Consider the following 54,870-nt stretch of genomic DNA (forward strand, 5'->3'; position numbering starts at 1 on the left):
GGTCGCGGTCACGCAAGGCCAGAAGGTCAACCCTGGCGACCTGCTGCTGACCATCGAGGCCATGAAGATGGAAACCGCCATCCATGCCGACCGAGCCGGCGTGATCAAGGCGCTGCATGTCCGGCCGGGCGAGCAGATCGACGCGAAAGACCTCATGATCGAGATGGAGTGAGACAATCGGCCGGGGCGCGACAGGCGCCCCGGCCGCAACCCCGTGTTTCAAGGCGCGCGGCGGCGGCATCGCAGTCCCGAAGCGCAGGCGGACAGGATGACTGCCCGGGCGGGAGCCGCCTTTCGCTGCGGCCCGCCCCCTTGGCCACCCGGCAGGACATCGCCCCTGGGACCGACGCGAGACGGAGCCGCACGGAAACGACCGGCACCTTGCGCGGTCGGGCGGGATCGAAGCCTCCGGCCCGGTCCTGCGGCAAGGCGAAGACCGCCCGCCCCTTGCGTGCCTGCGGGACGCTGCCGCCCGTAGCCCGACCGGCAGGACGAATGGCTTCAGTCCACGGCGTTCTGGAAGCCGCCGATCAGCCGACGCAGCCCGAATGTGGCGCCAGCCGCGATGGCGATCAGCGTGACGGGGCCGGACCATGCCAAGGCGGCGAAAGCCGAAACCCCCTGGCCGACCGAACAGCCCATCGCCACCACGCCGCCGGCGCCCATCAGCGCCGCGCCGCCGACCTGCCGGCCAAGCTCGCGGGGATCCTCGCAAGCCTCCCATTTGAACAGGCCGCGGATCATCGAGCCGATCAGCGCCCCGGCCATGACGCCGACGACCGAGCCCACGGAAAAGGTGATCCCGCCCGCGGTCGAGGTCATCAGGTAGATCAGCGTCCGGCCCACCGGCGCGGTAAAGGAGGGCCCCTCGATCTGCACCGCGCCAAGGCTGTGATCGTAAAGCCAGCTGGTGCCGAAAAAGCACCAGCTGACCGCAAGGCCCGCAGCCGCGCCCCAGGCGATCATCTGCGGCCTTGCCCGCAGCGGCGCATATCCCAGCCCCCAGGCCAACGCCGCGACACCGAACAGCACCACCGTAAGCGGTGCCGGCAGGCCAAGCAGGCCAAGGTCGTGGACGATGCCTTGCGGGCCGCTTGCCTCGGGCTGGGGGAACAGCAATACGCGCAGCGGCGCCAGCGGCCCGGACAGGACGATGAAGCCGATGATCGCCATCACCACCACCACCACCAGCGAGCGCAGGTCGCCGCTGCCGAAGCGCACCAGCGCGCCGAAGCCGCAATTCCCGGCCATGGCCATGCCATAGCCGAACACCAGCCCGCCGACGATCGAGGCCCAGGGGTTCCACTGGATCGTGTGATAGAAGCTGTTCTCCAGCTCGATCCAGCCGATCAGGGCCAACGCCTGCGTGGTCAGGATCGCCACGCCCAACACCACCCCCCAAAGCCGCAGCCGCCGGGCATCCTTGCCATAGACCGCCGATTCCAGCGCGCCGAGCGTGCAGAAATCCCCGAGCCGGGCGGCAAGTCCCAGCACGATCCCGCCTGCCAGCCCGACCAGGGCGGCCAGCACTCCATAGGGCAGCTCATCCATCGCGTCTCTCCCATCCCCGCGGAAGTCCTGTTCCGCGGCCTCCCGGTGCCGCCCCTGCCTCCCCGCGGGTCAGCAATCCGTCTCGAACAGCTTTTTCAGAACGGCAAGCAAGTCAACGACCTTGGGATCGAGGATCGAATAAAAGATCGTCTGACCGTCGCGCCTGGCGCTGACCAACCCCTCGTGGCGCAGCCGCGCCAATTGCTGACTGACCACGGCCTGCCGCGAGGACAGCAGGTTTTCCAGCTCGGTCACGCTTTTCGGGCCGCTCATCAGATAGCACAGGATCATGAGGCGGCCGTCATGGCCAAGCGCCTTCAGAAAGGTCGAGGCATCGTTCGCAGCCTTGATCAGCGCGTCGAAATCAGCTTCCTGTTCCGGTTCCTGCCGGATGTTCTCGATACCGCCCAAGGGCTCATCCCCATTCCCTTCTTTCCTAAATGCCGGGTAAGCCGGCGCGCGGCAACCCCAACCGGAGGACTGGGCCAATTTATCGCGGATCCAGGGCGCGGGGATCATTGCCCCGGCTCGGCCTGACCGATCAGCCTGGCCAGCATGGGCCAGAAGAAATCCTCGCCCGGATAGCCTTCCAGGCGCCCGGATTCGACGTCGCCGGCCATCAGCACGAAGGTGGGCGTGAAGGTCACGGGCCGGGCAAGTTCCAGGCCCGGGGGTAAGGGGTCGCGCATCTGCAGCCGCTGCACCGGCGCCGCCCTGCCCTCGTCGGTCAGCGGATATTGCGGCGCGATCTCGGCGTCCCAGCGCGCGCAATAAAGGCAGCCGGGCTGTTCGAACATCAAGAGCCGCAGCTCTGCCGCCCCAGCCGGCCATGCCGCGGCAAGCAGCGCCAGCAGCAGGGACCTGGGCAGGGGGATTCCACAACGGGATTGACGCCATAATTTGAACATAGGAATATTCTAATATAACGCCGGCGGCCGGGCAAGCATCGGCAGCCCGGCAGCACGCGGGGGGAGCCGATGCTTGATGTCACCTATGGCGGGGCCGCGCTGGCGGGGCTGCTGTCCTTTCTCTCTCCCTGCATCCTGCCGATGGTGCCGTTCTACCTGTCCTACATGGCCGGGGCGTCGGTGCGCGAATTGCGCGACGGCGGCGCCGTGGCGGCAAGAGCGCGCCAGCGGATGGTTTTGCGCGCGCTGGCCTTTGCCCTGGGCGTGACCACGATCTTCCTGATGCTGGGCCTGGGCGCCACGGCGCTGGGTCAGGCCTTCGCGCAATGGAAGGGAACCCTGTCCTGGGTGGCGGCCGGGGTGCTGGTCCTGTTCGGCCTGCATTTCCTGGGCGTGCTGCGGATCGGCCTGCTCTATCGCGAGGCGCGGGTGCAGACCGAGGCCAAGCCCTCGACCCTGATCGGCGCCTATGTGATGGGGCTGGCCTTCGGCTTTGGCTGGACGCCCTGCGTGGGACCGGCGCTGGCGGCGATCCTGATGGTGGCCTCGGGCATGGGCGAGTTGTGGCGCGGCGGGCTGCTGCTGGTGGTCTACGGCCTGGCGATGACCCTGCCCTTCGTGCTGGCGGCGTTCTTCGCGGCACCGTTCCTGTCCTGGGTCGCGCGGCACCGCGCGGTGATGGGGCATGTGGAAAAGGCCATGGGGGTGATGCTGATCGTCTTCGGCATCCTGATCGCCACCAATTCCGTCAATGCCATCGCCGACTGGATGATTCGCAACTTCGACTGGACAGCCACGCTTACCTGAGAGGAGCCCGACCATGAAACCGATCCGCGCCCTGGCCGCCTGCCTGCTGCTGGCGGCAGCACCCGCAGCCGCCGCCGAAATCGGCGACGACGGCCTGCACAAGCCCACCTGGCTGCGCGAGACCTTCAAGGATCTGCGCGAGGATCTGGCCGAGGCCAATGCGCAGGACAAGCGCCTGCTGATCCTGGTCGAGCAGCGCGGCTGCATCTATTGCGCCGAGATGCACGAGAAGGTCTTTCCCGACCCCGAGATCGATGCGCTGATCCGCGACGGCTATTTCGTCGTGCAGATGAACCTGTTCGGCGATGTCGAGGTCACGGATTTCGACGGCACCGCCCTTTCGGAAAAGGACATGGCCGTGCGCTGGGGCGTCATGTTCACGCCGACGATGATCTTCCTGCCCGAAGAGGTGCCGGCAGAGAAGACCGCCGCCCAGGCGGCCGTGGCGATGATGCCGGGCGCGTTCGGCAAGGGCACCACCAGCGCCCTGCTGACCTGGGTGCGCGCGCATGGCTATGAAAATGGCGAGCATTTTCAAAAGTTTCTGGCGCGGGAGCTGGAGCACAAGAACTGAGTCATCCCTTTCGAACAGGCATACATATAAATATTCAAAAATTGCTATATTTCTGTTGTAAGGATCGGCATCCATTCGCTATCATCACCCCAGGGAGAGCACAGGGAGGACAGCATGAGCAGCCATCTATGGTATGCGTCGGTAGTGGCCATGGCCATTGCCACGCCTGCCATCTGTGAAACGGCACCTAAGGAAGTGGTCTATGTCGAAGGCGCGGTCGAGGCTTCCCTGACCGGCGCCCCAGGCAACCCCGAGGAAGGGGTGCGGATCATGACCACCAACGCGCTTGGCAACTGCGTGGCCTGCCACCAGATCGGGGCGCTGCCGGACGTCGAGTTTCCGGGCACCATCGCCCCGCCGCTGGACGGCGCAGGCGATCGCTGGACCGAGGCCCAGCTACGCGGCATCGTCGCCAATGCGAAGATGACCTTCGAGGGCACCTTCATGCCGGCCTTCTACAAGGTGGACGGCTTTGTCCGGCCCGGCGACGGCTTTTCCGGCAAGGCCGGGGCCGAGCCGCTGGCCCCCATCCTGAACGCGCAGCAGATCGAGGATGTCGTGGCCTTCCTCGTGACGCTGAAGGAATGACGCCTGATCTCTACAGGCTCGACAATCCAAGGAGAACGACATGATCCTTTCAAGACGCGAGGCGCTCTGGATCGGCTTTGGCGGGCTTGCCGCCGCCGCCCTGCCGGGCAAGGCCGTGATGGCGAGCACCGTTGACGAGTTGACCGTAGCCTTCACCGGCGGCGCTGCGACGGGCGAAGGCGGGCTGACCCTGACCGCGCCCGAAATCGCCGAGAACGGCAATACCGTGCCGATCGAGGTCAAGGCTCCGGGCGCGGTGGCGATCATGCTGCTGGCCGCGGGCAACCCCGAGCCGGCGGTCGCCACCTTCAACTTCGGTCCCGCCGCCGCCGACCAGCGCGCCGCCACCCGCATCCGCCTGGCCCAGACCCAGGACGTGATCGCCCTGGCGAAGATGGCCGATGGCTCGGTCGTGAAGGCCCAGACCACCGTCAAAGTCACCATCGGCGGCTGCGGCGGCTGAGTCCAGTAACAGGAGATTACGATGGCAGATGATGCAAAGCCCCGCGTGAAGGTTCCGAGCTCGGCCAAGGCCGGCGAAACGGTCACCGTCAAGGCGCTGATTTCGCACAAGATGGAATCGGGCCAGCGCAAGGATGCCGATGGCAAGCTGATCCCGCGCTCGATCATCAACCGCTTCACTTGCGAGTTGAACGGGGTGAACGTGGTGGACGTGGCGATCGACCCGGCGGTCTCGACCAATCCCTATTTCGAGTTCGACGCCAAGGTCGATGCGGCCGGAGAGTTCAAGTTCACCTGGTATGACGACGACGGCTCCGTCTACGAAGACGTGAAGCCGATCGCAGTCGCCTAAGCGCCGCAACATCCAGATCCAGGGAGGAGACGCGATGCCGCGCTTTACCAAGACAAAAGGCACCTTGGCCGCCACGGCCCTTGGCCTCGCCCTAGCGGGCGCGGCCTTCGCGGACCCGGTCGAGGACGGGCTGGTCATCGAAACCGACAGCGGACCGGTCGAGATCGTGACCAAGACCGCACCGCCCGCCTTTCTGGCCGATACGTTCGACACGATCTATTCCGGCTGGCACTTTCGCGACGACAGCACGCGGGATCTTGAGCGGGACGATTTCGACAACCCCGCCATGGTCTTCGTGGATCGCGGCCTCGACAAGTGGAACGCGGCCATGGGCGTCAACGGCGAAAGCTGCGCCAGCTGCCACCAGGGGCCTGAATCCATGGCCGGCCTGCGCGCCGTCATGCCGCGGGTCGACGAGCATACCGGCAAGCTGATGATCATGGAGGATTACGTCAACGCCTGCGTGACCGAGCGGATGGGCCTGGAGAAATGGGGCGTCACCTCGGATAACATGAAGGACATGCTGTCGCTGATCTCGCTTCAGTCGCGCGGCATGGCGGTCAACGTCAAGATCGACGGTCCCGCTGCCCCCTATTGGGAACATGGCAAGGAGATCTACTATACCCGCTATGGCCAGCTGGAAATGTCCTGCGCCAATTGCCACGAGGACAATGCCGGCAACATGATCCGCGCCGACCACCTGAGCCAGGGCCAGATCAACGGCTTTCCGACCTATCGCCTGAAGGATTCGGGCATGGTGACGGCGCAGCACCGCTTCGTCGGCTGCGTCCGCGACACCCGCGCCGAGACCTTCAAGGCCGGCTCGGATGACTTCAAGGCGCTGGAGCTTTACGTCGCCTCGCGCGGCAACGGCCTTTCGGTCGAAGGCGTCTCGGTCCGGCACTGAAGCCTTGCGGCCGCCGGCCCAGCCGGCGGCCCGTTCCTTACCAATCGAAAGGGCAATGCTTCGGCGCGCCTTGGCGCGACGGGAGAGTCTTGTCCGAAACGCACAGGAGTAACCGGGGCATGATTACCCGACGTGAGTTCATTCAGGTCGCCATGGCCTCCTCGGCCCTGGTCGGGGCCTCGGGTTTCGGGACATGGTCGCGGGTGGCGGCGCAGCAGGCGCTGACCCAGGACCAGCTGCTGCAATTCGACGATTTCGGCAATGTGACGCTGATCCATGTGACCGACATCCACGCCCAGTTGAAACCGATCTATTTCCGCGAGCCCGAAATCAACATCGGCGTGGGCGACGCCAAGGGCCAGGTGCCCCATGTCACCGGCGCCGAGTTCCAGAAGATGTTCAGCATCGCGCCCGGCTCGGGCGATGCCTATGCGCTCAGCTACCCGGATTTCGAGGCCTTGGCGCGCGGCTATGGCCGGATGGGCGGCATGGACCGGGTCGCGACCGTGGTCAAGGCGATCCGCGCCGCCCGGCCCGACTCGATCCTGCTCGACGGCGGCGACACCTGGCACGGTTCCATGACCTCGTTCCTGACCAAGGGACAGGACATGGTCAATGTGATGAACGCGCTTGGCGTCGATGCCATGACCAGCCATTGGGAATGGACCTATGGCACCGAGCGGGTCAAGGAAATCGTCGAGACGCAACTGAAGTTTCCCTTCCTGGGCGCAAATATCTTCGACGTGGAGTGGGACGAGCCGGCCTTCGAGCCCTACAAGATCTTCGAGCGCGGCGGCCAGCGCATCGGCGTCATCGGCCAGGCCTTCCCCTACATGCCCATCGCCAACCCGAAATGGATGTTCCCCGAATACAGCTTCGGCATCCGCGAGGAACGGATGCAGCAGGTCGTGGACGAGCTGCGCGCCGAGGGCGTCGACCTGGTCGTGGTGCTGTCGCATAACGGCTTCGACGTGGACAAGAAGATGGGCGGCCGGGTCAAGGGCATCGACGTGATCCTGTCGGGCCATACCCATGACGCGGTGCCCGAGCCGATCCTGATCGGCGAGACGATCCTGATCGCCACCGGCTCGAACGGCAAATTCGTCAGCCGCGTCGACCTGGACGTGCGCGACGGCAAGATGATGGGCTTCCGCCACAAGCTGATCCCGATCTTCTCGGACGTGATCACGCCGGATGCCGACATGGCCGCGCTGATCGACGCCGAGCGCGCGCCCTTCAAGGCGCAGCTCGAGGAAAGGATCGGCACCACCGAAAGCCTGCTCTACCGCCGCGGCAATTTCAACGGCTCCTGGGACGACCTGATCTGTGACGCCATCCGCACCGAGCGCGACGTGCAGATCGCGCTGTCGCCGGGCGTGCGCTGGGGCACCACGCTCTTGCCCGGCGACGCGATCACGCGCGAGGACATCCACAACGTCACCTCGATGACCTATGGCGCGGTCTACCGCACCGAGATGACCGGCGAGACGCTGAAAACCGTGCTGGAAGACGTGGCCGACAACATCTTCAACACCGATCCCTATTACCAGCAGGGCGGCGACATGGTGCGCGTGGGCGGGCTGGCCTATGCGATCGACGTGTCCAAGCCGATGGGCAGCCGGATCGGCGCCATGGCGCTGGCCGACACGGGCGAGGCCATCGAACCTGCGAAATCCTACACAGTCGCCGGCTGGGCTTCGGTCAACGAAGGCACCGAGGGCCCGCAAATCTGGGACGTGGTCGAGGCGCATATCCGCAAGATCGGCACCGTCCGCCTGCAACCCAACACTTCGGTCACCGTGACCGGGGTCTGACAATCACGAAGGAGCGTTCGCCCATGAAAGACGAGCTCACCAAGGACGGCAAGGACGCCGTCGGCACCTCGCGCCGCGCCTTTCTGCGCGGGGGTGCGGTGGCCGGTGCCGGCCTTGTCGCCGGTGCCGGGCTGGCCCGCGCCGCCGGAACCCCCGACCCGCTGATCACCGAGATCCAGCCCTGGGCCTCGGAATTCGGCGAGGCCGTCGATGCCCATCCCTACGGCTTGCCGATCCATTTCGAATCGCATGTGAAGCGGCAATATGTGGAATGGCTGACCGAAAGCCCGGTTTCCTCGATCAACTTCACGCCGATCCATGCGCTGGAAGGCACGATCACCCCGCAGGGCTGCGCCTTTGAACGCCACCATTCCGGTGCCATCGAGCTGAGCAAGCAGGACTACCGGCTGATGATCAACGGGCTGGTGGAAAAGCCGCTGGTTTTCACCTTCGAGGATCTGCTGCGCTTCCCCCGCACCACCACCACCGCATTCTGCGAATGCGCGGCAAACGGCGGCATGGAATGGGGCGGCGCGCAGCTGGAGGGCTGCCAGTATACCCAGGGCATGATCCACAACATGGAATATGTCGGCGTGCCGCTGTCGGTGCTGCTGGCCGAGGCCGGGGTCAAGCCCGAGGGCAAATGGCTTTACGCCGAGGGCGCGGATGCCTCGTCCAACGGCCGTTCCTTCCCGATGGAAAAGGTGATGGACGACGTGATGCTGGCCTTCTTCGCCAATGGCGAGGCGCTGCGCAAGGAACATGGCTATCCCGCCCGCCTGGTCGTGCCGGGCTGGGAGGGCAATATGTGGGTGAAATGGGTCCGCCGCCTGGGGATCTATGACAAGGCTGTGGAAAGCCGCGAGGAGACCTCGAAATATACCGACCTGATGCCGGACGGCCGGGCACGGAAATGGACCTGGGTGATGGATGCGAAATCGGTCATCACCTCGCCCAGCCCGCAGGTGCCCATTCGCCACGGCAAGGGGCCGCTGGTGATTTCGGGCCTGGCCTGGAGCGGCAATGGCCGCATCACCCGCGTCGATGTCTCGCTGGACGGCGGCAAGAACTGGACCACGGCGCGGATCACCGGCCAGGCCCTGCCCAAGGCGCTGACCCGCTTCCATCTCGACATCGACTGGGATGGTTCGGAAATGCTGCTGCAATCGCGCGCCGTGGACGAGACCGGCTATGTCCAGCCGACCAAGGATGCGCTGCGCGCCATCCGCGGCCGCAACAACGTCTATCACAACAACGGCATCCAGACCTGGTGGGTCAAGGCCGACGGGGAGGTCGAGAATGTCGAAATCGCTTGAGCTGTTCCTGGGCTCGGTGCTGGCGGCCTCGGTGCTTGCCGGCCCGGCCATGGCCGACAAGCTGGGATTGGGCCGCGAGGCCCTGCCCGAAGAGATCAGCGCCTGGGACACCGCGGTCCTGCCCGACGGCCAGGGGCTGCGCCCCGGTTCGGGCGATGTCGCGACGGGGGACGCGCTTTTCGCCGACAACTGCGCCTCGTGCCATGGCGATTTCGCCGAGGGGCTGGACAGCTGGCCGGTGCTGGCGGGCGGCGACGGTAGCCTGACCGATCCGCGCCCGGTCAAGACCATCGGCAGCTACTGGCCCTATCTCTCGACGGTCTATGACTATGTCCACCGCTCGATGCCCTTCGGCTCGGCGCAGACCCTGTCGGTGGACGACACCTATGCGATCACCGCCTTCCTGCTTTATTCCAACGGGCTGGTGGAGGACGATTTCGTCCTGACGCACGAGAACTTCACCCAGGTCGTGCTGCCCAATGCCGAGGGCTTCTATCCCGACGACCGCGACCAGACCGAATATCCGCTGTTCTCGAAAGAGCCCTGCATGACGGATTGCGCGGTCGGGGTCGAGATCACCAAGCGCGCGGTCGATCTGAACGTGACGCCCGAAGATCCCGACGGACGCCCGGCCGGCAGCATGCCCGACCTGGGCGCGGCCGCCGCACCGGCCGAACCTGCCGAGCCGGTCGAAAAGAAGGCCGAGGCCGCGCCGGCCGAGGCACCCGCCCCCGCCGCCGCGCCCGAGGTCGTGGTCAAGGCCGCCGCCATGGCGCCGGAAGCCCCGGCCCCGGCAGGGGCCGCCACCGCCGCGGACCCGACGCTGCTGGCCGAGGGCGAAAAGGTGTTCAAGAAATGCGCCGCCTGCCACAAGGTCGGCGACGACGCCAAAAACGGCACCGGCCCGTTGCTGAACGGCATCGTCGGCCGGGCCGCGGGCGACATCGAGGGCTTCAAATATTCCAAGCCCCTGCTTGCCATGGCCTCGGAGGGGCTGGTCTGGGACGATGCATCGCTGCACGCCTTCCTGGAAAACCCCAAGGGTTTCATGAAGGGCACCAAGATGTCCTTTGCCGGGCTGAAGAAAGAGGATGAGCGCGCCGCCGTCATCGCCTATCTCGCCACTTTCGCCAAGTGACGCATGAGACAGCGCAAACTCCTGTCCGCGCTGTTCACGGTTGCCGCGGCCGGTGCCACACCGGCCGCAGCCGAGGAAATCGGCGATACGGTTCATGGAGCGGTCCTGTTTCGCAAGGAATGCGCGATCTGCCACCGGATCGGCCAGGACGCGCGCAATGCCGTCGGCCCAAGGCTGAACGGCGTTTTCGGCCGCCGTGCCGCCGCTCTTGCCGATTTCAACTATTCCAGGGCCATGAAGCGCAAGGGCAATGATGGCCTGACCTGGACCCTGGAAACGCTCGACGCCTATATCGAGAACCCCAAGGCCCTGGTGACAGGGACGCGCATGTCTTATCGCGGCCTGGCCGATCCCCAGGCGCGGGCCGATCTGATGGCCTATATGCGCGACCATTCCGACCGGCCCCAGGACATTCCAGAGGCCGAGCCCACCGCGCGGCGCAACGCGCCGGTGCTGTCCGAGGAGGTTCTGGCCCTGCGCGGGGATCCCGAATTCGGCGCCTATCTGTCGGCGGAATGCACGACCTGCCACCAGCGCGACGGCTCGGACCAGGGCATCCCCTCGATCGCCGGCTGGCCGCAGGAGGATTTCGTGGTCGCGATGCACGCCTACAAGCAGAAATTGCGGCCGCATCCGGTGATGCAGATGATGGCCGGCCGGCTCAGCGAGGAAGAGATCGCGGCGCTGGCGGCCTTCTTCGCCACGCTCGAATGACCGAAAAGCGGCCGGCGCCATGCGCCGGGCCGTTCATCAGGGAGGAGAAAAAGATGATCCTGACGAGACGATCGCTGATCGCGGGCGCCACCGCCGCCACCGGGCTGCTTTATGCGCCCGTCGTCCTGGGACAGGGCAAGCCGAAGGTCGTCGTCATCGGCGGCGGCGCCGGCGGCGGCACCGCGGCCCATTACATGGCCAGGGATTCCCAAGGCGCGCTGGACGTGACCCTGGTCGAGGCCAATCCGGTCTATACGACCTGCTTCTTCTCGAATCTCTATATCGGCGGGTTCCGCGATTTCGAAAGCCTTCAGCACGGCTATGACAAGCTGTCCGCCGCCGGCGTCGCCGTCGTCAACGACACCGCCGTCGCCGTGGATCGCGCGGCGCGGACCGTCACTCTGGCGGGCGGGCAGGTGCTGCCCTATGACCGGCTGGTGCTGTCGCCCGGCATCGAGTTCAAGCCGGATTCGGTCCCCGGCTGGTCGCTGGAGGCGGCCGAGATCATGCCCCATGCCTACAAGGCCGGGCCGCAGACCCAGCTGCTCCGGCGCATGATCGAGGCGATGCCCCAGGGCGGCGTCTTCGCCATGATCGCGCCCCCCAACCCCTATCGCTGCCCGCCGGGCCCCTATGAGCGGGTCAGCATGGTCGCGCATCTGCTCAAGCAGACCAATCCGACCGCCAAGATCATCGTGCTGGATCCCAAGGACAAGTTCTCCAAGCAGGCGCTGTTCGAGGAGGGCTGGGGGAAACATTACAATGGCATGGTCGAATGGATCGGCCCCGAATTCGGCGGCGGCGCCGTCGAGGTGCGCCCAGACAGCATGGAGGTGCTGGTCGAGGGCACGGCGCAAAAGGTCGATTGCTGCAACGTGATCCCGGCCCAAAGCGCCGGCCGGATCGCCGCCATCGCCGGGCTGACCGACGAGAGCGGCTGGGCCCCGGTGCATCCCGACAGCATGAAGTCGCGGATGGACGAGAATGTCTGGATCCTGGGCGATTCCAGCGCCCAGGGCGACATGCCCAAATCCGCCTTCTCGGCCAACAGCCAGGCCAAGGTCGCCGCCATGGCGATCCGGGGCGAGCTGACCGGGTCGCGGGTGTTCCCGGCCAAGTATTCCAACACCTGCTGGTCGCTGCTGGCCCCCGATGACGGCATAAAGCTGGGCGCGTCCTACCAGCCGAACGGCGACCGGATCGCCAGCGTCGAGAACTTCATCAGCAACACCGGCGAGGATGCCGCGCTGCGCAAGCTGACCTACGAGGAAAGCCTCGGCTGGTATGCGGGCATCACCGCCGACATCTTCGGCTGAACCGGAAGGAGAACCCCATGCACCTGAGCCGCCGCCATTTCCTTGCAACCTCTGCCGCTGCGCTGGCCTTGCCCTACGGGCGGGCCTGGGCCGCCACCACCGTCGCCATGGGTCCGGTGCGGATCGACAGCCTGTCGGACGGGCATCTGGAATTGCCGCTGGACTTCGCCTTCGCCGACCTGCCCGAGGCCGAGGTCTCGGCCCTCATGGCCCGGCACGGGCTGGCGGCGGGCGGGCTGACGCCGCCCTGCAACCTGACGCTGCTGCGCGACGGCACCAACACGGTGCTGTTCGACCTGGGATCGGGCCCGGACTTCATGCCGACCGCCGGCAAGGTGATCGAGGCACTGGAGGCGCTGGGGCTGAAGCCCGAGGACGTGACCCATGTGCTGATCACCCATGGCCACCCCGATCACCTCTGGGGCCTGCTGGACGAGTTCGACGAGCCGGTCTTTGCCCAGGCCGAATACATGATCGGCCAGGCCGAGTTCGACTATTGGATGGATCCCGCCACCGTCGAGAGCATCGGCGAGGAACGCGCCAGCTTTGCCATCGGCGCCTCGCGCCGGCTGGAGGTGGTGGCCGACAGCATCCGCAAGCTCGCCGACGGCGAAGAGGCCCTGCCCGGCATCACCGCGCGGCTGACCCCCGGCCATACCCCCGGCCACCTGGCCTATGAGATCGCGACGCCCGAGGGCGCGCTGATGGTCGTTGGCGATGCGATCGGCAACCACCACATCGCCTTCGAGCGCCCGGACTGGCCCTCGCCCTCGGACCAGGATCCGCCGCTGGCCGCCGCCAGCCGCGTCGCGCTGCTGGAGCGGCTGGCGGCGGATGCCATGCCCTTCATCGGCTACCACCTGCCGCAAGGCGGCATCGGCCGGGTCGAAAGGACCGAGACCGGCTATCGCTTCACGGGAGAGATCTGATGCGCCGCCTGATCCTTTGCCTAGTCGCCGCGCCCGCCTTCGCCGCGCCTGCCTTCGCCTCCGAGGACATCCCCGATCAATACCCGCAATCCGTGCTGTATTCGAAGCCGGTCGAGGTGATCCCGCATGTCTTTTCGGCCATCGGCGCCACCGCGCCGCCGACCTATGACAATGCCGGGCACAACAACAACCTCAGCTTCATCGTCACGGATGAAGGGGTGATCGTGGTCAATTCCGGCGCCTCGTGGAAACTGGCCGAGGCGCTGCACGCGGAAATCCGCGCCGTCACCGACCAGCCGGTCAAGCTGGTCATCAACGAAAACGGCCAGGGCCACGCCATGCTGGGCAACGGCTATTGGGCGGCGCAGGGCGTGCCGATCCTGGCGCATGCAGAGGCCGCCGCCGAATTCGCCGACGGCGCGCCGCAGGATCTGGCCGGCCTGCAGAACTATGCCCGCGAAAGGGCCGAGGGCACGGTCATCGCCCATCCGACCGAGACCTTCACCGACCGCAAGGACATCACCATGGGCGGCGTCGCCATCGAGGTGCTGCACCTGGGGCCCGCGCATTCGCCCGGCGACACCCAGGTCTGGATCCCGCAATGGTCGATGATGATCGCCGGCGACATCGCCTTTCACGAGCGCATGCCGCCGATCTTCGAGGGCACCTGCACCTCGTGCTGGATCGAGACATGGGAGACGAAATTCGCGCCGCTGGCCCCGGCCTATGTCATTCCCGGCCACGGCCATCCGACGAACCTGGCGCAGGTCGCGCGCTATACCCGCGACTACCTGGTCGATCTGCGCGAAAAGATCGGCGCGCATATCGAGGAGGGCGGCGATCTGGGCGGCGCCTATTACGTCGACCAGTCGCGCTGGTCGCGGCTCGATACGTTCGAGGAACTGGCGACCAAGAATGCCGGCGTGGTCTTTGCCGAGATGGAGTTCGAATAAGACTGCGGCCGGCCGGGCACCTGCCCTGCCCGGCCGCACGGGGGCGCCGGGTTACATCCCGTGCATCTTGGCCTTGTCCAGCTTGTAGCTCCAGGGCAGGCCCGCGTTCTTCCAGCCGTTGACGCTGCGGGTTCCGGCCAGCGGTCCGTCCTTGGCAAGATCGCCCTCGAACCCGTCCGTCACCGACCAGACATTGCCGAAACCCGCCTTGGCCAGCTCGTTGGCCGCCTTGGCGCTGCGGTCGCCCGACCGGCAGATCAGGACGATGGCCGCGTCCTGGTCCAGGCCCTTGGCCTGCAACCGGGCCCGGACCTCGTCGATGAAGCCGGGATTGCTTTCCATCTTGAAGGTCGCGCGCTTGTCGTCCCAGGCGGGCGAGGCGGGCTGGATCATGTGGGGCACGTTGGCATCCGCAACGGTCGCCATGCCGACAAAGGCCACCTCGCCGGGCGAGCGCACGTCAAGAAACAGCACCTCCTGCGGGGACTGCACAACCTTTTCATAGGCTTCGGCCGCGGTCAGATACAGCTTCTGCACCGTCTGCTTGTTTTCGGGCAAGGCCGCCGCATCATCGGCCCAGGCCGGCGCCAGGGGCGACAGCGCCGACAAGGCCAGGCCAAAAAGAATGGCACGCATGTGAAATCCTCTCCTGCTTATATAGCAAGATACGAATATACGACTCAAGCGATATTACGAAGTGATTTCATGCGCCCGGCCGGCATTTTCCGGGCCCCGCCTTTTTCCGGCCCCCGCCCGGTCACGCCGTCGCCCGATGCGCGGATTGATCCACCAGCCAGTCGGTGATGACGGCGCCGATCCACATGCAGAGCAGCGCCAGCCAGGCCGTCGCCACGAAGATCGAGCCGCCCGAGACCCCGGCGCCGATGGCACAGCCCCCGGCCAGCATGGCGCCGAACCCCATCAGCGCCGCCCCCAGCATCGAGCGCCGCATCTGCCCCTCGCCCTCGAAGCCCTGGAACTTCAGCCGCCGCTTCAGCGCCGCCGACAGAAAGGCGCCGGCAAAGACGCCCGGCACCAGGCCGATGTCGAAATCCAGCACCGGGCTTTCGGTCAGGAAGAACATCAGCGTGCTGGCGGAAGGCCCGGAAAAGGTGGCCGAGGTCACGCTGACCGGCTCGAAGGCCTGCTGCGACAGGGAAAAGGTCAGCACCCAGCCAAGCGCCACCGCAAAGCCCACGCCCGAGGCAAAGATCAGCACCGGCAGGCCGATCCGGTTCGCCCGCGCCAGCCAGAGCGCCAGCACGGCAAAGCCGATGCCGACCAGGATGGCCCCGGATTCGCGCAGCGGCAGCGCCATGAGCAGGCTGACGTTGCGCCCGCCCGGCGTGGTCCACAGTCCCGCCAGTTCCTGCCGCAGGGGGGCCAGCCAGCCATGCAGCGCCATCTGCGCCACCACCGCGAAGATCAGCCCCGACACCAGCGAGCGCAGGTTCCCCGTCGCCGCCAGCACCAGCAGCCGCCCCGAACAGCCCCGCGCCAGCACCATGCCCGCGCCGAACATCAGCCCGCCGATCATCGCGCCCGACCAGCTGCCGGTGACGGCCATCATCCGCGCCTGCTCGGTGCGGAACAGGCCCAGAAGCCCCGCCCCCTGGACCCAGATCACCGCGGTCGAAAAGGTCAGCAGCCAGACCGCAACCTTGGGCCCCAGGCTGCCGCGGGCGAATTCCACCGTCGCCGCGCGCAGGCAAAAGGACGACCGTTCCGCGGAAAAGCCGAAAACGGCCCCGACCAGAAGGCCGAAGATCGCGGCCAGTTGCGGCTCGGGAACATGCTCAAGCAGAAGGTCGAGATCCATGGCTGCCTCCCTATTTTCGACATATGGCCCCGGCCGCCGCGGCCGCACCTTGACATGGATCATATGCCGGCGAAAGCCGAACCATCAACGCGGCGCGGGGCCTCCCGCCTGGCTTGTCGCCGATGACCCACGCGAGGCATGAATGCAAGGCGATTTTCCAGGCGTGCGGCCGGAAAGGTCAAGCGCCGCGCTTTCCGGATCAGGCCGATCGGGATCGCATGACCGGCCGCATGATCGCGGATATGCCCGCATGCCGGCACAAAAGAAACCAGGCAAAGGTGCGGAATGACAATGCGCCGCCAGCAGCCCGGCCAAAGCAAAATTGGACAATTGCCGGGATTAAGATCGCGTGAACGCATAAGCCGCAGCCGCGATTTGCGAAGGGCGTGAAATACCCGATGGCGCCAAGGGGCCGGTCGAAAAAGCGCGAGGCTGGATCTTGATATACCGACCGGCTGGCAGCTATTTTCGGACGATCCGCGCGGTGCCTTCGCCGGCCGCCGTTTCCGGCACGAATGCCGCAAGGCGCCAATCGCCATATCAAAGGAACTGCAAATGACCGAATTTGATCCGAATGCCCTGTCGCTGGCCGAGCTGAAACAGCTGCGCAAGGATGTCGAAAAGGCGATTGCCAGTTTCGAAGCTCGCCGCAAGGCCGAAGCCCGCGCCAAGGCCGAGGAGGCCGCGAAACAATTCGGCTTTTCCCTGTCGCAATTGATCGAGACGGCAGCGCAGCGTCCCGCGGCCGCGCCGAAATATGTCCACCCCGAGAATCCCGATCTGACCTGGAGCGGGCGCGGCCGCAAACCGCGCTGGATCGCCGAAGGATTGGCCGCCGGCAAGACGCTGGACGATTTCGCCATCTGAACGGCACTCCCACCTGTCTGGCGGATCGAGCCAAAACTTTTGCCCGACTCGGGTCAGATGGGGTATTCGGCTGGCGCCCCACCTCCCTTCCCGCTCGTCATGAGGTGCTGCGCTTCGGGCCGATGGTAGAGCGTGGTCTGTGAGAAGCAGCCACCAGCATCAGGGAAGGAAGCGCAGCACGAAGCTACAATGCCGGACTGGATGTATCGGTAAAAGAGACCGCGATCTGCATCCTCGACGAGGTGGCCGGATCTGTCGGGAGTTCAAAGTCCTTAGCCACCCGGAGGACATCTCTCGCGCCTTGAATGGCGTGGGTGCCCGGCTTGAGAGGGTCGGGCCGGAAGCGGGCCCGTTATCCCAATGGCTGTCCGAGGGCCTGGCCAAGGCCGGCCTTCCGGCGATCTGCATCGAGACGCGCCACGCCAAGGCTTTCCTCAAGGCGCAGGTGGACAAGATCGACCGCAACGACGCGCGCGGGATCGCCCAGATGATGCGTGTCAATCTGTATCGCCCGTTGCATGTGAAGACCGTAGCCAGCCAGAAGCACCGCGCCCTGTTGCGCAACTTTGGCCTCAAGGTGGGCACTGTTGATGCGGGACGGTTTGAAGCGCGAGTGAAGGATCTCATCGAGGCCCTGCCGGACCTGGAAGAGGTGTTCAGCGTCTTGCCGGCCGCAAGACGGAAGGTCCGGGAGGCCTTCTCCCAGCTGCACCGCAAGGTGATGGATATTGTCAGGGACGACACCGTCTGCCTGCGCCTGATGTCGATCCCTGGTGTTGGGCCGGTGACATCACTTGCCTTTCTCAGCACGATTGACATCCCGGCACGCTTTCGCAGATCCCGGGCCGTCGGGCCTTGCAGTTCAAAGGGGGCGCGGACGGCTGATCGGGTGCACCAGAGGCGGGCTGAGCTTCGAAGCTGCGCGTCCTGGCCGATGCCAGGGGTCGCCCGATCCGGATGCTTCTGTCGGCTGGCCAGGCCTCCGGCTACATCGGCGCAAGGGCGCCGCTCTCGCAGATCCTGCAGGCCGGGGCGCTGCTCGCAGACCGCGGCTACGATGCCGACTGGTTTCGCAATGCCCTGATCGAAAGAGGCATTGCGCCATCCATCCCCTCCCGCATCGGCCGGAAAGCCCCGATCCCGCACGACGCCAGCCTCTATCGCCTGCGCCGCCGGATCGAAATCATCTTCGCACGTCTCAAGGACTGGCGTCGGATCGCAACCCGCTACGATCGCCGCCCCATCCTGTTTCTCTCGGCCTGCGCCCTCGCCGCGACCGTCATCTATTGGTTGTGAGACCTGGCCGTAGCGCCCTTTCGCTCGCCCGGTCGAAACGGGCCTGGGCATCATGGATCGCGCCGATATTCGCCATCGCCCATTCCGCCAGCGCGCAGACCGGCTTGCGCAGCGAGCGGCCAAGCTCGGTCAATTCGTAATCCACGCGCGGCGGAATGCTGGGCGTCACCGTGCGCGACACCAGCCCGTCGCGCTCCAGCCCGCGCAGGGTCAGCGTCAGCATGCGCTGGGAAATGCTGGGGATCTCGCGGCGCAATTCGCTGAACCGCCTGGGCCCCTCGGCCAGGACCGAAACGATCAGCAGGCTCCATTTGTCGCCGATCCGCTGCAGGACGGCGGCAAAGGCGCGGCAGCCGAAACTGTTGGGGTCATGCATCTGGTTTCTCCGGGTTCCTGGCCGTGACCGGGTCACAGCCATGTAACTGCGGCACAGGATTGTGCCTTCTTGCGGGGGTCTTGCCGATGGTTATCTAAGCAGCCTCAGTATAAATTCCATACCTAGGAGGCAAAAGTGACCATCCTGCATATCGACAGCAGCATCACCGGCGACAACAGCGTCAGCCGCATCGTCAGCCAGGCGATCATCGACCGGCTCGCCGAGGCCCGGCCCGGCACCCCCGTCATCCGCCGCGACCTTGCTGTCGCGCCGCTGCCGCATCTGACGCTGGATGCGCTGGCCGACACATCGGTCCTGGACGAGTTCCTGGCCGCCGAGACGGTGGTGATCGGGGCGCCGATGTACAACTTCACCCTGCCGAGCCAGCTCAAGGCCTGGATCGACCGCATCGTCGTGGCCGGCAAGACCTTCCGCTATACCGCCGAGGGGCCGGAGGGGCTGGCCGGCGGCAAGCGGGTGATCGTCGCCCTGGCGCGCGGCGGCTTTTACAGCGACGACGCGCGGGTGGCGCTGGAGCATCTGGAAAGCTACCTGCGCTCGGTCTTTGCCTTCATCGGCATCGAGGCCGAATTCGTGATGGCTGATGGCGTCAGCATCGGCCCCGATCAGCGCCAGGCTGCCATTGACCAGGCGCTTGGCCAGACCCGGATGCTTGCCGCCTGAAGGCTGCGCCGCCCGCCCCTTAGGGCAGGCGGCGTATCGCCGGCCAGTAATCGGCCAGCCACAGCAGGAAGGCCGCCGCCCAGAACAGCGCCGCGAGCAGATGCAGCGGGCCGGGCGGCCAGGGCATCAGCCCCATCTCGGGCAGGGCGCGCAGCAGTACCGCCGCGCCGGCCAGCACGAAGGCCGCGCGGGTCTGCCAGTTCAGGCCCAGCCCCTGCCCGGTATGGAACCGCCCGGCGATCGCCAGCACCGCCAGCACGCCCAGGCCCAAGCCCCCCATCAGCGCCAGGTGCAACGGCCCGGCCTCGGCCCAGGGTGCGCCCAGGGCTGCGGCGCCCAGCCCCAGCAGACCCGCCCCGGAAAATCCCGCCGCCGCCATCAACACCATGATCTCGGCGCGAAACGCCTCGGGACCGACAAAGCCCTCGGCCATCCGGTCCATGAAGGCGGCGCCGGCAGCGATCCAAAGAAAGCCCGCAACCGCCGGCGACAGGCCCGCGACCTGCCCGATCAGCGCCAGCGCCACCAGCCCGGCCGACAGGTTCAGCCGCCCCGGATGCGGCCGGAAGGGCGAGGTGCTTTCGCTGGGATCCAGCACGATATTCGTCACCGGCACGGTGATGCGCGCCAGCGCCAGGGAAAGCAGCCCCAGAAACACCAGCCCCGCGATGCGCAGCCATTCCGCCGCCGGTTCCGCCTGCCCCGCCAGCATGGCCATGCGCGCCATCAGCCCGGCCAGCGTCAGAGCGAAAAGCCAGCCGGCAAAGCTGAGCAGCCGGGTGCTGCGCTGCTCCAGCGAGACTTTCAGGAAATAGGCCAGCAGCAGCACCAGCCAGGCCAGCTCCGCCGCCGTCGCCGGCAGGATCAACGCATCCGCCCCCAGGAGCCCGGCGATCCGCGCCAGGCCCCAAAGCCCCGCCAGCACCCAAAGCGGCCGCCCGCGCAGGCGCGGCGTGTCGGTCCATTCCGGCGCGGCGGTGGTCAGAAAGCCCAGCAGCGCCGCGCCCCAGGCGCCAAAGATCATCTCGTTCGCATGCCAGATCCCGGGCGGGATCTGCCGCGCAAAGGGCAGGTCGAAGGACCAGAGCGCCACCCAGAGCAGCGGCCACAGCGCCGCATGCAGCGCCGCAAGCGGAAAGAACAGCCGGAAGCCTTCGTCGGCCAGCACGCGATGCAAAGAGGGCTTCATGGGCGCAGCCGTTCGTCTATGTCGTGGATATGCGCAAACAGCGGGTCGGCGGTCAGGTAATGCTGGCGCAGGGCAAAGATCGCCGCCTCGTCGCGGGTTCCGGGACTGCCGGGCGGCAGGCGCTCGCCCGCGATGCCGCGCCCGCCGGCGTCCAGCACCAGGATGCGGTGGCTGATGCGGATCGCCTCCAGCAGGTCATGGGTGATGAACAGCGCGGCAAAGCGCGCCGAGGCGGCGGCCTCGATCACCAGATCCTGCATCCGCCGCTTCAGCGCCACGTCCAGCGCGGTGAAGGGCTCGTCGAAATAGATGAAATCCGGGTCCGTCACCAGGGCGCGGGCGATGGCGGCGCGCTGGCGCATGCCGCCCGAAAGCTCGGACGGGTATTTCCCCAGATCCTCGGGCAGCAGGCCGGCGCGCAGGGCAGCATCGGCGATCATCTGCCGCCGCATCCGGCGCGGCGCGCGCGACAGGCGCAACGGAAAGCCGATATTGCCGGCCGCCGTCGCCCAGGGCATCAGCCGCGGCTCCTGGAAGATCATCGCGTGGCGCAGGTAGTTGCGCGCGATGCGCCCCTCGCGCGGCTCGACCAGCCCGGCGGCGATATGCGCAAGCGTGGACTTGCCCGAGCCCGACGGCCCGACCAGCGCCACGATCTCTTGCCGGGCAACGCCCAGCGTGATGCCCTCCAGCACGGTGCGGCCGAAAAAGGCATGGCCGATGCGGTTCAGTTCCAGCAGGCTCATCGCTTGACGCCCCAGGGCGCGGCGGCCTCGCGCCAGCGTTCCAGCTCGGCCCGGACCGGGCGGATCAGCACATATTCGACCGCGATCAGCGCGGCGACGGCCAGGCTGACCCAGGCCAGCGCCTCGGCGATGTCCAGCATGGCCCGCGCCCGCGCCAGCGCGCCGCCGATGCCGCCGGCATTGGCCAGCAACTCGGCCATGATCGCGACCTTGAAGGCCGAGCCGAGCGCCAGGATCAGCGCCGGGAACAGCTGCGCCGAAATCTGCCGGGCCGAGACGAACAGGAAGCGCCGCAGCGGGCCGGCGCCAACGACCCGCGCCATGTCGTCCAGGCCGCGGTCGCGCGTCACCACGCCCTCGACCGCGCCGACGAAGACCACCGGCGTCGCCGAGATCAGGATCGTCACCGCTACGGTCAGGTCGGAGGGACCGAACCAGATCATCGCCAGCACGATCCAGGCGATCGGCGGCACGCCCAGAAGCAGGGTCAGGATCGGCCGCGACAGCCGCAGCGTAGCCGGGGAATAGCCCGCCACCACCCCGAAAAGCGTGCCGATCAGCGTGCAAAGCCCGAAACCGGCCAGCGCGCGGGCGGTGGTCAGCGCCAGCAGTTCCTGCGCCCTGCCCTCGCGCAACAGCCGCGCCGCGGCGGCCAGCGTGTCCAGCGGCGCGGTCAGGATGAAATCGCCATAGGCCTCGTGCCCGGCCTGCCACAGCGCGCCGATCAGCGCCAGGCCCGCCAGCCCGGCCCAGGCCGACCACAGGAACCGGCCCAGCCGCGCCAGCCGGTCCAGACAGGCCGAAAGCAGGCTCACAGCAGATAGAACCCGTCGTCGGGCAGCTTGCCGCCGATGATCGCGGCATCGGTTTCCGCCATCAGCGACAGGATCGCCTCGATGGCCGGGCGCGCCTCGCCGGCCGGGCGCACGGCCAGCCGGGAATGCGGCACCGACAGCGCCAGGATCGGGGCGGGCATGTCCAGGGCGCCGGCGGCTTCGGTCGCGGCCCGCACCGGATCGGCCAGCACCTCGGCATTGGCCCGCGCCAGCGCGGCCTGCAACGGCGCCAGCAGCTCGGCGCCGCCGGCCATGAAGGCGTCGGTCGCGGCCAGCCCGGCCTGCGGCAGCAGCGGGCCGACATCGCCCTGCCTGCCCCATTCCTCTTGCAGGTCGATCACCCGCGCGAAAGCCTTGCCCGCCGCCCTGCCGCGCATGATCGCGACGCTGGAGGCCGGCTCGCTGAGCAGCGCCGCCTCGATCTGGCCGGCCAGAAGCATCTGCGCCGCCTCGATGGGGCTGCCGACGGGCAGCAGGTCCACCTTATCGGCGATGCCCTGCCGCGCCAGCAGCGCGCGCAACACGAAATCGGGCGTGTCGTTGACAAAGGGCACGGCCAGGCGCCTGCCCTCCAGCCCGGCCAGATCCGCGACCGCGCCGGATTGCGCCACGATGAACAGCAGCCCGTCGGTCATGGTGTTGACCAGCCGCAGCCCCATGCCGCGGTTGTAAAGGTTCGCCGCGACCTGCACCGGCACCACCGACAGGTCGATGGTCCCCGAGGTCAGGCCGGCGCGCAACTCGTCCGGGCTGCGCCATACGGTCAGCGATACCTCGGCCGACAGATCCTTCAGCGCGCCGCTGGCGACGGCATGGGCCAGGGTGATGCTGGGCCCGGCGGGGGGGCCGAACAGCGCCAGGCGCGCCAGGGGTGCTGCGCGCAGGACGGCGGGCGCCGCCAGCGCGGCGGCAAGCGCGCCCGCCCCGGCAAGCAGGGCGCGGCGCGAGGGATGGCGAGGGATTGGGGACATGTCTGCCCTCCTGGCAGGCGCAAGATGAACGGGGATCGCTGGCGGAGGGCTGGCGCGGGATTGGCGATAGCATAGGCGGCCGGGATCGGGCTGCCTTGACTTAGATCAGGTCGGCGCCGGGCAATCCCCCGGCCGGGCGCAGAACTCGACGAAAAACCGCACCGGGCCCGCGGCCGCGACCTCGTGCAGCCGCTCGGGATGGATCAGCGGATGGATGCCCGGCCCCAGCAGCATCTCGGTGCCGCCGACCAGGTCGCGAAAGACCAGCCGGCCCTCCAGCACATGCAGCCGCGCCCAGGTGCCGGGCCGGGTCGCATGGGCACGCAACAGGCCCTTGGGCACGGTGGTTTCGGTGAATTCCGGCGTGCGCCGATAGGGCGCGGCGTCACCGGGCCAGGCCGGGCGGCTCATGACGCGGGCCAGTCGTAGAGATGGATCAGCTTGGGGTCGTCGGCCGCCGCCAGCATCCGCCGCACCCGGTCCTGGAACAGCGCCGCGAAGCGGGCCAGTTCGGCCGGATCGGCCCGCCCCGCGACCGCGCGCGGCATCAGCCCGGCCATGGCGGGATCATGCGGCACATGGCCGGTGTCGATGTCCACCACCACCCCCTCGCCATTGTCGCGCCGGCGCAGCGCCATGACCCCGTCGATCGGCGCCTCGAAGCGCAAGAGCCCGCGGCGCGCGAACAGCTGCCCCGCGCCGATGCCGTGAAAGCCGCCCTCGGCCGCGGCACCCGTGACCAGCGTCGCGACCGAGGCGACAACGCCGGTCGTGCCCTGCCCGACGCCCTCCCGCATATGCACCTCGATGCCGCCGCGCTCGGGCAGGTCGTCGCCGTAAAGCCATTCCAGCCCGGCCAGCACCATCAGCCAGGCCCCGGCGACCACCGGGCAGGAATGGCCGCAAAGCCGCACCGCATCGACATAGCGATAGGTCATCACCCCGTCCTCGGCCGAGCCCAGGAAACCCGCCAGGGGATCGCGGAGCCGGATCGCCGGCGCATCGTCGAAGAAGGCGGGAAAAACCATGGCTCACTCCTGTTCCTCGGCCAGCAGGTCGGCCAGCGTGCGGTGGTCCATCACCTGCAGGAAGGCGGCCAGCGCATCGCGGATCGCCGCGTCCAGCGCGCCGGGCCGGTTCGGGGCGCGGATCTCCTCGGGGCCAAAGCATTCGGCGGCGGCCATGTCCGGCTCGGTCACGCGCAGCACCTCGCCCAGGGACAGCGCGGCCGGGTTGCGGCCCAGCTCCAGCCCGCCCGAGCGGCCGCGGACCGAGTTCAGGAACCCCGCCCGCGTCAGCACGTTCGCCACCTTGGTCAGGTGGCTGCGCGAGATGTCATAGGCCAAGGCCGCCTCCTCGATGGTGATCAGCCGGTCGGGATGCCGCGCCGCATAGATCAGCAGGCGCAGGGCGTAATCCGAAAAGCTGGTCAGTCGCATGCGGGGGGCTTCCTCGATCCGCCCGCACAAAAGCACGGCCCGCGCCAGGCGGTCAATGGCGCCCGCCAGGGCGCGGCGCGGCGCGGTCTGGGGGCACAGGGACAGGCGGGACGGCGGCGCGGAAAGGAAGGCGGCGGCGGGCATGGTCAGAACCGCAGCCGCGTGCCCAGGTAGAAGGCGCGTCCCTCGCCGGGGATGAAGGCCGCCTGTCCGGCCATGGCCTGATCCACGACCAGCGTCGAGGCGGCATAGCGTTCGTCGGTCAGGTTGGTGACTTGGACATGGACCGCGGCGTTCGGCGTCAGCGCATATTCGGCCCCCAGGTCCAGCAGCGCATAGGAATCGTTGAAGACCGTGTTCATGTTGTCCACCGGCGTCCGGCCCGGCACCCAATGCAGCTTGCCGGTCAGCACCAGCCGTTCGACCGGGCGCCAGTCCAGCACCAGCGAGATGACGTTGCGCGGCGCGCCGGCGATGCGGTTGTCGCCGCGCAGGGGATCGTCGTCGAAGCGGAAATCCTGCCAGGTCCAGGCCAGCCGCGCCGCCAGCGTTTCCGTCAGCGCCCCCGACAGGCCAAGCTCGACCCCGCTGTGCCGTGTCCGCCCGGCATTGACCGAGGCCAGCGTGGCGCCGGTCACGTCGCGCAGCGACAGCAGTTCGTTCTTCAGCCGCGCGTGATAGAGGGTCGCGTCCCAGGACAGGCGCTGCCATGTCCCGCGCCAGCCCAGCTCCAGCGTGGTCGAGGTCTGCGCCTCCAGGTCCGGCGTCGCGAACATGGCCGCAGGCGCCGCGGGATCGGCAGGGTTCGGCCGGCCCGGCCCGCTGTTCGGCGTGCCGCCAACCGTCCCCAGCAGGTCGTCATGGGTCGGCGGCTCGAAGCCGCGCGCCAGCGAAATCCAGGCAAACTGCCCCTCGACCGGGGTCCAGGACAGGGCCAGCGCCGGGGTGAAGCCGCTATAGCTGCGGTCGTAGCTGGTCGAGACCGCCGGCACCGCGCCATCGGGCAGGCGCATGCCGGGATTCATCGGGCTGTAGCCCACCGTCGGCCGGGTCGCCGCCCCCCAGCGATCCTCGCTTTCGCGGCTGGCATGGTTGAAGGCGATCGAGGGCGACAGGGTGAACCCGCCCAAGGGCAGGTTCCCCCCGGCAAAGATCGACAGGGTATCGGCCGTCAGCCGGTTGCGGCCGAAGGCCGGGCCGCGCGCGCCGCCCAGGTTGTGGAAATAATCGCGGTCGGCCTTGCCGAAGGACCAGGTCAGCCCGGTCTCGAACAGCGGCAACTCCCCTTCGCCCATCCGGCTGTAGCGCGCGGTCAGCGTGGCGTCGCTGCCCTCGGTATCGCGGAACCCGGATGAGATCGGAAAGGCGAAACTGTCGTCGGTCCGCGACAGGCTCAGGCCGAAATCATAGATGTCCGCGCCGCGCTCCAGCGTCGTGCGGGCGCCGGCCAGGGTCTGCCGGGTGTCGCGCCGCGGCCGGTCGCGCGGCACGTTCGGCCCCGGCCCCACCGGCGTGCCGCCGACGATCACCGGGCCGGCATGGTTGCTTTCGGGATCGTTCCGGACCGCATCCCAGGTCAGAGGCCCGGCCACGTCGAATTCCAGGTCGGTATGGCTGAAGAACAACCGCGTCACCGCCTCGCCGGTCTGCAGGGTGACATTGCCGCCGATGCCGCTGCGGCGCGAGCCGTTATGGTCGCGATAGCCGTCCTTCTGCGCATGTTCGAAGCGCAGCAGCACATCGGCCCGCTCGCCGTCGATGCCATAGCTGCCCGCGACCTCGCCCCGCCCGAAACTGCCGCCGCCGAATCTGAGCCGCAGCCCCGGCGCCGTTACGCCCGAGGGCGAGGCGAAGTTGATCGCGCCGCCCAGCACGTTGGCGCCGATGCGATTGGCCGCGGCGCCGCGAAACACCTCGATGCTCTCGGCCTGGCCCGGCGCGGCAAGGCCCACGACATAGGAGCCGTCGGCGCGGTTCACCGGCATGCCGTCCTGAAGGATCAGCAAGCCGCGCTCGGCCGGGTTCTGCTGCAGGCCCGCGCCGCGGATCTGGATGCGCGGCTGGTCGTTGCCGCCGAAGAACTCCTGCACCACGACGCCGGGCACCTCGGACAGCGTGTCGGCCAGCGTCGGCGCGGCCTCGCCCACGGGCTCGCTGCGGTCGATCAGCGTCACCGCACCGGGCGTCGCCTCGAACCGGCGGGCGGTGGTGTCGGCGCGGATCTCGATCTCGTCCAGCACGATCACCGCGCCGGGCGCGGCCGATTGCGCCAGCGCCGCCCCCGCCTGCAAGGACAGCCCGGCCGCCAGCCCGGACAAGACCGGGATCATTCGCGCAAGGGGTTTCGTTTTGTCGTCAGCGTCCATGTCGGCACGTCCTTCATCTTCCCGCAAGGGACAGCGCCGGCGGCGATGTGCGGCGCGAGGGTGGCAATGAAACGGCTGGCACAGGGCTTGCGATGCGGCATAGCGGCGGCGGGCATGGGCTGCGGGCACGCCGGAATGACCCCGCCTGCATAGGTCAGCAAAACATGAATGTGAAGGTCATATTTTAGACAGGTCGCTTTTGCCGCAGCCTGCCGCCGCGGGCGGCGCGCTGGACAGCCGGGTTGCCGGCAAGCTACACAGGGACGGCAAAAAACACCCCGAACACGCGCGAAAGACGGAAAAGCCAACCCATGTCGAACCAGGGCCGGAAACTGGAGCAAGCGGCCAAGGCGGCGTGGCTTTCCTATGTCGCGGGCAAGACCCAGGACGAGATCGCGGGGATCATGGGCATCTCGCGCCAGACCGCGCAGCGCCTGGTGGCGCAGGCCATGGCCGAGGGCATCGTCAAGATCCGCATCGACCATCCCTTTGCCCATTGCATGGACCTGGCCGCAGGATTGCAGCGCAAGTACGGGCTGGCGTTCTGCCAGATCGCCCCTTCGGATGCGCCCGAGGCCGGGGTGGCGCTGATGCTGGCCGATGTGATCGAGCAATGGCTGCGCCGGGCCGAGCCGATGACCATGGCGATCGGCACCGGGCGCACCCTGCGCAGCGCCATCGCGCAATTGCCGCATATCGACTGCCCGCAGCACCGCATCGTCTCGCTGACCGGCAATATCGCGCCGGACGGCTCGACCGCCTATTACAACGTGCTGTTCACGCTGTCGGACCTGGTGACGGCGCGCAGCTTTCCCCTGCCGCTGCCGGTCATCGCCCCCAGCGTGCGCGAGCGGCAGGCGGTCAACAGCCAGCCCAGCATCGAGCGGCTGATCCGCATGTCGGCCGAGGCCGCGGTGGCCTTTGTCGGCATCGGCACGGTGGGCGCGGGCGCGCCGCTGATGCTGGACGGCTTCCTGTCGCAGCCCGACCTGGACGCGCTGGTCGCGGCCGGCGCGGTGGGCGAGATCACCGGCTGGGCCTATGACGCGCGGGGCGCACTGGTGGCGGGGCTCAGCAACGACCGCGTGGCTTCGGCCCCGGTCCCGCCGCGCGAGACGACGCTGGTGATCGGCGCCGCCCATGGCGCCGAAAAGGTGCCGGCGATCCGCGGCGCGCTGCGCGGCGGTCTGATCAGCGGGCTGATCACCGATGCCGCGACCGGCGCGGCGCTGCTGGCCGACTGACCCCTACATCGCGGCGATCTCGGCGCGCTGCTGCTGCATGCGCAGGAAGATGCGCCAGTCCCGCTCGCGCCGGGCGCGGGCGGCGGGCTCGGGGCGGGTCACCTCGGCCGGCCGGGCAAAGCGCGCCCGCGCCGCGCGGATCCCGCCCAGCAGCGGCGCGGCGGCGGCGATGGCGGTGCCGCGCAGCACCGCGTCCTGCGGCTGCCAGTGGATCTCGGCCCCTGTCGCATCGGCATAAAGCTGGCGCAGCAGGGCCGAGCGCGCCTGCCCCCCGGCCATGGCCAGCGCAGCGGGCGCCAGCCCCATATGCGCGATGACCTGCCGCGTTCCCAGCGCGATGCCGACCGCCGCGCGCCAGTAAAGCGCGTCCAGCGCCTGCGCGCTGCGCTCCAGCGTCAGGCCGTGGATCACGCCGCGCAGCAGCGGATCGGCAAAGGGCGTGCGGCTGCCCTTGATGTCGGGCAGGACATGCAGGTCGGGCGCAGGCTCGGGATTGGCGGCGATGCGGGCCAGGATCTCGTCGTGGCTGGCCGGCTGCGGGAAAAGCCCGCGCACCCGCTCCAGCAACGCGCCGGTCGCGGACTGGCCGCCCTCGCTGACGCTTTCGCCGGGCAGGATGGCGCCGGGATAGGGCCCCCAAAGCGCCGCGCGCGGCGCCAGCCCCGTCGCCATGACGCAATTCGAGGTGCCGGCGATCAGCGCCGGCATGTCCGGCGCCGCGCCAAGCGCCCCGGCAAAGGCGTCGATCAGCCCGGCGGCGACCAGCGTGCCGGGCTCCAGCCCCAGTTCCGCCGCACCCCGCGGCGACAGCGGCCCGATACGCGCGCCGGGCGGCAGGACCGGGCCGGGGCGCGGGAAATCGGCGATCCCCGCCCGTTCCAGCAAGTCCCGCTGCCAGCCGCCGCGGTCGGGCAGCCAGGGCCATTTCGCCGCCGCCGCGCAAAGCGAACGCGCCTCGGTCCCGGTGGCGCGAAAGGCCAGGTGGTCGCAAAGGTCGCGCACCCCTTGCAGCGCCGCCCAGACCTCGGGCCGGTGGCGGCGCAGCCACATCAGCTTCGGCGTCTGCATCTCGGGCGAGACCGAGCCCCCGGCCCGCGTGACGATCTCATGCGGGATGCGGCTGAGTTCCGCCGCCTCGGCCACGGCGCGGTGGTCGTGCCAGGCGATCACGTCGGGGGCAAAGCCCGGCGCTTCGACCACCAGCGAGCAGGTGGCGTCAAAGGCCAGCGCCCCGACCTGCGCGGGATCGGCGCCGGCCTGCCGCAGCGCCTCGGCCAGCGCCTCGGCCACGGCCTGCCAGATCTCGGCGAAATCGTGCATGGCCTGCCGGTCGGGGCCCGGAATGGTGGCGAACCCCCGGCTCGCGCGGGCGACCAGCCGGCCTTCGGGGGTGAAAATCCCCGCTCGCGCGCGGGCCGAGCCCACATCCACGGCCCCGATCAGCACGCCGATTCCCTTCCCTAGCCCAGTCCGGCCAAAGTCTTGGGCAAATCCCGCGCGTGGTCAATCAGCGCATCGGGAGCCAGCGCCGCCAGCTTGTCGGCCAGCCGGGCGGGTGCGGCATGGCTGCCGCCCAGAAAGCCGATCACCCGCATGCCTGCCGCGCGGGCGGCGCGCAGGCCGGCCGGGCTGTCCTCGATCACCACGCAATCGGCCGGTGCGATGCCCAGGTGCCGGGCGGCGAACAGGAACAGGTCGGGCGCGGGCTTGCCGCGCGCCACCTGCGTCGCGGAATAGACATGCGGCCCGAAGAGCGGTGCCAGCCCGGTCAGCGACAAGGACAGCCGCAACCGCTCGGGCGCGCTGGAGGAGGCCACGGCGCGCGGCCCGGACAGTTGCGCCAGCGCCTCGGCCATGCCCGGCACCGGGCGCAATTCGCGGCGAAAGCGCAGGGCCAGCGCCTCGGCATAGCCGGGCACGGCAGGGCGCAGATCGACGCCCTGCCCCTCTGCCGCCTCGACGATGGTCGAAAACGAACGGCCAAGGAACTCGTCATAGATGCGGGCGCGGGCGATCGGCGCGCCCAGCCTTTGCAGCAGCGCCTCGATCTCGGCCACGGCGAGGGGTTCGGAATCCACCAGCACCCCGTCGCAGTCGAAGATCAGCCCGCGCACCACCGCCTAGCCCTTGAGATAGGCGTCGAGCGTCGCGCGCGTGCCCCTGTCCCACAGCATGGCCAGCCAGCGCGCGAAGGGTTCGGCAAAGCGCGGATCGCGGCCGGTCGCGCCATAGATCTCGGCCATGTCCAGCCAGGCCGAGGGATCGGTCCGGGCCGCCTGCGCCACCTGCGTCAGGTGGTCCCAGTTCGGATCGTTCGGCTCGATCACCGCGCCGCTGTCGCTGGTGCCGGCGCAATAGCGGCACCACAGCGCCGATTCCAGCGCCAGCCCGTCCACGGGCAGGCCGCGCTCCCGCCGGTGGGCGATGGTCGGCACGATGAATTTCGGCTGCCGGTTCGAACCGTCGAGGCAAAGCCTGCGCACCGTGTCGCCGATCTTGGGATTGGCGCAGCGTTCGGCCACCTTGGCGAAATAGGCCTGCAGGTCGGTGCCGGGCACCGGCGGCACGGCGGGGATGATCTCGTCCGCCTCGACCTTTCCCAGGAAGGCGCGGACCTGGGCGTCGGCCATCGCCTCATGCACGAAATGGATGTCCAGCAGCCCGGCCGGATAGGCGATCACCGCATGGCCGCCGTTGAGGATGCGGATCTTCATCAGTTCCCAGGGCGTCACGTCGGCGACGAATTCGACGCCGGCCTTCTCAAGCGGCGGGCGGCCGGCGGGGAAGTTATCTTCGAGCACCCATTGGATGAAATCCTCGCAGAAGACCGGGGCGTCGTCATGGATGCCGAAATCCTCGCGCACCATGCGGCGTTCGCGGTCGCTGGTGGCGGGGGTGATGCGGTCCACCATGGCGTTCGGGAAGGCGACATTCGCCGTGATCCAGTCGGCCAGCTCCGGGTCCGAGAGCCGCGCGGTTTCGGCCACCGCCTCGCAGGTGACCTTGCCGTTATGCGGGATGTTGTCGCAGCACATGACGGTGAAGGGCGCATGGCCCGCCGCCCGCCGCGCCTTCAGCCCCGCGACGATCAGGCCGAACACGGTCCGCGGCGCGTCGGGGTTTTGCGCGTCCGCCGCGATGGCGGGATGGGCCGGGTCGAAATGCCCGGTGGCGGCATCGATGAAGTAGCCGCCCTCGGTGATGGTCAGCGCCACGATGCGGATCGCCGGATCGGCCAGCGCGGCGATGACCCGCCCGTGATCGCCCGGCGCGATATAGTCCATGATCGGCCCCAGCACGCGGGCGTCCGAGCGGTCGGCCGATTGCTCGACCAGCGTATAGAGATAGTCCTGCGCCGCCAGCGTGTCGCGCATCCGCGCATCGCCCGGCATGACGCCGGCGCCGATGATGGCGAAATCCTGCGCCAGCCCCATGTTCATCAGCCGGTCCAGATAGGCGGCCTGATGGGCACGGAAGAAATTGCCGACGCCGAAATGCAGGATGCCGGGGCGCAGGGCGGCGCGGTTATAGCCCGGCACCGGCTGGCCGAGGCGGTCGAGGGTCTGGTTGGAAAGCCTGTCCATCCGAATTCATCCCGGTTCTGATCTGTAAAGACGGGGCCGCGGCAGCGACCCCGACGCGGCTGCCGTCAAAGCGCAAGGCCGTTCTGGTCGAAGCGATAGACCCGGCCGTCCTGCGGGGTCAGCCAGATGCGGTCGCCGTGATCCACCGGGAACTCGCCCGCCGCCCGCGCGACGATGGGGGTGCCGCCGTCCAGCTCGACATGCAGGAAGGTGTCCGAGCCCAGATGCTCGGCCACGCCCACCGTGCCGGCGAACTGGCCGCCGGTGGTGGACATGGTGAAATGCTCGGGGCGCACGCCGATGGCATGGGCCCCCATGGCGGCGGCCGCCTCGCCCTCGATGAAATTCATGTTCGGGCTGCCGATGAAACCGGCAACGAAGCGGTTCGCGGGCTTGCGGTAAAGCTCGAGCGGCGAACCCACCTGCTCGACCCGGCCGGCGCGCAGCACGACGATCTTGTCGGCCATGGTCATCGCCTCGACCTGGTCATGGGTGACATAGACCATGGTCGTCGCCAGCTTCTTGTGCAGCTCGGAAATCTCGACCCGCATGTTCACCCGCAAGGCCGCGTCGAGGTTCGACAAGGGCTCGTCGAACAGGAAGGCCGAGGGCTCGCGCACGATGGCGCGGCCGATCGCGACGCGCTGGCGCTGGCCGCCCGACAGCTGGCCGGGACGGCGGTCCAGGTAATCGGTCAGGTTCAGGATGCCGGCGGCGTGCTGGACGCGCCGCTCCTGCTCATCCGCCGCCATGCCCGCCATCTTCAGCGGAAAGGCGATGTTCTTCCTGACCGACATATGCGGGTAAAGCGCATAGGACTGGAACACCATGGCCAGCTTGCGCTGCGAGGGCGGCGCCTGGGTCACGTCCCGCCCGTCGATGACGATCCGGCCCGAGGTCACATCCTCGAGCCCCGCGATCAGGCGCAGGAGCGTGGACTTGCCGCAGCCCGAGGGGCCGACGAAGACCACGAATTCGCCGTCGTGGATCTCCAGATCGACGCCCGGAATGACCTCGACCTCGCCAAAGCTCTTGCGGACCTGTTGAAGCGTGATGCTACCCATCATTCCCCCCTTTCATTTCACCGCGCCGAAGGTCAGGCCGCGCACGAGTTGCTTCTGGCTGAACCAGCCAAGGATCAGGATCGGGGCGATGGCCATGGTGCTCGCCGCCGAGAGTTTCGCGTAGAAAAGCCCTTCGGGACTGGAATAGCTGGCGATGAAGGTCGTCAGCGGTGCCGCCTTGGACGTGGTCAGGTTCAGCGTCCAGAACGCCTCGTTCCAGGCCAGGATGACGTTCAGAAGCAGGGTCGAGGCGATGCCGGGCACCGCCATCGGCGTCAGCACGTGCAGGATCTCGTTCTTGAGGCTCGCCCCGTCCATCCGCGCCGCCTCGAGGATCTCGGAGGGAATCTCGCGGAAATAGGTATAGAGCATCCAGGTGATGATCGGCAGGTTGATCAGCATCAGGACGACGGTGATGCCCAGCCGCGTATCCAGAAGGCCCCAGGACCGGAACAGCAGATACATCGGGATCAGCACGCCCGCGGCCGGCATCATCTTGGTCGACAGCATCCACATCAGCAGATCCTTGGTGCGCTTGGCCGGCTGGAAGGCCATTGACCAGGCGGCCGGGATGGCGATCAAGAGGCCCAAGAGCGTCGAGCCGACCGAGATGATGACCGAGTTCATGAAATGCCGGAAATAGGGCGAGCGGGACTGCACCTCGGCATAGTTCTGGGTCGTCCAGTCGAAGAACAGGAATTTCGGCGGGGATGCTATGGCGTCGGCCTCGGACTTGAAGCTGGTCAGGATCGTCCACAGGATCGGAAAGAAGATCAGCAGCGCCACGCCCCAGGCCAGGATGGTGAAGCCCCAGCGGCGGGTATCGGAAATCTTGCGGGCCATGGTTCTTACTCCAGCGTCTTGCCGATCATCCGCATCAGGAAGATCGCGACGATATTGGCAAGGATGACGGCGATGATGCCCCCGGCGGATGCGCCGCCCACGTCGAACTGCAGCAGCGCCTGCGAAAAGACCAGATAGGTCAGGTTGGTGGACTGGTAGCCCGGCCCGCCATTGGTGGTGACCAGGATCTCGGCGAAGACCGAAAGCAGGAAGATGGTCTCGATCAGGATCACCACGGTGATGGCGCGCGACAGGTGCGGCAGGATCAGGTGGGTGAATTTGGCCCAAGCACCGGCGCCGTCCATCTCGGCCGCCTCCATCTGCTCGCTGTCGAGCGATTGCAGCGCGGTCAGCAGGATCAGCGTGGCGAAGGGCAGCCATTGCCAGGCGACGATCAGGATGATCGACATCAGCGGATATTGCGCCAGGAAGTCGATGGGCTGCGCGCCCACCGCCTTGGCGAGCCAGGCGAAAAGCCCGTTCACCGGGTTCATGAACATGTTCTTCCACACCAGCGCCGAGACGGTGGGCATGATGAAGAAGGGCGCGATCACCAGGATGCGCACCACGCCCTGCCCGAACATCGGCTGGTCCAGCAGCAGGGCCAGCAGGATGCCGCCCCCCACGGTGATGACCAGCACGCCCCCGACCAGCAGCAGCGTGTTCTGCATCGCGGTCCAGAAGGCGGGATCGGACAGGAAATACTGGTAATTGGCCCAGCCGATGAAGCGTTCCATGCCGGGCGAGAGCAGGTTGTAGCTCTGGAAGCTGAACCACAGCGTCATGGCCAGCGGCACGATCATCCAGCCCAGCAGCAGCAGGACCGAGGGCGCGACCATCAGGCGCGCGAGTGTTTTCTGATGTCGGGTAGCCATCGGCGCGCCTCCCACGCGAGCGATGAGGGTTCGGATTGCGGCAGGGGCCGGGCTTGCCGCCCCCCGCCCGGTTCGCGGCCGTCAGGCCGGATCGGCGGTCACTTCGGATAGCCGGCCCGGGCCATTTCGCGCTCGGCGATCTGCTGGGCCATCTGCAACGCCTGCTCGACGCTGGCCTGCCCGGCCAGCGCGGCCGAGAATTGCTGGCCGACCGCGGTGCCAAGCGCCTGGAACTCGGGGATGCCCACCCATTGCGTGCCGATATAGGGCACTTCCACGGTGGTCGGGTTCGCAAGATCGGCCGACATGATGCTGTCGAGCGTCGGCTTGGCGAAGGGCGCGGCCTCAAGATAGGCCGGATTTTCGTAAAGCGAGGTCCGGGTGCCGGGCGGCACGTTCGCCCAGCCCTCGGCGGCCGCGACCTGTTCGGTATAGGCTTTCGAGGTCGCCCAGGCGACGAACTTCTTGGCCGCATCCGGCGCATCGGTCGAGGACGGGATCGCCAGCGTCCAGGCCCAGAGCCACATCTGCGGCTTCTCGCCCTCGGGGGCCAGCGCATAGCCGACCTTGTCGGCCACGGTCGAATCCTTGGGGTTCGACACGAAGCTGGCCGCCACGGTGGCGTCGATCCACATGCCGCATTTGCCGATCTGGAACAGCGCCAGGTTCTCGTTGAAGCCGTTCGACGAGGCGCCGGGCGGGCCGGCCTCGTTCATGATCGCGACGTAATCGGTCAGCGCCTTCTTCCAGGCCTCGCCCGAGAATTGCGGCTTCCATTCCATGTCGAACCAGGGCGCGCCGTAGCTTGCGCCCATCGAGGTCAGGAAGGCCATGTTCTCGCCCCAGCCGGCCTTGCCGCGCAGGCAGATGCCATAGACCTCGGCCGATTTGTCGGTCATCTTGCGCGCCGCGTCATAGACGAAGTCCCAGGTCGGGCGCTCGGGCATTTCCAGCCCGGCCTTCTCCATCAGGTCGGTGCGATACATGATCATCGCGGATTCGCCGTAGAAGGGCGCGGCATAAAGCTTGCCGTCCAGCGACAGCCCCTCGGCGATGGGCGGCAGGATGTCGGCGGCGTCGTAATCCTCGCCCATGTCCTCGAGCGGCGTCAGCCAGCCTTGCTTGGCCCAGATCGGCACCTCGTAATTGCCGACGGTCACGATGTCGTATTGCCCGCCCTTGGTGGCGATGTCGGTGGTGACGCGCTGGCGCAGCACGTTCTCTTCCAGCGTCACCCATTCCAGCTGGATGTCCGGGTTCGCGTCGGTGAACGGCTTGGTCATCTTCTGCATGCGGATCATGTCGCCGTTGTTCACGGTGGCGATGGTCAGCGTCTCGGCCAAGGCGGGCGCCGCCAGTGCCGTCATGGCGCAAGCCCCCATCAGGCCGCGCAGCATCATGCTCATTCGATTGTCCTCCCCTGCGGATCAGCATTTGCTAATGTGATGGGCAAATGCTCACATACTCGCCGCCGGGCTGTCAAGCGAAATCGGCGCGGCCCGATACTCCGGGACCGCGCCGACCGATAGTTTCTTGCAGGGATGGGCGGGGTTCAGCCGCGGCCGCGATAGGGCGGCACGCCCTGGTCGGGGATCCAGACCGCCTCGGGCACGGGTCCGGTCTGCCAGAACACGTCGATGGGCATGCCGCCGCGCGGATACCAGTAGCCGCCGATGCGCAGCCAGCGCGGCGCTAGAAACCCCGCCAGCCGCCGGCCGATCGAGACGGTGCAGTCTTCGTGGAAAGCGCCGTGATTCCGGAAGCTTCCAAGGTAAAGCTTCAGCGATTTCGATTCGACCAGCCAGTCTCCGGGCACATAGTCGATGACCAGATGCGCGAAATCCGGCTGCCCGGTCATCGGGCAGAGCGAGGTGAACTCGGGCGCGGTAAAGCGCACGTTGTAGGACACGTCGGCCTGCGGGTTCTGCACCCGCTCCAGCTCGGCCTTGTCGGGGCTTTCGGGCAGCCGGGTGGCGCCGCCCAGCTGCTTGAGGCCGCTGTAGATCGTCTCGGTCATGCTTCTCTCCGAATGTCAGACGCCGCGCCGGTTGCCCCAGATCAGGACATGCAGCTGCGGCAGGATGCGCGGTTTCAGCCAGCCACGGCCGACCGTGTTCTCGACCAGCCAGAGCAGCCGGTCGGCCAAGGCCTGCGGATCGACCGGCTGGGCGGGATCGGTCTCGGGATTGCCGGGTTGCAGGTAAAGCGGCAGGCCGGGATGGCGGTCGGCGACCGCGCGCGCCCAGTCCAGGTCGCGCCGGTCGAAGATCACGATCTTCAGCACCCGCTGGCCGGCACCCTCGCCGGCCTTGAGGCAGCGGTCGAAGGCGTCCCAATCGACCACCTGCCCGCTGGAGGGCGGTTTCGGCGACAGCACCAGCGTAGACAGGTCCGCGAACCAGGGCTGCGCGACCGAGCCCTGCGTCTCGCAGGCGAAGCGGTAGCCTGCGGCGCGTCCCAGCGCGATCAGCGGGGCGAAATCCTGGATCGCCGGATTGCCGCCGGACAGCGAGACGGTCAGCGGCTGGCCGCCGGACAGGCGCCGCACATCGGCCCAGATCGCCTCGGCGCTCATCGGCCGCCATTCGTGGCGGTGGCGGCTGTCCACCGCGTGCAGGCTGTCGCACCAGAGGCAGCGGTAGTCGCAGCCGCCGGCGCGCACAAAGACCGTGGGCTCGCCGATCAGCGCGCCCTCGCCCTGGATGGTCGGGCCGAAGATTTCGGCAATGCGCAGGGTCATGGCCGATACTCGGCCCAGGTCTTGGGCGTCTCGGACACCCGGACCGCCACCGTCTCGGGCCAGCGCGCCTTGCACCAGTCGTGGAAATGCCGCGCCATGTTCTCGGCGGTCGAGGGGCCGTCCAGCACGTCGTTCAGGTGGCGATGGTCGAAATGCGTGTCGATATAATGCTTCAGCGGCGCAAGCTCGTGATAGTCGCGCACGAAGCCGTCGGCATTCAGCTCGGCCGCGGCCAGTTCCACCACGACGACATAATTGTGCCCGTGCAGCCGGGCGCATTGGTGATCCGGCGGCAGATGCGCCAGCTGGTGCGAGGCCGAGAAATGGAACTCCTTCGCGATGCGGAACATCAGGCCCGCCCCCGTTCCGCGATGGCCTGCCGCCAGAAATCCGCGTCCTCATAGGCGGTCGGGTCGGGGATGCCGGCCAGGTGGAAGGCCTCGCGCCGCTCGACGCAGGTGCCGCAGCGGCCGCAATGCAGGGTGCCGCCCTTGTAGCAGGACCAGGTCTCGGCAAAGGGCGTGCCGTGGCGGGCGCCCTCGGTCACGATATCGGCCTTGCTCCGATGCACGAAGGGGGTCAGCAGCCGCACCTGCGCATAGCCGTCCAGCGCCGCGTCCTGCATGTGCTGGAAGGCCTCGGTGAAGGCGGGGCGGCAATCGGGATAGATGAAATGATCGCCGCCATGCACGGCGGTCGCCACCGCCCGGTCGCCCATCGCCGCCGCCATGCCGAAGGCCACGGTCAGCATGATGGCGTTGCGGTTCGGGACCACGGTGATGCGCATGGTCTCCTCGGCATAATGCCCGTCCGGCACCTCGGCGCCGCCGGTCAGGGCCGAGCCGGTCAGCACCGCCCCCGCCCCGCGCATGTCGATGACGTGATGCGGCACGCCCAGCCGCCGGGCGGCGGCGGCGGCGAAATCCAGCTCCTTGCGGTGGCGCTGGCCGTAGTCGAAGGAAATCAGGCGCGAAAGCCCGCCCTGCGCCGCGATCATATGCGCCAGCGATACGGAATCGAGTCCGCCCGAGCAGACAACTGTCGTCTTCATCATGTGACCCTTGTTTTGATGACCGGGTAGGCTGCGACCGGTATGGGCGCCCGACATAGCGGGCTTTGGCCGGCGGCGCAACCGCCCGTCCCTTCCCGTCCCGTCAGTCGGACAGATCCAGCGCCGGGGTTTCGCCGCTCTCCTCCAGGTGCCAGACCGCCTGCCAGCGCCCGTCCTGGCGGGCTAGGATCAGGTAGTTCCGCTGCGCCACGTAGCGGTGGCGCTGGCCGGGCAGCGGGTGGATGCGGATCGGGTGGCCGGGCAAGGGCGCCTCGCCCAAGCCGGCGAACAGCCCCAGCGCGCGGGCATAGGCCTGCGGCGGCGCGCGATGCGAAATGCCCGAGGCGACCAGCTGATGCACCTTCTGCGCATCCGGCCCCATCACGGCGCGGGTCGCCAGGTGGATCTCGCCCGACAGCGCGGTGACATGGGCACGGGCGCGCCATTTCAGCACCTCGGCCAGCAAGCGCCGCCATTCGGCACGATGCACCCGGCTTTGCCACTGGTCGCGCAGGTCGTCCTCGTAATGCTGCATGCGCGGAATCGCCATCATCACCCGCTCCAGGAGCGACAGGCGCGGACCCAGCAGCGGGACGCTGGAGACCAGGAACACATGTTCGCCCTGCGGCGCCAGCGCCTCGACCGCTTGCCAGCCCGCGGGCCCCATGATGCGGTGGCGGTGGCGCTCGGACCGCAGGTCGGGCGCGGCGATGGTCAGGCCGGGCAGTTCGCGCTTCCAGCCGAGGCTTTCGCCCGAGGCATCCAGGAACAGCTCGGGAATGTCGCCTTCCGCCGCACCGTGCTGGAACAGCAGGTAGGTCTCGCGCGCCACGCCGAACAGGGTCCGGCCCACGGCCGAGCGGCTGCGCTGTTCCGGCAGCGAGCCCCAGCCGTCGCAAATGTCATGGTCGTCCCAGACCGACAGCGCCGGCACCTGCGCCGCCATCGCGGCATAGCCCGGCGCCTGCAAGACATGCAGATAGCGCGCGACGAAGCGGCGGCGCAGGTGTTCCGCCAGATCGGCAAGCTGCGCGGGGTCGTCCACCTCGGGCACCTTGTCGGGCCAGTCCCGGCTCAGCGGGTGGCCCTGCGTCGCCTCGTCGGCATAGATCTGGTCGCCGCCCTGCAGCAGCAGCGCAAAGGGCGCGCGGGCATGGTCGCGCGCCAGCCGCCTCCACATCAGGTTGCGCTCGGCGCCGTCGCGGTCCAGATCGCCGTTCTCCTCGCCGTTGCAGGAAACGAAGGCCAGGCGCAGGTCGCCCGACAGATCCGTCGCGACCGCGTGAAAGGTGCCCTCGAATTCATAGCCGCCATCCGCCGGGGTCAGGGTGAAATCGTGCCGCCAGACGGCGATGCCGGCGATCTGGGCGATGCGGCGCGGCGCGATCTCGGCCTCTGACAGGCGGATCGGCGGCGGGGCCGGTTCGTCCTTCGGCCGGATGACGATGGCCGCCAGCCGGATGCCCTGCCCCGCCATGCCGCGGAAATGCAGGATCGGCCCTGCCCGGCCGGGTCGCTGCGCCTCGTCCATCATCCTGCCTGTCCCTTTCGCATTGCAGCGAGGGATATAGGTGCGGCGCGGCCAAGCGCAAATCCGGCCGGCGGCGAACCGCGACCCCGCCGCCGGCGTTGGTCCCCAAAGGCAGCGCAGGAGCCGGTGATGACCGAGCGGATCGAAGGCGTGACCATCTCGCATCCCGAGCGGGTGATCTTTGCCGATGCCGGACCGGGCAAGGCGGGGCTGACCAAGGCGGGGCTGGCGCGCTATTACCAGCAGATCGCGCCGCTGATGCTGGAGGAGGCCGCCGACCGCCCGCTGTCGCTGCTGCGCCTGCCCGACGGGATGGCGGGCGAGCGGTTCTTCCAGAAGCATCCCGGCAAGGGCTTTCCCAAGGCGATCCGGCAGATGCGGATCACCGAAAGCGACGGCGAGGATGCGGCCTATGCCTATGTCGCCGACGCGGCCGGGCTGGTCGCCGCGGTGCAGATGGGCACGGTCGAGTTCCACATCTGGCCCGCCCGCCGCGACCGGCTGGAGCGGCCCGACCGGCTGGTCTTCGACCTAGACCCCGACGAGGGGCTGGGCTTCGACGCCGTGCGTGCCGCCGCCCTGTCGCTGCGCGGCCGGCTGCTGGACCTGGGGCTTGAGCCCTGGGCGATGCTGACCGGCGGCAAGGGCGTGCATCTGGTCGTGCCCCTGCGCCGCAGCCTCGGCTGGGGCGATCTCAAGCGTTTCGCCCGCGACTTTGCGACGCTTTGCGCGCAGGACGAACCGGACCGCTATACGGTGGAGCTGGCCAAGGCCAGCCGCAAGGGCCGGATCTTCATCGACTGGCTGCGCAACGAGCGCGGCTCGACGGCGGTTGCGCCCTTTTCGGTGCGCGCCCGGCCCGGCGCCCCGGTGGCGGCGCCGGTCGGCTGGGACGAGCTGGCCGGGATCGCCAGCGCCCGTGCCTTCGGCACCCAGGCGGCGCGGGAACGCGGCTGGGCCGGCATAAGGCGGGTGCGGCAAAGCCTGACCCGGCCGATCTTCGCGGCGCTGGACAGGGCGCTGACCGGTTGACCCCCGTTCAGCCCTCGATGCGCCGGCCGTCTTGCGCATCGAAGACATGCAGGTGCCCCGGATCGGGCACCACGTCGACCCGGTCGCCGCGCGCCAGCCCGCTGGTGCCGGGCAGGCGCAACACCAGCGGCACCTCCGAGCCCTCGATCATGCCATAGCCGAAGGCATCGGCGCCCAGCCGCTCGACCGAACGCAGCAGGACCGGGATCGCCGCCTCGCCCGGCGCGGCGGGCCGCAGATGCTCGGGGCGCAGGCCAAGCCGCAGATCGCCGCCGCGCGGCAGGCCCGGCAGCGGCAGCACCGCCCCGCCGGGCAGGGTCACGCGGCCCTCGGCCGCCGAGACGGTGAAGATGTTCATGGCGGGCGAGCCGATGAAACCGGCGACGAATTCGCTGGCCGGGCGCTGATAGACTTCCAAGGGCGTCGCGATCTGCTCGGCCACGCCCTTGTTCATCACGATCAGCCGGTCCGCCAGCGTCATCGCCTCGACCTGGTCATGGGTGACGTAAAGCGTGGTCTGGCCGGTGCGCAGGTGCATCTCCTTGATCTGCAGGCGCATCTGCACCCGCAGCTTGGCGTCGAGGTTCGACAGCGGCTCGTCCAGCAGCAGCGCGGCGGGCTCGCGCACCAGCGCCCGGCCCATGGCGACGCGCTGGCGCTGGCCGCCCGACAGCGCGCGCGGCTTGCGGTCCAGATAGGGCTCCAGCTCCAGCATGGTCGCGGCCTTGGCGACGCGGGCCTCGATCTCGGCTTTCGACATCCGGGCGATCTTGAGCCCGTAGGCCATGTTCTCGCGCACCGACATATGCGGATAAAGCGCGTAGTTCTGGAACACCATGGCGATGTCGCGCTGGCGCGGCTCCAGGTCGTTGACCACCTTGCCGCCGATCTCGACCGTGCCGGCGCTGATCGCCTCCAGCCCGGCCACCATGCGCAGAAGCGTGGACTTGCCGCAGCCCGAAGGTCCGACAATGACCACGAATTCGCCGTCGGCGATCTCCATGGTGATGCCGTGGATGACCTGGTTTCCCGCATAGCTCTTGCGGACATCGTTAAGCAGGATGCGGGCCATCTATTTCTCCGTCTCGACCAGGCCCTTGACGAACCAGCGCTGCATCAGCACCACCACCAGGATCGGCGGCAGGATGGCCAGCACGCTTGTGACCATCACGAGGTTCCAGGGCGTATCGGCATCGGCGAATGAGATCATCTTCTTCAGCGCGATGACGATGGTGTTCATTTCGTTGGAATTGGTGACCAGCAGTGGCCACAGGTATTGCGTCCAGCCATAGATGAACTGGATCACGAAGATCGCCGCGACATTGGTCAGCGACAGGGGCCACAGGATGTCCTTGAAGAACCGCCAGGGCCCGGCGCCATCGACCCGCGCCGCCTCCAAGAGTTCGTCCGGGATGGTCATGAAGAACTGCCGGAACAGAAGCGTCGCCGTGGCCGAGGCGATCAAGGGCAGGATCAGCCCCGGATAGGTGTCGATCAGCCCCAGGTCGACCATGACCTTGTAGGTCGGCTGGATGCGCACCTCGACCGGCAGCATCAGGGTGATGAAGATCAGCCAGAAACAGGCCATGCGCAGCGGAAAGCGGAAGAAGACGATGGCATAGGCCGAGGCCATCGAGATCGCGATCTTTCCCAGCGCGATGCCCATGGCGACGATGGTGGTATTGGCCAGAAGCCGCCACAGGCTGACCCCGCCGATGCGGCTGATCCCGCCCGAGAAGGCATCGGAATAGTTCCGCGCCGCCTCGGGCCCGGGCAAGAGCGGCAGCGGCGGGCGCAGGATGGTCTGCACCGAATGGGTCGAGGCGACGAAGACGTAATAGACCGGAAAGGCCACCACGATCACGCCCAGCACCATCCAGAAATGCGCCAGCACTCGCCCGGCGCCGCGCGCGGCCAGCGGAGAGGATTCAGCCATAATGCACCCTCCGCTCGATGAAGCGGAACTGGAAGGCGGTCAGCGCGATCACGATGATCATCAGGATCACCGATTGCGCGGCGGAATCGCCCATGATCAGGTTCACGAAACCGTCGTTATAGACCTTGTAGACCAGCGTCTCGGTCGCCTTGCCGGGGCCGCCGCCGGTCACGGCATGGATGATGCCGAAGGTGTCGAACAGCGCATAGACGGTGTTCACCACCAGCAGGAAGAAGGTCGTCGGCGCCAGAAGCGGGAAGGTGATGGTCCAGAAGGCATGGCGGCGCGAGGCGCCGTCGATCGCCGCCGCCTCCAGAAGCGATCGAGGAATCGCCTGCAAGCCAGCGACAAAGAACAGGAAATTATAGCTGATCTGCTTCCATGTCGCGGCCGCGACAACCAGCGCCATCGCCTGCTCGCCGTCCAGCAGCGGGTTCCAGTAGATGCCCATCTGCCGCAGCGGCCAGGCCAGCGTGCCGAAGCTGGGATTGAACATGAACAGCCACAGCATGCCGGCGATGGCGGGCGCCACCGCATAGGGCCAGATCATCAGCGTGCGATAGAAGCCCTTGCCGCGGATGATCTTTTCCGCCTGCACGGCCAGGAACAGCGCAATCGCCATGGCGCAAAAGGCGACCAGCACCGAAAACACCACCGTCACCCGGACCGAGTTCAGATAGTTCGGATCGCTCAGCACCTTGCGGAAATTCGCCAGCCCCACGAAGGTCGTCTTCAGGCCAAAGGCATCCTCGCGCAGCACCGACTGGCGAAAGGCCTGCGCCGCCGGCCAGTAGAAGAAGATCAGCGTGATCGCCAGTTGCGGCGCCAGCAGCAGCCAGGGCAGCAGCTTGTGCGGAAAGACCGTGCGTCTCATCCGTCCCCCTTGTCGGATCGGGCGGGCGCCGCAACGCCCGCCCCTGGTTTCAGCCGCCCGCGGCCTCGCGGATCGCGGCATTGCCGCGCTCGACGGCGTTCTTCAGCGCCGTGGCCGCGTCCTGCTGGCCGGCCAGCATCTTTTCATACTCCTCGTTCTGGATGTCGCGCAGCTGCGGCAGGTTCGGCGCCCGCACGCCCTTGGAGTTCTCGGTTGGCTGCTTGCCCATCATTTGCAGGATCGGCGTCTCGCGGCCGGGGTTCTGCTGGTAGAAATCCGAGCCCTTGGTCGCCTCGTAGGCCGCCATCGTCACCGGCAGATAGCCCGATTGCTCGTGCAGGTATTGCTGCACCTCGGTCTGCGACAGGTAGTTGAAGAAGGCGGCGACGCCCTTGTAGGTCTCGTCCGACTTGCCGCCCATCACCCAGAGCGAGGCGCCGCCCGGCGTGGTGTTCTGCGGCGCGCCCTCGGCGGTCTCGTCATAGGGCAGCTGGCCGATGCCGTAGTTCATGCCCGATTTCACGATGTCGCCCAAGCCGCCCGAGCTTTCGGTCAGGATGCCGCATTCGCCCGAGGTGAAGTTCTGCTTGGCCTCGCTGGTGCGGCCGCCATAGACGAAGACGCCCTCTTTCGCCAGGTCCGCAAGTTCCTGGAAATGCTTGACGAACAGCGGGCCGTCGATCTTCAGCTCGGGCGTGCCGGCCAGGCCGTTCTCGTTCGTGCCCCAGCTGACATTGTTCCAGGCGGCGAAGTTCTCGGTATGGATCCAGGTCAGCCAGGTCGAGGTATAGCCGCAGGTCGCCGCCCCCGATTCCTTGATCTTGCGCGCAGCGGCCCAGACCTCGGCCCAGGTCTTGGGCGGGTTCTCGACGTCCAGCCCCGCCTTTTCGAAGATGTCCTTGTTGTAATACAGGATCGGCGAGGAGGAGTTGTAGGGGAAGGACAGCATGTCCCCCTCGGGCGTCGAGTAATAGCCGACGATGCCGGGCAGATACTGGCTCTTGTCGAATTCGTAGCCGCCTTCCTGCAGCACCTCGGCCACCGGCTTGATGGCGCCCTGCGCGCCCATCATGACGCCGGTGCCGACGTCGAAGACCTGGATGATGTCGGGGGCCTGGCCCGCGCGGAAAGCGGCGATGCCGGCATTCAGCGTTTCGGGATAGGTGCCCTTGAAGACGGGCTTGAGTTCGTAGTCGGCCTGGCTTGCGTTGAAATCGCTGGCGATCTTGGTCACGACCTCGGCATTGGCGCCGGTCATGGCGTGCCACCACGAGATTTCGGTCTTGGCCTCGGCCGCGACGGGCAGCGCCATCAGCCCTGCAAGCCAGAATGGGGTTTTCTGCATGGTATCCTCCGAGTCGTGCCTTGCGGCGTCATCGTTCCCGGACGGCAGCAACTGGGCCAGGGCCCGCCATGCGCCATCCGCCTCCCTGTGCGGATTTGTCACCTGCCGGGGGCCGGGGTGTCAATTCGCAACTGGTCGGTTTGGTATGGCAGGCGGCAGGCAAGCGCCGCGCCGGAAACAGCGGCTCTGTGGCATGGATTTGTGAAAATCCAGTGACAGCAATGGGTAAAATACATTTCTTGAGGTGATTTCCGACCACTAACCCCTTGCCGACCGCAAGGGGGCGGCGGCAGTTCCGTCGCGTAAACCGCCCGAACGCGGCGGGCCCGGATCGGAAACCGAACCCCGTGCCCCGCATCAAGGCGGGGCCGGCGCGGGGCATGAAAACGGCCGGCGCCTGGCCCGGCCGTTCCGGGGACTGCCCGAAAGCCCCGTCAGAAGCTGCGCGAGACCGACAGCTTGAAATTCCGCCCCGGTGCCGGGCCGCTGAGCCAGGAGGCCGGCGTGTAGTCGCGGTCGGCGATGTTGTCGATGCCCATATGCACCTCGATCCCCGCCGCCGCGCCGGATTGCGGCGCCCAGGTGGCAAAGACGTCATGCACGCCGTAGCCGGCACGATGTTCGCCATCCGACTTGTCGCGGCCCCTGGCCAGGGTGCTGCGCAGCCCCAGCCGCCAGGCGTCGCCGGCCTGCCAGATCGCCTGCAAGGTCACGCGGTCGTTGGGCAGCGTGTCCAGCACCGTACCGTCCTGGTCCTCGCCCTCGACCACCGAGACCGCGGCGCCGAACTCCCAGGCGTCGAGCGTATAGCTGGCCTCCAGCTCGCCGCCCCGCAGATAGGCGCGGTCGATATTGGTGAAATGGGCCGACGGTCCCGCGCCCGAGCGGGCGATCATGTCGGTGATGTGATTGCGAAACAGCGTCAGCTTCATCACCGCCTCGTCGCCCTCGGCAAACAGCCCATTGCCGCGATAGGAGATCCCGGCCTCGAGGTTCTTGCCCTTCTCGTCCTTCAGGTTCGGGTTCGGCGCCGTCGCCATGGAGCCGTCGTAGAGCTCGTCCACCGTCGGCATCCGGTTCACGAAGGCGGCGGAGCCGAAGACCGACCACTGCCCGTCCAGCCTGTAGATCGCCGCGACCTGCGGCTCGACCGCCTCGAAGCTGCGCTCTTCGGCGGCGAAACCGACGGTGTCCTTGGGCTCGGTGCGCTGCCTTTCGTAGCGCAGGCCCGAATTGACCGTCAGCCTGTCCCAGGTCACTTCCGAGAGGGCATAGACCCCCCAGGCGCGGGTGAAGCCCTCGGGATGCGAGGCCGAGGGCACGCTGGACGACCGATCCTGCTTGAGCAGTTCGAAGCCGGTGGTCAGGGCATGATCATGGCCGGCGCCCGACAGGTCGGCCACATTGGCCAGCTTGAACTTCCACAGGCGATAGTCGCGCCGCCCCAGCAGCGAGGGCATGATCGGCTCGTCCGGGTCGTCGCCCTGCCGCACGTCCTTCATGGTGTTGGTATAGGACAGCGTGGCCGTCACATCGACATAGCGGTTGTCGTCCGGGTTCCAGCCCCAGATCAGCCGCGCGGTCTGGTCGCGGGTGGTGATGTCGCCGACGCCCCAGCCGGAGAAGCCCGGGAACAGCCCCACCTGCGCCCCTTCGAGCTGGTTGAAGTCCTGGTTCTCGCCCTTGGCCTCCAGATGCTGGTAGGAAAAGGCGACATGGTGATCGCCGAAGGTCTTCTTCGCCTTCAGAAGCAGGTTCGGCGTCTTGGAGTTCGCGCGCACGGTGGTATTGCCGTCCGCATCCTTGGTATCGCCCAGCTTGCGCCAGGCGAAGGCGGCGAGCGCCTCGAAATCCTCGGCCGGGCGCCAGCCAAGCGCGACGCTGCCCAGCACCGTGTCGGGGTTGCTGGCATAGCCGAGCTTGGTCCGGCCGCCGAAGCTCTGGCCCTCGGCGATCAGGTCGCCGGCCTCGATCGTCTCCATGGCGATCACCCCGCCGAGCGCGCCCGAGCCGTAAAGCGTGGATGAGCCGGGGCCGCGCAGCACCTCGACCTGGCGCAGGAAGTCCGGCTCGACGAAGAGCGCGCCCTGGCGGTAGGATTCGAAATATTTCTCCTCGCCGTCGATCAGCTGGACGATCCCGGATTCCGAGGCGGCGGCGCCCGAGGAGCCGAAGCCGCGGATGTTGAAGCCCTGGCCGAAGAAGCTGCCCGACCCGACGCCGGCAACCCCCGGCACCGTCGCCAGCACCTCGCCGATATGCACCGGCTCGATATCCGCAAGCTGCTGGCCGTCCACGACCGAGACCGATTGCGGCACCTCGGAGGCCACCTTGAGCTTGCCGGCGCGCAGCACGATCTGGTCCAGCACATAGGTGGATGGCGCAGGCTCCGTCCCGGCGGTTTCCTGCGCCAGCAGCGGAGTGGAAAAGGTAAGGGCGCAGGCGCTTCCGGCCAGAAGCGCGCCGCGAATCGGATGGCGTGGCATGTGATCCCCGTCGTCATGTCGTGAAGTCTACGGCTGGCCACGGGGCTGGCATCTTGCGCGGGTTAAAATATTCTTAGTAAAACTGTCAATGATTCCTTGCGCCTTGTCCGGCACCGAGCCGGGCAGAGGCTGGCGCGCAACAGCAACGAAGGACACCGCGATGACCGACCATTCCCCTGCAGAGCTGCGCCGCATCCAGGCCGAGGACAGCGGCCGCCCCTATGACCTGGCCGAACGGCTGGGCGTCCCCGAGGCCGCGCTGGTCGCGGCGCGGGTCGGCCATGGCGCGACCCGCATCGACCCCCTGCCCGGCCGGCTGATCCCGCAGGTGCAGGCCCTGGGCGAGGTGATGGCCCTGACCCGCAACCGGTCCTGCGTGATCGAGAAACTCGGCACCTACAACGACTTCCACGATGGCGAGCATGCCGCCATGACCCTGGACCCCGAGATCGACCTGCGCATCTTTCCCCGCCATTGGGTGCATGCCTTCGCCGTCGAATCCGAGGTCGGAACCGCCACCCGCCGCTCGGTCCAGGTCTTTGACGCGGCGGGCGACGCGGTCCACAAGATCCACCTGCGCGAGGGCTCGGACCTGGCGGCCTGGGAGGCGCTGAAGCGCGACCTGGCGCTGGCGGACCAGTCCGACACCGCCCGCTTCGAGCCCCGCGCGCCGGTCGAGCCGCCCAAGGCCGGCGCCGAGCGCGCCGATGCCCTGCGCCGGGAATGGGCGGCGATGACCGATACGCATCAGTTCAACATCCTGATCCGGCGGCTCAAGATGAACCGGCTGGGCGCCTATCGCATCGCCGGCGCGCCGCTGGTGCGGCCGCTGGCGGTCGAGGCGGTGCCGGCGCTGCTGGAGCGCGTCCATGCCGGGGGCGTGGGGGTGATGTTCTTTGTCGGCAACATGGGCTGCATCGAGATCCATTCCGGCCAGGTCCAGTCGCTGAGGCCCATGGAGCCGTGGCTCAATGTCATGGACCCGCGCTTCAACCTGCATCTGCGCGGCGACCACGTGGCCGAGGTCTGGGCGGTGGACAAGCCCACCAGGCGAGGCCCGGCCATTTCGGTCGAGGCCTTCGACGCCGAGGGGGCGCTGATCTTCCAATGCTTCGGCCTGCGCCCGGAAAAGGGCGGTGATGCCGAACAATGGGCGGCGCTGGTCGCCGGCCTGCCGGCGCTGGCCGAGGCGGCAGAATGAAACGGCTGGCGCTTGCCCTGGTCCTGCTGGCCGGCCAGGCCGCGGCCGAGGATCAACCCGAAGCGCAGCGCGTGCTGTCGCTGGGCGGTTCCGTGACGGAGATCGTCTATGCGCTGGGCGAGGAGGCGCGGCTGATCGGCCGCGACACCACCTCGAACTGGCCGCCCGAGGCCAATGCCCTGCCCGATGTCGGCTATGTGCGCGCGCTGTCGCCCGAAGGCGTGCTGTCGGTCGCACCCGACCTGATCATCGCCGAGGACGGCGCCGGCCCGCCCGAGGCGGTGGCAGTGCTGCAATCGGCCGGCGTAGCCTTCGTCAGCGTCGCGGAACGCTATGACGCCGAGGGCGTTCTGGACAAGGTCGATGCGGTGGCCGAGGCGCTCGGCGTGCCGGACAAGGGCCGCGCGCTGCACGACAAACTGGCGGCGGAGCTGCAAGCGGCGCTCGGCCGGGCGCAGGCCGTGGGCGAGCCGAAGAAGGTGCTGTTCGTGCTGTCCCTGCAGGGCGGGCGCGTCATGGCCGGCGGCGCGGACACGGCGGCGGACGGCATCATCCGCCTGGCCGGGGCGCAGAACGCCATGCCGGGCGTCCAGGGCTACAAGCCCGTCACCGACGAGGCGGTGATCGCGGCCGCGCCCGATGTCATCCTGATGATGCGCCGCGGCGACGAACAGGCGGACGCGGATGCCAATGGCGGCAGCAGCCACACGGCGGCGAAACAGGCGGTGCTGGCCATGCCGGCGCTGGCCCAGACCCCGGCGGGACGCGCGGGCGCGGTGGTGATGATGGACGGGCTGAAACTGCTGGGCTTCGGTCCCCGCACCGGCGAGGCGGCGGTCGAGCTGCACGACCTGATCTATGCGGGGTCGTGATGGTGGCCCTGTCGCCCGACCTTCGCCCCGGACGGCTGCAAGGCGACCGCAGCCATCGCGCGCGGCGCCTGGGGCTGTTCCTGGCGCTGCTGCTGGCGGTGGTCGCGGTGGTCTCGCTGGGCTGGGGCGCCTCGGGGACGTCGCTTGCGCGGGCGGTCTCGGACCTGCTGGCGGGGCGCGAGCTTGCGGTGCAGGACCGGGTGGTGCTGATGGACATCCGGCTGCCGCGCGTGCTGATGGGCATTTTCGTCGGCGCCTCGCTGGCGGTCTCGGGCGCGGTGATGCAGGGGCTGTTCCGCAACCCGCTGGCCGATCCGGGCATCGTCGGCGTCAGCTCGGGCGCCTCGCTGGGCGCGATCCTTGCCATCGTGCTGGGCAGCACGCTGCCGGCCGGGATCGCGGCGTTCTTCGGCTGGTATCTGGTGCCCGTCGCCGCCTTTGCCGGCGGCTGGCTGACCACCATGGCGCTTTACCGCATCGCCACCCGGCGCGGGCGCACCTCGGTCGCCACCATGCTGCTGGCCGGCATCGCGCTGGGGGCGATCATGGCGGCGCTGTCGGGGCTGGTGATCCTGCGTGCCAATGACCGCGAGCTGCGCGACCTGACCTTCTGGGGGCTCGGCTCGCTGGCCGGGGCGAACTGGCCCAAGCTCTTGGCCGGCGCGCCGATCATGGCGCTGGCGCTGCTTTACGCCCCCTGGCTCGCGCGCGGCCTGAACGCGCTGGCGCTGGGAGAGGCGGCGGCCGGCCATGTCGGCATCCGGGTGCAGAAGGTCAAGAACCGCGCCATCCTGACCGTCGCCGCCGCCACCGGCGCCGCGGTCGCGGTCTCGGGCGGCATCGGCTTCGTCGGCATCGTCGTGCCGCATCTGCTGCGTCTGGCCAGCGGGCCGGATCACCGCTGGCTGCTGGTCAACTCGGCGCTTCTGGGCGCGGTGACGCTGCTGCTGGCCGACATGGTCAGCCGCACCGTCATCGCCCCGGCCGAGCTGCCGATCGGCATCGTCACCGCCGTCATGGGCGGGCCGTTCTTCCTGTGGATCCTGCTGCGCAACCGGGGGGTGCTGGACCTGTGAGCCTGATCGCCACCGACATCCGGGTCAGCCTTGGCCGCAAAGAGATCCTGCACGGCGTCTCGGTCGAGGCGCGGGCGGGCGAGATCACCGCCATCGTCGGGCCGAACGGCTCGGGCAAGACCACGCTGATGCGCAGCCTGACCGGAGAACTGGCCTGCCGCGGGGCCATCACCCTGAACGGGCGCGACATCGCCGCCCTGTCGCCCGAGGCGCTGGCCCGGCGCCGGGGCGTGCTGCCGCAGGCCGCCGCGCTGTCCTTTCCCTTCACCGTGGCCGAGGTCGTGCGCATCGGCGTCGAGGCGCGGGGCGAGCGCGCCGAGGCGCTGGTGCCGGCGGCGCTGGCGGCGGTCGATCTGCCGGGCTTTTCCGGCCGGCTCTACCAGGAGCTGTCAGGGGGCGAGCAGCAACGGGTGCAGCTGGCCCGCGTGCTGGCGCAGGTCTGGCAGCCGCTGGACGCGGAGGGCCCGCGCTGGCTGATGCTGGACGAGCCGGTCAGCAGCCTCGACATCGCCCATCAGCTGACGGTGATGCGGCTGGCCGCCGGTTACGCCAGGGCCGGCGGCGGCGTGGTCGCGGTCATGCACGACCTGAACCTGACTGCGCTTTTCGCACAAAAGCTGGTGCTGATGAGCGGCGGGTGCGTCCTGTGCCAGGGCCGCGCCGACGAGGTCTTGACCGACGAGGCGCTGTCCAGCGCCTATGGCTGCCGGCTGCGCGTCAATGCCGTGCCCGACAGCGGCATCTGGGTGCTGCCGCACGCGGCGGCGTGACCGGCCGGGCCGAAAGGCCCGCGACCTAAGGCCGCGCCCATTTACAAGCCCGCCCCGGCATCCGCATATTGGACATGACCCCGCTGTTGAGAGATGCCCGATGCATGCCATGCTGCTGCACAGGATCGGCGCGCCGCTGGTCTGGACCGAACTGCCCGACCGTGACCCCGGTCCGGGCGAGATCCGGGTCCGCGTCCTGGCCAGCGGGGTCTGCCGCACCGACCTGCACGTGGTCGACGGCGAATTGCCCGACCCGGTGCTGCCGATCATCCCCGGACACGAGATCGTCGGCCGGATCGAGGCGCTCGGCCCCGGCGTTACCGGCCTTGCCCTGGGCCAGCGGGTCGGCATCCCCTGGCTCGGCCACGCCTGCGGCGCCTGCCCCTATTGCCGCGACGGGCGCGAGAACCTGTGCGACGCGCCGGGCTTTACCGGCTACACGCGGGACGGCGGCTATGCGACCGCGGCGATCGCCGACGCGCGCTTCGCCTTTCCCCTGGGCGAGGCGGGCGAGGACGTGGCGCTGGCGCCCCTGCTTTGCGCGGGGCTGATCGGCTGGCGCGCGCTGGTGATCGCGGGCCAGGCGCCGCGGCTGGGGCTTTACGGCTTTGGCGCGGCGGCCCATATCATCGCGCAGGTGGCGACGTGGCAGGGCCGTGCGGTCCATGCCTTCACCCGCCCCGGCGACCTGCGCTCGCAGGATTTCGCGCGCCGGCTGGGCGCGGTCTGGGCCGGTGGCTCGGACCAGCCCCCGCCCGAGCCGCTGGATGCCGCGATCATCTTCGCCCCGGTGGGCGATCTGGTGCCGGCGGCACTGAAGGCGGTGCGCAAGGGCGGCCGCGTGGTCTGCGCCGGCATCCACATGAGCGACATCCCCGCCTTTCCCTATGCGCTGCTTTGGCACGAACGCCAGATCGCCTCGGTCGCCAACCTGACGCGGCAGGACGGGCTGGACTTCCTGTCGCTGGCGCCCCGCATCGGCATCGCCACCGAAACCACGACCTATCCGCTGCGCGAGGCCAATCGCGCATTGGACGACCTGCGCGCCGGCCGCTTCGACGGCGCGGCCGTGCTGGTGCCCTGAGCCGCCCGCCGGGCGCGGCGGCGCCCGGCCCGCCCCACCCGCGACCGGGATCTGCTGCCATGGAGGAAACGGTGAATAGCCCTGCAACCGGCCCAACCCCGACCGGGGCGGCCCCCTATCGCGCCATCGACCGGCTGCGCGAGGCGATGGCCGCCGGCTTCGGCACCGGCGTCTCGCCCCTGGCGCTCGGCATGGCGCTGATGGACTGGTCGGCGCATCTGGCCGCCGCGCCGGGCAAGCGGCTGCAACTGGCCGACAAGGCCGCGCGCGAGGCGGCCGCGCTCTTGACCCATGCCGCGGCGCTCGCCGCCGATCCGGCGGCCGAGCCGGTGATCCGCCCCGGTCCCCAGGACCGCCGCTTCGCGGCCGCGGCCTGGCAGAACCCGCCCTTCAGCCTCTGGGCCCAGGGCTTCCTGCTGGCGCGGCAATGGTGGCAGGAGGCGACGCGCGACGTGCCCGGCGTCGATCCGCACCGCGAAAACCTGCTCTCGGCGATGGTGCAGCAATGGCTGGACATGGCCTCGCCGGCCAACCTGCCCTTCACCAATCCCGAGGTGATCACCCGCACCCTTGAGACCGCGGGGTTGAGCCAATGGGTGGGCATGCGCAACTGGGCCGAGGACATGGCGCGGCTGGCCGCCGGCAAGCCCCCGGTCGGGGCCGAGCAGTTCCGCGTCGGCCAGGAGGTCGCGGCAAGCCCCGGCAAGGTGGTCTATCGCAACCACCTGATCGAGCTGATCCAATACGCCCCCGCGACCGACACCGTGCTGGCCGAGCCGGTGCTGCTGGTCCCGGCCTGGATCATGAAATACTACATCCTCGACCTGTCGCCGGAAAACTCGCTGGTCCGGCACCTGGTCCGGGCCGGGCACACGGTCTTCTGCATCTCCTGGCGCAATCCCACGGCCGAGGACCGCGACCTGACGCTGGAGGATTACCGCAGCCTGGGGGTGATGGCGGCGGTGGATGCGATTTCGGCCATCCTGCCGGGGCGGGGCATCCATGCGGCAGGCTATTGCCTGGGCGGCACGCTGCTGGCCATCGCGGCGGCGGCGATGGGCGGGGCACGGGACGACCGACTGGCCAGCGTCTCGCTGCTGGCGGCGCAGACGGATTTCGCCGAACCGGGGGAGCTGGGCCTGTTCATCGACCACGACCAGCTCAACAGCCTGGAAGGCGCGATGCGGCAGCGCGGCTACCTGACGGCCGAGCAGATGCTGGGCGCCTTCCGCTTCCTGCGCTCGAACGACCTGGTCTGGTCGCGCATGGTGCGCGCCTATCTGATGGGCGAGCGCGAGCCGATGACCGACATCCTGGCCTGGAGCAGCGATTCGACCCGCATGCCCTATCGCATGCAGGGCGAATACCTGCGCCGCTTCTACCTGGAGAACGCGCTGGCCGGCGACCGGCTGCTGGCGGACGGCCGGCCGGTGGCGCTGCGCAACATCCGCGCGCCGGTCTTTGCCGTCGGCACCGAAGAGGATTACGTCGCCCCCTGGCGCTCGGTCTACCGGCTGCATTGCCTCAGCGATGCCGAGCTGACCTTCGTGCTGGGGGACCGGGACCACCTGGCGGGGATCATCCTGGATCCGACCGGGCCCGGCCATCACCGCATCGCTACCCGCGGCCGGGACGGCACCTGCCTGCCGCCCGACGACTGGCTGCACGCCGCCGCGCTGCGCGAGGGCTGCTGGTGGCCGGCCTGGACCGACTGGCTGGCGCGGCATTCCGCGGCCGAGCGGGTGGCGCCGCCGGCCATGGGCGCCGCCGCCGCGGGCTATCCGGTGCTGGAGGACGCGCCGGGCAGCTATGTCCGCCAGCGCTAGGCCAGCAGCGCCGCGGCCTCCATCGCCATCATCCGCTCCTCGTTGGCGGGGATGATGAGCGTCGCGAAATCGCCCAAGGGCGCCATGCGGCGCAGGATCGCCTCGCGCACCGGGGCCGCGTTCTCGCCGATGCCGCCGGTGAAGACCATGGCGTCGATGCCGCCCAGCGAGACCGCCATGGCCGCCGCCGCCTGCGCGCATTTCAGCGCGAAATGGTCCAGCGCGAAACGCGACTGCGCCGAGCCGTCGGCCAGCAGCGCCGCGACATCGTTCGACTTGCCCGACATGCCCAGAAGACCCGAGCGGTTGTAGATCAGATCCTCGACCTGCTCGGGGGCCATGCCGAAGCTGCGCTGCATCAGCAGGATCGCGCCCGGATCGACGGCACCCGAGCGTGTGCCCATGGGAATGCCGTCCACCGCGGTCATGCCCATGGTGGTATCGACGCTGCGCCCCTGATGCATGGCGCAAAGGCTGGCGCCATTGCCCAGATGCGCGGCGACGACGCGACCGCGATG

The 54,870-nt window shown here is 68.4% G+C and carries 57 protein-coding genes and 2 pseudogenes (1 of these 59 only partly in view); 26 read left to right on the forward strand and 33 right to left on the reverse strand.

Going from position 1 to position 54,870, the window contains the following annotated elements:
- On the forward strand, positions 1–172 hold a 172-nt coding region (locus tag ACDP63_RS15175; protein WP_409928210.1), incomplete at its 5' end, for a biotin/lipoyl-containing protein.
- 329 nt (positions 173–501) lie between these two features.
- On the opposite strand, the gene ACDP63_RS15180 is transcribed toward ACDP63_RS15175, so the two are convergent.
- From ACDP63_RS15180 to ACDP63_RS15190, 3 genes are all read right to left on the reverse strand, one after another.
- On the reverse strand, positions 502–1,551 hold the full coding sequence (locus ACDP63_RS15180) for a YeeE/YedE family protein (protein WP_024845869.1): 1,050 nt from the start codon (positions 1,549–1,551) through the stop codon (positions 502–504).
- 69 nt (positions 1,552–1,620) lie between these two features.
- Positions 1,621–1,944, reverse strand: coding sequence for an ArsR/SmtB family transcription factor (locus ACDP63_RS15185; protein WP_231486941.1), 324 nt, complete (start codon positions 1,942–1,944; stop codon positions 1,621–1,623).
- Positions 1,945–2,066: 122 nt separating this feature from the next.
- Positions 2,067–2,348 carry a thioredoxin family protein gene (locus tag ACDP63_RS15190; protein WP_231493225.1) on the reverse strand — a complete coding sequence of 94 codons (282 nt, stop codon included), beginning with the start codon at positions 2,346–2,348 and terminating at the stop codon, positions 2,067–2,069.
- 180 nt (positions 2,349–2,528) lie between these two features.
- On the opposite strand from ACDP63_RS15190, the gene ACDP63_RS15195 reads away from it, so the two are divergent.
- The 13 genes from ACDP63_RS15195 (at position 2,529) to ACDP63_RS15255 (ending at position 14,329) form a co-directional block, all read left to right on the forward strand.
- Positions 2,529–3,266, forward strand: a complete 738-nt coding sequence (locus ACDP63_RS15195; RefSeq protein ID WP_024845872.1) for a cytochrome c biogenesis CcdA family protein — start codon at positions 2,529–2,531, stop codon at positions 3,264–3,266.
- Positions 3,267–3,279: 13 nt separating this feature from the next.
- Positions 3,280–3,840 (forward strand): SoxW family protein, encoded by a 561-nt coding sequence (locus tag ACDP63_RS15200; RefSeq protein ID WP_028710431.1) that lies wholly within the window; start codon positions 3,280–3,282, stop codon positions 3,838–3,840.
- Between the two features lie 114 nt (positions 3,841–3,954).
- Complete coding sequence (gene soxX, locus ACDP63_RS15205; RefSeq protein ID WP_024845874.1) at positions 3,955–4,428, forward strand: sulfur oxidation c-type cytochrome SoxX; 474 nt, start codon at positions 3,955–3,957, stop codon at positions 4,426–4,428.
- Between the two features lie 40 nt (positions 4,429–4,468).
- Entirely contained in the window at positions 4,469–4,891 is a 423-nt protein-coding gene (gene soxY, locus ACDP63_RS15210; protein ID WP_409928204.1) for a thiosulfate oxidation carrier protein SoxY, read from the forward strand.
- 21 nt (positions 4,892–4,912) lie between these two features.
- On the forward strand, positions 4,913–5,242 hold the full coding sequence (gene soxZ, locus ACDP63_RS15215) for a thiosulfate oxidation carrier complex protein SoxZ (RefSeq protein ID WP_024845876.1): 330 nt from the start codon (positions 4,913–4,915) through the stop codon (positions 5,240–5,242).
- A 34-nt stretch (positions 5,243–5,276) separates the two neighbouring features.
- Positions 5,277–6,149, forward strand: a complete 873-nt coding sequence (gene soxA, locus ACDP63_RS15220) for a sulfur oxidation c-type cytochrome SoxA (protein WP_024845877.1) — start codon at positions 5,277–5,279, stop codon at positions 6,147–6,149.
- 119 nt (positions 6,150–6,268) lie between these two features.
- Positions 6,269–7,963: a thiosulfohydrolase SoxB gene (gene soxB, locus ACDP63_RS15225; protein ID WP_024845878.1), complete on the forward strand. Its 1,695-nt coding sequence runs from the start codon at positions 6,269–6,271 to the stop codon at positions 7,961–7,963.
- 23 nt (positions 7,964–7,986) lie between these two features.
- Positions 7,987–9,279: a sulfite dehydrogenase gene (gene soxC / locus ACDP63_RS15230; protein WP_024845879.1), complete on the forward strand. Its 1,293-nt coding sequence runs from the start codon at positions 7,987–7,989 to the stop codon at positions 9,277–9,279.
- Positions 9,263–10,417, forward strand: coding sequence for a c-type cytochrome (locus tag ACDP63_RS15235; RefSeq protein WP_024845880.1), 1,155 nt, complete (start codon positions 9,263–9,265; stop codon positions 10,415–10,417). The genes soxC and ACDP63_RS15235 overlap by 17 nt, the downstream gene beginning before the upstream one ends.
- Before the next feature lie 3 nt (positions 10,418–10,420).
- A complete protein-coding gene (locus ACDP63_RS15240) occupies positions 10,421–11,131 on the forward strand; it encodes a c-type cytochrome (RefSeq protein ID WP_024845881.1) in 711 nt (236 codons plus the stop codon).
- A 53-nt stretch (positions 11,132–11,184) separates the two neighbouring features.
- Positions 11,185–12,447, forward strand: a complete 1,263-nt coding sequence (locus ACDP63_RS15245) for an NAD(P)/FAD-dependent oxidoreductase (RefSeq protein WP_024845882.1) — start codon at positions 11,185–11,187, stop codon at positions 12,445–12,447.
- Between the two features lie 17 nt (positions 12,448–12,464).
- The gene (locus tag ACDP63_RS15250) at positions 12,465–13,376 is read left to right on the forward strand and encodes an MBL fold metallo-hydrolase (RefSeq protein WP_024845883.1); all 912 of its coding nucleotides are present in this window, start codon (positions 12,465–12,467) and stop codon (positions 13,374–13,376) included.
- Entirely contained in the window at positions 13,376–14,329 is a 954-nt protein-coding gene (locus tag ACDP63_RS15255; RefSeq protein ID WP_024845884.1) for an MBL fold metallo-hydrolase, read from the forward strand. The genes ACDP63_RS15250 and ACDP63_RS15255 overlap by 1 nt, the downstream gene beginning before the upstream one ends.
- 51 nt (positions 14,330–14,380) lie before the next feature.
- Here ACDP63_RS15255 and ACDP63_RS15260 read toward each other — a convergent pair whose 3' ends face one another.
- Both ACDP63_RS15260 and ACDP63_RS15265 read right to left on the reverse strand, forming a co-directional pair.
- Entirely contained in the window at positions 14,381–14,965 is a 585-nt protein-coding gene (locus tag ACDP63_RS15260) for a rhodanese-like domain-containing protein (RefSeq protein ID WP_028710432.1), read from the reverse strand.
- A 121-nt stretch (positions 14,966–15,086) separates the two neighbouring features.
- Positions 15,087–16,148, reverse strand: a complete 1,062-nt coding sequence (locus ACDP63_RS15265; RefSeq protein ID WP_024845886.1) for a YeeE/YedE family protein — start codon at positions 16,146–16,148, stop codon at positions 15,087–15,089.
- 555 nt (positions 16,149–16,703) lie between these two features.
- Here ACDP63_RS15265 and ACDP63_RS15270 point away from each other — a divergent pair.
- Positions 16,704–17,015, forward strand: coding sequence for an H-NS family nucleoid-associated regulatory protein (locus tag ACDP63_RS15270; RefSeq protein WP_024845887.1), 312 nt, complete (start codon positions 16,704–16,706; stop codon positions 17,013–17,015).
- 352 nt (positions 17,016–17,367) lie between these two features.
- Here the strand turns inward: ACDP63_RS15270 and ACDP63_RS15275 are convergent, their stop codons facing one another.
- Positions 17,368–17,727 (reverse strand): hypothetical protein, encoded by a 360-nt coding sequence (locus ACDP63_RS15275; protein ID WP_028710433.1) that lies wholly within the window; start codon positions 17,725–17,727, stop codon positions 17,368–17,370.
- 48 nt (positions 17,728–17,775) lie between these two features.
- Between ACDP63_RS15275 and ACDP63_RS15280 the strand changes: the two are divergent.
- Positions 17,776–17,820, forward strand: a pseudogene (locus ACDP63_RS15280) (hypothetical protein); the annotation flags it as partial.
- A gap of 64 nt (positions 17,821–17,884) precedes the next feature.
- Positions 17,885–18,311 (forward strand): annotated as a pseudogene (locus tag ACDP63_RS15285) (IS5 family transposase); the annotation flags it as partial.
- Here ACDP63_RS15285 and ACDP63_RS15290 read toward each other — a convergent pair.
- The gene (locus tag ACDP63_RS15290; RefSeq protein ID WP_028710435.1) at positions 18,295–18,687 is read right to left on the reverse strand and encodes a winged helix-turn-helix transcriptional regulator; all 393 of its coding nucleotides are present in this window, start codon (positions 18,685–18,687) and stop codon (positions 18,295–18,297) included. The pseudogene ACDP63_RS15285 and the gene ACDP63_RS15290 sit on opposite strands and share 17 nt — an antisense overlap.
- Positions 18,688–18,822: 135 nt before the next feature.
- Between ACDP63_RS15290 and ACDP63_RS15295 the strand changes: the two genes are divergently transcribed.
- A complete protein-coding gene (locus ACDP63_RS15295; RefSeq protein WP_024845174.1) occupies positions 18,823–19,371 on the forward strand; it encodes an FMN-dependent NADH-azoreductase in 549 nt (182 codons plus the stop codon).
- A 19-nt stretch (positions 19,372–19,390) separates the two neighbouring features.
- On the opposite strand, the gene ACDP63_RS15300 is transcribed toward ACDP63_RS15295, so the two are convergent.
- From ACDP63_RS15300 to ACDP63_RS15335, 8 genes are all read right to left on the reverse strand, one after another.
- A complete protein-coding gene (locus ACDP63_RS15300; protein ID WP_024845173.1) occupies positions 19,391–20,560 on the reverse strand; it encodes an NnrS family protein in 1,170 nt (389 codons plus the stop codon).
- Positions 20,557–21,306 (reverse strand): ABC transporter ATP-binding protein, encoded by a 750-nt coding sequence (locus tag ACDP63_RS15305; RefSeq protein WP_024845172.1) that lies wholly within the window; start codon positions 21,304–21,306, stop codon positions 20,557–20,559. Before ACDP63_RS15305 ends, ACDP63_RS15300 begins: the two co-directional genes overlap by 4 nt.
- Positions 21,303–22,121, reverse strand: coding sequence for an ABC transporter permease (locus ACDP63_RS15310; protein ID WP_051419688.1), 819 nt, complete (start codon positions 22,119–22,121; stop codon positions 21,303–21,305). The genes ACDP63_RS15305 and ACDP63_RS15310 overlap by 4 nt, the downstream gene beginning before the upstream one ends.
- Complete coding sequence (locus tag ACDP63_RS15315; RefSeq protein WP_024845170.1) at positions 22,118–23,113, reverse strand: ABC transporter substrate-binding protein; 996 nt, start codon at positions 23,111–23,113, stop codon at positions 22,118–22,120. Before ACDP63_RS15315 ends, ACDP63_RS15310 begins: the two co-directional genes overlap by 4 nt.
- 105 nt (positions 23,114–23,218) lie before the next feature.
- Positions 23,219–23,524, reverse strand: coding sequence for a DUF1971 domain-containing protein (locus ACDP63_RS15320; RefSeq protein WP_024845169.1), 306 nt, complete (start codon positions 23,522–23,524; stop codon positions 23,219–23,221).
- The gene (locus tag ACDP63_RS15325) at positions 23,521–24,141 is read right to left on the reverse strand and encodes a hypothetical protein (RefSeq protein ID WP_028710436.1); all 621 of its coding nucleotides are present in this window, start codon (positions 24,139–24,141) and stop codon (positions 23,521–23,523) included. Before ACDP63_RS15325 ends, ACDP63_RS15320 begins: the two co-directional genes overlap by 4 nt.
- A 3-nt stretch (positions 24,142–24,144) precedes the next feature.
- Positions 24,145–24,696, reverse strand: a complete 552-nt coding sequence (locus tag ACDP63_RS15330) for an RrF2 family transcriptional regulator (RefSeq protein ID WP_409928205.1) — start codon at positions 24,694–24,696, stop codon at positions 24,145–24,147.
- A 2-nt stretch (positions 24,697–24,698) separates the two neighbouring features.
- Positions 24,699–26,918 (reverse strand): TonB-dependent receptor family protein, encoded by a 2,220-nt coding sequence (locus tag ACDP63_RS15335; protein ID WP_409928206.1) that lies wholly within the window; start codon positions 26,916–26,918, stop codon positions 24,699–24,701.
- Between the two features lie 311 nt (positions 26,919–27,229).
- Between ACDP63_RS15335 and ACDP63_RS15340 the strand changes: the two genes are divergently transcribed.
- Entirely contained in the window at positions 27,230–28,162 is a 933-nt protein-coding gene (locus ACDP63_RS15340) for a sugar-binding transcriptional regulator (RefSeq protein WP_024845167.1), read from the forward strand.
- Positions 28,163–28,165: 3 nt separating this feature from the next.
- Here the strand turns inward: ACDP63_RS15340 and ACDP63_RS15345 are convergent, their stop codons facing one another.
- From ACDP63_RS15345 to ACDP63_RS15400, 12 genes are all read right to left on the reverse strand, one after another.
- Complete coding sequence (locus ACDP63_RS15345) at positions 28,166–29,608, reverse strand: FGGY-family carbohydrate kinase (protein ID WP_024845166.1); 1,443 nt, start codon at positions 29,606–29,608, stop codon at positions 28,166–28,168.
- Positions 29,609–29,622: 14 nt separating this feature from the next.
- Entirely contained in the window at positions 29,623–30,276 is a 654-nt protein-coding gene (locus tag ACDP63_RS15350; protein WP_231486853.1) for an HAD-IA family hydrolase, read from the reverse strand.
- 6 nt (positions 30,277–30,282) lie between these two features.
- Entirely contained in the window at positions 30,283–31,746 is a 1,464-nt protein-coding gene (locus ACDP63_RS15355; RefSeq protein WP_409928207.1) for a mannitol dehydrogenase family protein, read from the reverse strand.
- 65 nt (positions 31,747–31,811) lie between these two features.
- A complete protein-coding gene (locus tag ACDP63_RS15360) occupies positions 31,812–32,810 on the reverse strand; it encodes an ABC transporter ATP-binding protein (protein ID WP_024845163.1) in 999 nt (332 codons plus the stop codon).
- A gap of 12 nt (positions 32,811–32,822) precedes the next feature.
- Positions 32,823–33,653 (reverse strand): carbohydrate ABC transporter permease, encoded by an 831-nt coding sequence (locus tag ACDP63_RS15365; protein WP_024845162.1) that lies wholly within the window; start codon positions 33,651–33,653, stop codon positions 32,823–32,825.
- Between the two features lie 5 nt (positions 33,654–33,658).
- The gene (locus ACDP63_RS15370; protein ID WP_024845161.1) at positions 33,659–34,528 is read right to left on the reverse strand and encodes a carbohydrate ABC transporter permease; all 870 of its coding nucleotides are present in this window, start codon (positions 34,526–34,528) and stop codon (positions 33,659–33,661) included.
- A gap of 98 nt (positions 34,529–34,626) precedes the next feature.
- Positions 34,627–35,934 (reverse strand): ABC transporter substrate-binding protein, encoded by a 1,308-nt coding sequence (locus ACDP63_RS15375; RefSeq protein WP_024845160.1) that lies wholly within the window; start codon positions 35,932–35,934, stop codon positions 34,627–34,629.
- A 146-nt stretch (positions 35,935–36,080) separates the two neighbouring features.
- Positions 36,081–36,545 (reverse strand): preQ(1) synthase, encoded by a 465-nt coding sequence (gene queF, locus ACDP63_RS15380; RefSeq protein WP_024845159.1) that lies wholly within the window; start codon positions 36,543–36,545, stop codon positions 36,081–36,083.
- A 15-nt stretch (positions 36,546–36,560) separates the two neighbouring features.
- Positions 36,561–37,268: a 7-carboxy-7-deazaguanine synthase QueE gene (queE, locus tag ACDP63_RS15385; RefSeq protein WP_024845158.1), complete on the reverse strand. Its 708-nt coding sequence runs from the start codon at positions 37,266–37,268 to the stop codon at positions 36,561–36,563.
- Positions 37,265–37,618 carry a 6-pyruvoyl trahydropterin synthase family protein gene (locus ACDP63_RS15390; RefSeq protein WP_024845157.1) on the reverse strand — a complete coding sequence of 118 codons (354 nt, stop codon included), beginning with the start codon at positions 37,616–37,618 and terminating at the stop codon, positions 37,265–37,267. Before ACDP63_RS15390 ends, queE begins: the two co-directional genes overlap by 4 nt.
- The gene (gene queC / locus ACDP63_RS15395; RefSeq protein ID WP_028710438.1) at positions 37,618–38,319 is read right to left on the reverse strand and encodes a 7-cyano-7-deazaguanine synthase QueC; all 702 of its coding nucleotides are present in this window, start codon (positions 38,317–38,319) and stop codon (positions 37,618–37,620) included. The genes ACDP63_RS15390 and queC overlap by 1 nt, the downstream gene beginning before the upstream one ends.
- A 103-nt stretch (positions 38,320–38,422) precedes the next feature.
- Positions 38,423–39,853, reverse strand: coding sequence for an alkaline phosphatase D family protein (locus ACDP63_RS15400; protein ID WP_024845155.1), 1,431 nt, complete (start codon positions 39,851–39,853; stop codon positions 38,423–38,425).
- Between the two features lie 126 nt (positions 39,854–39,979).
- On the opposite strand from ACDP63_RS15400, the gene ligD reads away from it, so the two are divergent.
- Complete coding sequence (gene ligD, locus ACDP63_RS15405; protein ID WP_024845154.1) at positions 39,980–40,882, forward strand: non-homologous end-joining DNA ligase; 903 nt, start codon at positions 39,980–39,982, stop codon at positions 40,880–40,882.
- A 7-nt stretch (positions 40,883–40,889) separates the two neighbouring features.
- Here ligD and ACDP63_RS15410 read toward each other — a convergent pair whose 3' ends face one another.
- The 5 genes from ACDP63_RS15410 to ACDP63_RS15430 form a co-directional block, all read right to left on the reverse strand.
- Positions 40,890–41,954, reverse strand: coding sequence for a sn-glycerol-3-phosphate import ATP-binding protein UgpC (locus ACDP63_RS15410; protein WP_024845153.1), 1,065 nt, complete (start codon positions 41,952–41,954; stop codon positions 40,890–40,892).
- Positions 41,955–42,818 carry a sn-glycerol-3-phosphate ABC transporter permease UgpE gene (gene ugpE / locus ACDP63_RS15415; RefSeq protein ID WP_024845152.1) on the reverse strand — a complete coding sequence of 288 codons (864 nt, stop codon included), beginning with the start codon at positions 42,816–42,818 and terminating at the stop codon, positions 41,955–41,957.
- On the reverse strand, positions 42,811–43,692 hold the full coding sequence (ugpA, locus tag ACDP63_RS15420) for a sn-glycerol-3-phosphate ABC transporter permease UgpA (RefSeq protein WP_024845151.1): 882 nt from the start codon (positions 43,690–43,692) through the stop codon (positions 42,811–42,813). Before ugpA ends, ugpE begins: the two co-directional genes overlap by 8 nt.
- Positions 43,693–43,741: 49 nt before the next feature.
- Positions 43,742–45,037 (reverse strand): sn-glycerol-3-phosphate ABC transporter substrate-binding protein UgpB, encoded by a 1,296-nt coding sequence (ugpB, locus tag ACDP63_RS15425; protein WP_024845150.1) that lies wholly within the window; start codon positions 45,035–45,037, stop codon positions 43,742–43,744.
- 434 nt (positions 45,038–45,471) lie between these two features.
- Positions 45,472–47,523 carry a TonB-dependent receptor domain-containing protein gene (locus ACDP63_RS15430; protein WP_409928208.1) on the reverse strand — a complete coding sequence of 684 codons (2,052 nt, stop codon included), beginning with the start codon at positions 47,521–47,523 and terminating at the stop codon, positions 45,472–45,474.
- 160 nt (positions 47,524–47,683) lie between these two features.
- Here ACDP63_RS15430 and ACDP63_RS15435 point away from each other — a divergent pair, with 160 nt between their 5' ends.
- The 6 genes from ACDP63_RS15435 to ACDP63_RS15460 all read left to right on the forward strand — a co-directional run bounded on the left by ACDP63_RS15435 (position 47,684) and on the right by ACDP63_RS15460 (position 54,352).
- Positions 47,684–48,724 (forward strand): hemin-degrading factor, encoded by a 1,041-nt coding sequence (locus ACDP63_RS15435; RefSeq protein WP_024845148.1) that lies wholly within the window; start codon positions 47,684–47,686, stop codon positions 48,722–48,724.
- On the forward strand, positions 48,721–49,596 hold the full coding sequence (locus tag ACDP63_RS15440; RefSeq protein ID WP_024845147.1) for a hemin ABC transporter substrate-binding protein: 876 nt from the start codon (positions 48,721–48,723) through the stop codon (positions 49,594–49,596). Before ACDP63_RS15435 ends, ACDP63_RS15440 begins: the two co-directional genes overlap by 4 nt.
- Positions 49,596–50,672, forward strand: coding sequence for a FecCD family ABC transporter permease (locus ACDP63_RS15445; protein ID WP_024845146.1), 1,077 nt, complete (start codon positions 49,596–49,598; stop codon positions 50,670–50,672). The genes ACDP63_RS15440 and ACDP63_RS15445 overlap by 1 nt, the downstream gene beginning before the upstream one ends.
- A complete protein-coding gene (locus ACDP63_RS15450; protein ID WP_024845145.1) occupies positions 50,669–51,442 on the forward strand; it encodes a heme ABC transporter ATP-binding protein in 774 nt (257 codons plus the stop codon). The genes ACDP63_RS15445 and ACDP63_RS15450 overlap by 4 nt, the downstream gene beginning before the upstream one ends.
- A gap of 100 nt (positions 51,443–51,542) precedes the next feature.
- The gene (locus ACDP63_RS15455; RefSeq protein WP_409928209.1) at positions 51,543–52,526 is read left to right on the forward strand and encodes a zinc-dependent alcohol dehydrogenase family protein; all 984 of its coding nucleotides are present in this window, start codon (positions 51,543–51,545) and stop codon (positions 52,524–52,526) included.
- A gap of 71 nt (positions 52,527–52,597) precedes the next feature.
- The gene (locus ACDP63_RS15460; RefSeq protein ID WP_256233564.1) at positions 52,598–54,352 is read left to right on the forward strand and encodes a PHA/PHB synthase family protein; all 1,755 of its coding nucleotides are present in this window, start codon (positions 52,598–52,600) and stop codon (positions 54,350–54,352) included.
- Here the strand turns inward: ACDP63_RS15460 and ACDP63_RS15465 are convergent.
- A protein-coding gene (locus ACDP63_RS15465) for an acetate/propionate family kinase (RefSeq protein ID WP_024845143.1) crosses the window boundary here: on the reverse strand, positions 54,349–54,870 show its 3' end. It continues 582 nt past the right edge of the window; the window shows 522 of its 1,104 coding nt (coding positions 583–1,104); the start codon falls outside the window, past its right edge; the stop codon is at positions 54,349–54,351. The genes ACDP63_RS15460 and ACDP63_RS15465 overlap by 4 nt on opposite strands.

The sequence above is a fragment of the Paracoccus sp. P2 genome (genome assembly GCF_046335115.1).
Taxonomy (GTDB): Bacteria; Pseudomonadota; Alphaproteobacteria; order Rhodobacterales; family Rhodobacteraceae; genus Paracoccus; species Paracoccus pantotrophus.

What these genes read in the sequence shown, in the direction of transcription:
- ACDP63_RS15180 (WP_024845869.1), bottom strand. Translation starts at nt 1,551, where the DNA reads ATGGATGAGCTGCCCTATGGAGTGCTGGCCGCCCTGGTCGGGCTGGCA.
- ACDP63_RS15190 (WP_231493225.1), bottom strand. Translation starts at nt 2,348, where the DNA reads ATGTTCGAACAGCCCGGCTGCCTTTATTGCGCGCGCTGGGACGCCGAG.
- ACDP63_RS15195 (WP_024845872.1), top strand. Translation starts at nt 2,529, where the DNA reads ATGCTTGATGTCACCTATGGCGGGGCCGCGCTGGCGGGGCTGCTGTCC.
- ACDP63_RS15200 (WP_028710431.1), top strand. Translation starts at nt 3,280, where the DNA reads ATGAAACCGATCCGCGCCCTGGCCGCCTGCCTGCTGCTGGCGGCAGCA.
- soxX (WP_024845874.1), top strand. Translation starts at nt 3,955, where the DNA reads ATGAGCAGCCATCTATGGTATGCGTCGGTAGTGGCCATGGCCATTGCC.
- soxY (WP_409928204.1), top strand. Translation starts at nt 4,469, where the DNA reads ATGATCCTTTCAAGACGCGAGGCGCTCTGGATCGGCTTTGGCGGGCTT.
- soxZ (WP_024845876.1), top strand. Translation starts at nt 4,913, where the DNA reads ATGGCAGATGATGCAAAGCCCCGCGTGAAGGTTCCGAGCTCGGCCAAG.
- soxA (WP_024845877.1), top strand. Translation starts at nt 5,277, where the DNA reads ATGCCGCGCTTTACCAAGACAAAAGGCACCTTGGCCGCCACGGCCCTT.
- soxB (WP_024845878.1), top strand. Translation starts at nt 6,269, where the DNA reads ATGATTACCCGACGTGAGTTCATTCAGGTCGCCATGGCCTCCTCGGCC.
- soxC (WP_024845879.1), top strand. Translation starts at nt 7,987, where the DNA reads ATGAAAGACGAGCTCACCAAGGACGGCAAGGACGCCGTCGGCACCTCG.
- ACDP63_RS15235 (WP_024845880.1), top strand. Translation starts at nt 9,263, where the DNA reads ATGTCGAAATCGCTTGAGCTGTTCCTGGGCTCGGTGCTGGCGGCCTCG.
- ACDP63_RS15240 (WP_024845881.1), top strand. Translation starts at nt 10,421, where the DNA reads ATGAGACAGCGCAAACTCCTGTCCGCGCTGTTCACGGTTGCCGCGGCC.
- ACDP63_RS15245 (WP_024845882.1), top strand. Translation starts at nt 11,185, where the DNA reads ATGATCCTGACGAGACGATCGCTGATCGCGGGCGCCACCGCCGCCACC.
- ACDP63_RS15250 (WP_024845883.1), top strand. Translation starts at nt 12,465, where the DNA reads ATGCACCTGAGCCGCCGCCATTTCCTTGCAACCTCTGCCGCTGCGCTG.
- ACDP63_RS15255 (WP_024845884.1), top strand. Translation starts at nt 13,376, where the DNA reads ATGCGCCGCCTGATCCTTTGCCTAGTCGCCGCGCCCGCCTTCGCCGCG.
- ACDP63_RS15260 (WP_028710432.1), bottom strand. Translation starts at nt 14,965, where the DNA reads ATGCGTGCCATTCTTTTTGGCCTGGCCTTGTCGGCGCTGTCGCCCCTG.
- ACDP63_RS15265 (WP_024845886.1), bottom strand. Translation starts at nt 16,148, where the DNA reads ATGGATCTCGACCTTCTGCTTGAGCATGTTCCCGAGCCGCAACTGGCC.
- ACDP63_RS15270 (WP_024845887.1), top strand. Translation starts at nt 16,704, where the DNA reads ATGACCGAATTTGATCCGAATGCCCTGTCGCTGGCCGAGCTGAAACAG.
- ACDP63_RS15290 (WP_028710435.1), bottom strand. Translation starts at nt 18,687, where the DNA reads ATGCATGACCCCAACAGTTTCGGCTGCCGCGCCTTTGCCGCCGTCCTG.
- ACDP63_RS15300 (WP_024845173.1), bottom strand. Translation starts at nt 20,560, where the DNA reads ATGAAGCCCTCTTTGCATCGCGTGCTGGCCGACGAAGGCTTCCGGCTG.
- ACDP63_RS15305 (WP_024845172.1), bottom strand. Translation starts at nt 21,306, where the DNA reads ATGAGCCTGCTGGAACTGAACCGCATCGGCCATGCCTTTTTCGGCCGC.
- ACDP63_RS15315 (WP_024845170.1), bottom strand. Translation starts at nt 23,113, where the DNA reads ATGTCCCCAATCCCTCGCCATCCCTCGCGCCGCGCCCTGCTTGCCGGG.
- ACDP63_RS15320 (WP_024845169.1), bottom strand. Translation starts at nt 23,524, where the DNA reads ATGAGCCGCCCGGCCTGGCCCGGTGACGCCGCGCCCTATCGGCGCACG.
- ACDP63_RS15325 (WP_028710436.1), bottom strand. Translation starts at nt 24,141, where the DNA reads ATGGTTTTTCCCGCCTTCTTCGACGATGCGCCGGCGATCCGGCTCCGC.
- ACDP63_RS15330 (WP_409928205.1), bottom strand. Translation starts at nt 24,696, where the DNA reads ATGCCCGCCGCCGCCTTCCTTTCCGCGCCGCCGTCCCGCCTGTCCCTG.
- ACDP63_RS15335 (WP_409928206.1), bottom strand. Translation starts at nt 26,918, where the DNA reads ATGGACGCTGACGACAAAACGAAACCCCTTGCGCGAATGATCCCGGTC.
- ACDP63_RS15340 (WP_024845167.1), top strand. Translation starts at nt 27,230, where the DNA reads ATGTCGAACCAGGGCCGGAAACTGGAGCAAGCGGCCAAGGCGGCGTGG.
- ACDP63_RS15355 (WP_409928207.1), bottom strand. Translation starts at nt 31,746, where the DNA reads ATGGACAGGCTTTCCAACCAGACCCTCGACCGCCTCGGCCAGCCGGTG.
- ACDP63_RS15360 (WP_024845163.1), bottom strand. Translation starts at nt 32,810, where the DNA reads ATGGGTAGCATCACGCTTCAACAGGTCCGCAAGAGCTTTGGCGAGGTC.
- ACDP63_RS15365 (WP_024845162.1), bottom strand. Translation starts at nt 33,653, where the DNA reads ATGGCCCGCAAGATTTCCGATACCCGCCGCTGGGGCTTCACCATCCTG.
- ACDP63_RS15370 (WP_024845161.1), bottom strand. Translation starts at nt 34,528, where the DNA reads ATGGCTACCCGACATCAGAAAACACTCGCGCGCCTGATGGTCGCGCCC.
- ACDP63_RS15375 (WP_024845160.1), bottom strand. Translation starts at nt 35,934, where the DNA reads ATGAGCATGATGCTGCGCGGCCTGATGGGGGCTTGCGCCATGACGGCA.
- queF (WP_024845159.1), bottom strand. Translation starts at nt 36,545, where the DNA reads ATGACCGAGACGATCTACAGCGGCCTCAAGCAGCTGGGCGGCGCCACC.
- queE (WP_024845158.1), bottom strand. Translation starts at nt 37,268, where the DNA reads ATGACCCTGCGCATTGCCGAAATCTTCGGCCCGACCATCCAGGGCGAG.
- ACDP63_RS15390 (WP_024845157.1), bottom strand. Translation starts at nt 37,618, where the DNA reads ATGTTCCGCATCGCGAAGGAGTTCCATTTCTCGGCCTCGCACCAGCTG.
- queC (WP_028710438.1), bottom strand. Translation starts at nt 38,319, where the DNA reads ATGAAGACGACAGTTGTCTGCTCGGGCGGACTCGATTCCGTATCGCTG.
- ACDP63_RS15400 (WP_024845155.1), bottom strand. Translation starts at nt 39,853, where the DNA reads ATGATGGACGAGGCGCAGCGACCCGGCCGGGCAGGGCCGATCCTGCAT.
- ligD (WP_024845154.1), top strand. Translation starts at nt 39,980, where the DNA reads ATGACCGAGCGGATCGAAGGCGTGACCATCTCGCATCCCGAGCGGGTG.
- ACDP63_RS15410 (WP_024845153.1), bottom strand. Translation starts at nt 41,954, where the DNA reads ATGGCCCGCATCCTGCTTAACGATGTCCGCAAGAGCTATGCGGGAAAC.
- ugpE (WP_024845152.1), bottom strand. Translation starts at nt 42,818, where the DNA reads ATGGCTGAATCCTCTCCGCTGGCCGCGCGCGGCGCCGGGCGAGTGCTG.
- ugpA (WP_024845151.1), bottom strand. Translation starts at nt 43,692, where the DNA reads ATGAGACGCACGGTCTTTCCGCACAAGCTGCTGCCCTGGCTGCTGCTG.
- ugpB (WP_024845150.1), bottom strand. Translation starts at nt 45,037, where the DNA reads ATGCAGAAAACCCCATTCTGGCTTGCAGGGCTGATGGCGCTGCCCGTC.
- ACDP63_RS15430 (WP_409928208.1), bottom strand. Translation starts at nt 47,523, where the DNA reads ATGCCACGCCATCCGATTCGCGGCGCGCTTCTGGCCGGAAGCGCCTGC.
- ACDP63_RS15435 (WP_024845148.1), top strand. Translation starts at nt 47,684, where the DNA reads ATGACCGACCATTCCCCTGCAGAGCTGCGCCGCATCCAGGCCGAGGAC.
- ACDP63_RS15440 (WP_024845147.1), top strand. Translation starts at nt 48,721, where the DNA reads ATGAAACGGCTGGCGCTTGCCCTGGTCCTGCTGGCCGGCCAGGCCGCG.
- ACDP63_RS15445 (WP_024845146.1), top strand. Translation starts at nt 49,596, where the DNA reads ATGGTGGCCCTGTCGCCCGACCTTCGCCCCGGACGGCTGCAAGGCGAC.
- ACDP63_RS15455 (WP_409928209.1), top strand. Translation starts at nt 51,543, where the DNA reads ATGCATGCCATGCTGCTGCACAGGATCGGCGCGCCGCTGGTCTGGACC.